Origin of the sequence: Pseudomonas sp. MG-9 (genome assembly GCF_018729515.1) — a bacterium.
Classification (GTDB): Bacteria; Pseudomonadota; Gammaproteobacteria; order Pseudomonadales; family Pseudomonadaceae; genus Aquipseudomonas; species Aquipseudomonas serboccidentalis.
The window spans coordinates 571828-627637 of sequence record NZ_JAHHZH010000004.1; the positions used below are offsets into that span (position 1 = coordinate 571828).

Genomic DNA, 55810 nt, shown 5'->3' on the forward strand with positions numbered 1-55810 from the left:
GGGCGTGTTCACGGCCACCGCTGCCAATGATCAAAACATTCATTTCAAAAACCTCAAATTCTGTGGGGCGCTTCCAAACCTCTGCGGACTGAACCTGTAGGAGCTGCCGAAGGCTGCGATCTTTTGCTCTTTCAACAGCAAGATCAAAAGATCGCAGCTTGCGGCAGCTCCTACACAGAGGGAGCGGTGTATCAGTGACGGAAGTGGCGCATGCCGGTGAACACCATGGCGATGCCGGCTTCGTCAGCAGCAGCAATCACCTCAGCATCACGCATCGAACCGCCCGGCTGGATCACCGCAGTGATACCGACCTTGGCCGCATTGTCCAGACCGTCGCGGAACGGGAAGAACGCGTCCGATGCCATCACCGAACCAGCCACTTGCAGACCAGCGTGTTCCGCCTTGATTGCAGCGATACGTGCCGAGTTGACGCGGCTCATCTGGCCGGCGCCGACACCGATGGTCTGACGGTTCTTGGCGTAGACGATGGCGTTGGACTTAACGTACTTGGCGACTTTCCAGGCGAAGATCAGGTCGTGGATTTCCTGTTCGGTCGGTGCACGCTTGGTCACCACTTTCAGGTCGTCGGCACCGATCATGCCGATGTCGCGGCTCTGTACCAGCAGGCCACCGTTGACGCGCTTGTAGTCCCAGGCCGGAACACGATCCGCCGACCATTCGCCACAGGCCAGCAGGCGCACGTTGGCTTTGGCGGCGACGATGGCGCGAGCTTCTTCGCTGACGCTTGGGGCAATGATCACTTCAACGAACTGACGCTCGACGATCGCCTTGGCGGTCTCGGCATCCAGTTCACGGTTGAAGGCGATGATGCCGCCGAAGGCCGACTCGGTGTCGGTGGCGTAGGCCAGTTCGTAGGCCTGACGGATACCGCCTTCGGCGTCCGGGCTCACGGCCACGCCGCACGGGTTGGCGTGCTTGACGATCACGCAGGCTGGCTTGACGAAGCTCTTCACGCATTCCAGCGCGGCGTCGGTGTCGGCCACGTTGTTGTACGACAGCTCTTTGCCTTGCAGTTGGGTCGCGGTGGCGATGCCGACTTCGGCCGGCTTGGCTTCCACGTAGAACGCCGCGCTCTGGTGCGGGTTCTCGCCGTAGCGCATTTCCTGGGCCTTGATGAACTGGCTGTTGAAGGTGCGCGGGAATTCGCTGCGGCCTTCGGTGCTCAGGGTCTCGGCAGCTTGGTTCACGGTGCCCATGTAGTTGGCGATCATGCCGTCGTAGGCCGCGGTGTGTTCGAAGGCCTTGAGCATCAGGTCGAAACGCTGAGCGTAGGTCAGGCCACCGGCCTTGAGGTTTTCCAGAACGTTGGCGTAATCGCTGGCGTTGACCACGATCGCCACGTCTTTATGGTTTTTCGCCGCCGAACGGACCATGGTCGGGCCGCCGATGTCGATGTTTTCGATGGCGGTCGGCAGGTCGCAGCCTGGCTTGCTGATGGTGGCTTCGAACGGGTAGAGGTTAACGGCAACCAGGTCGATCGGCTTGATGCCGTGTTCGTTCATGATTGCGTCGTCGATACCGCGACGACCGAGGATCCCGCCGTGGATTTTCGGGTGCAGGGTCTTCACCCGACCGTCCATCATTTCCGCGAAGCCGGTGTAGTCCGCGACTTCCACTGCAGCAACACCGTTGTCGCGCAGCAGCTTGAACGTCCCGCCGGTGGAGAGGATCTCGACGCCCAGAGCTTCAAGCTCCTTGGCGAATTCGAGGATCCCGGTCTTGTCGGAAACGCTGATCAAGGCGCGGCGGATCGGCAGGCGGGTAGTCTGGTCGGTCATCTCAATTTCCATCAAAAGCAAGGGAAGTCAGCAAAAAAGGCGACCGGTTTTACGCGGGCGCCTTTCTGGTTTGATTGAATGCTTACAGCAGATCGTACTGCTTGAGTTTCTTGCGCAGTGTGCCGCGGTTGAGTCCCAGCAGCTCACTGGCCTTGGTCTGGTTGCCCTTGACGTAGTTCATCACGCTTTCGAGCAGGGGAGCCTCGACTTCGGAGAGCACCAGGTTGTACACATCCGTGACGGACGCGCCCTCAAGGTGGGCGAAATAATTGTGCAGCGCCTTCTCGACACTCCCGCGAAGGGTCTGACCTTCTTCGCTCGGGGTATTGAGGTGCTGTTTCAAATTCACGTTGTCGCTCACGGGTGCTGTTCCACTCACTAAAGTCTCGGTCATCATCGTCATGCGGCCACCCCTTCTTCGTCCCCTGTCAGGCTCTTGTAACGTTCGGCGAAGAACTCCCGAACGTTGGCGCATTGTGTTTCCGTACCATCCAAACGATTGAAGTGGGCGCGAAACTCCCTGGCGCCCGGCAAGGTTGCGAGATACCAGCCCACATGCTTGCGGGCAATACGTACGCCCATCACGTCCCCATAGAAGGCATGAAGTGCGGCCAGATGCTCCAGCAGGATGCGTTCCACTTCGATCAGCTCCGGCGCCGGCAATTTTTCGCCGGTACGCAGGAAGTGTTCGATCTCACGAAAAATCCATGGCCGCCCCTGGGCAGCCCGGCCTATCAGCAGGCCATCGGCACCGGTCGCGTCGAGCACGTAACGGGCCTTTTCCGGCGAATCTATATCGCCATTGGCAAACACCGGGATCGACACCGCCTGCTTGATCGCGGCAATCGTGTCGTACTCGGCAACACCTGTGTACAGATCGGCGCGCGTGCGGCCATGCACTGCGAGCGCGGTGATCCCGGCCTGCTCGGCGATCTTCGCCACGGTCAGGCCGTTCTTGTTGTCGCGATCCCATCCGGTGCGGATCTTCAGGGTCACCGGCACATCCACTGCAGCGACGACGGCCTGCAGGATCTCGGTAACCAGTGCTTCGTCTTTCAATAACGCGGAGCCGGCGGCCTTGTTACAGACCTTCTTTGCCGGGCAACCCATGTTGATATCAATAATCTGTGCGCCCAGCTCGACGTTGGCCCGGGCTGCATCCGCCAGCATTTGCGCGTCACCACCGGCAATCTGTACCGAGCGTGGCTCGGGATCGCCTTCGTGGATCATGCGCATGCGCGACTTGCGGGTATTCCACAGGCTCATGTCACTGGTGACCATTTCCGAGACTACAAGCCCTGCGCCCAAACGCTTGCAAAGCTGACGAAAGGGCTGATCGGTAACCCCCGCCATCGGGGCGAGAATCAAACCGTTCTGCAATGTATATGGGCCGATGCGTACCGCCGACATAGGACTTCCCTGAAGTGGGGCCGGATCATGAGAGTTCGAAAAAGGGTTGGCATGATACCCGCTCTCGATGACTGGATAAAGGCTGAATTGAACAAAATCTGAACAGTTATTCTGTTATTGCCAGCGGTTTGGTTGGCCTGAGCCCAGTCAGAAAACCGCCGTCAAACCTGAAGCGGTGCAGCGGTTCACTCGGGTGAGTGGAAACTCAGGCTGTAATTCACCGCTTTGGGACCTGGATCGAGGATATCCAGCGCGATGTGGATCGGCGTTTGCGGCGGCATTTCCGCCAGGCCTTCGAGGTCGCCGTTGAGGTATTCGCCGGGTTTGAAGCGACGACTGGCGATCAGATGGCCGTTGAGATCGGCGAAGCGCAGCTCCAGCAGCGGGAATGGCTGGGAGAACGTCGCGCGGTTATAGATGATCGCGTCGACCACCAGTGCACCGCTGAATTCCGGATGGCTGCGCACCACCAGATTACTGCTCTTGATCTTGGCGATGTCGACCTTGGACGGCACCGTGCAGCCAATCTGCGGACAGAATTGCTGGAACCACGGACGGTACTGATCCTGACGCGCCAGTTCGTCGAAATGATAGGCGATGTACTGCCCGGCAAGGCCGGCAGCAGCCAGCAGCACCAGCAAACTCCAGAGCAGGCGCCGGCCCCAGGGCGAGCGGCGTTTCTGCCAGTCCAGTTGCAGCGGGTCGTCGGTCAGGTCCTGCAGGACTTCGGCGCGAACGCCGGGTTCTGCGCGGTCACGCTTTTTGCGCAGCGGTTCGACTGACGGCAGTTCGTCATCTTCGGGTTCAGCGCTGGCTGACAGGCGTTCGCGACGGGCATTCGGATCGATCGGATCGTGCAGGCGCAGTTGCGGAATCGGCGGCTCGTCGTCCAGGTCCACCGGTTCCAGCGACAACGAAGGCTCGGTGCGCGCGGTTTTTGCCGGCTCGGGCTCGATGATCTGCTGTTCGGCCTCATCTTCGGGCTCGGGCAGGCGCTCATCATCGCGTGCACTGAACAGGCTGTCGCGCCACACCGTTTCATCGGCTTCAGGGCTGTCACGTCGGGCGCTCAGGGATTCTTCGCGCTGGCGGCCGAATTCGGTGGTCGGCTGGATTTCCCGTTGTTCGAGGCGGGCCAGTTCTTCGTCCAGATCCAGGCTGTCCAGATCCATCTCGTTGGCGTTCCATTGCTTTTGGCTGATGGCGCGCGGTGCGGGCAGGTCGTCGATGGCCGGTGGCTGGATGGGTTCAGGTGGTTGTGCAGCCTGCTCGGCAATCGCTGGCGCGACCGGCGTCACCGCTTCCTTGCCCGCGTGTTGTTCCAGCAGCTGTTTGGCCGCGTTGAACACTTGCAGGCAGGAGCCGCAGCGAACCACCCCACGGGCCACGCTCAATTGAGCATGGCTGACGCGGAAGCTGGTTTGGCAATGCGGGCACTGGGTGACGAAACTGTCGGTCATGCGGCGATCCGGTTTATGCAGGCGGTCATTCTAGCGCCGACGGCCAGTGATACGCACCCAGCCATCGCGATTGGCGATCGGGTCAAGATCGAAGTCCTGCGCATAAGCGGCGGCGACTTCATCGCCCTGTTCGGCGAGGATGCCCGACAGCGCCAGACGACCGCCGGACTTGACCAGGCTGGACAGTTGCGGCGCCAGGGAAACCAGCGGGCCGGCCAGAATGTTGGCGACCAGTACGTCGGCTTTGACCTGCGGCAGATCTTGCGGCAGGTACAGCGGGAACAGTTCGTCGGCAATATTGTTGCGCCCGGCGTTATCGCGCGAGGCTTCCAGCGCCTGCACGTCGATGTCGGTGCCGACGGCTTCTTTCGCGCCGAGCAGCAGGGCGGCGATCGCCAGAATCCCCGAGCCGCAGCCGAAGTCCAGCACGTTGCAGTCTTTGAGGTCCTGACCGTCGAGCCATTCCAGACACAGTGCGGTGGTCGGGTGTGTGCCGGTGCCGAACGCCAGGCCCGGGTCCAGCAGCAGGTTGACCGCATCAGGCTCCGGGGCGGCGTGCCAGCTCGGCACGATCCACAGACGCTGGCCGAAACGCATCGGCTGGAAACCGTCCATCCAGCTGCGTTCCCAATCCTGGTCTTCGATGACTTCGCTGTGGTGCTCCGGCAGCGGGCTGCCGGTCAGCAGTTCCAGATGCGCCAGTACCGGCGCAGGCTCGGTGCCGCCCTCGAACAGGGCCAGCAGATGAGTGTGCGCCCACAGCGGGGTGGTGTTGAGTTCCGGCTCGAAGATCGGCTGATCTTCGGCGTCCATGAAGGTCACCGAAACGGCGCCGACTTCAAGGAAAGCGTCTTCGTAGGTTTCGGCTTGTTCCGGGCTGATGGCGAGGCGTACTTGCAGCCAAGGCATGGCGGGCACCTTTGAAAAAAATATGATTGCAGCCTAGCGGCCAGCGAGAAGCGCGCAAGTTTACGCGAGCGCGCGCGGTTTGTGGGAGAGACTTGAAACGCCATTCCCTTGTAGGAGTGAGCCTGCTCGCGATGAGGTCGGCACATCCAGTACATGTGTCGACAGCACCATCGCCATCGCGAGCAGACTCACTCCTACAGGGGGATGTAATGTGCTGAAACAACAAAGCCGCCCGAAGGCGGCTTTGTCAGGTGCGGGCTGAAGCTTAGTGCTTCTCGCCAGCCAGCTTGTGCTCGAGGTAGTGAATGTTCACGCCCCCTTTGCAGAAGCCTTCGTCGCGGGTCAGATCACGGTGCAGCGGGATGTTGGTCTTGATCCCGTCAACCACGATTTCGTCCAGGGCGTTGCGCATGCGGGCCATGGCTTCGTCGCGGGTAGCGCCGTAAGTGATCAGCTTGCCGATCAGCGAGTCGTAGTTCGGCGGAACGGCATAACCGCTGTACAGGTGCGAATCGACGCGAACGCCGTTGCCGCCTGGGGCGTGGAAATGCTTGACCGTGCCCGGGCTCGGCATGAAGGTTTTCGGGTCTTCAGCGTTGATCCGGCACTCCAGCGAGTGACCGCGGATCACCACGTCATCCTGCGTGAACGACAGCTTGTTGCCAGCGGCGATGCTGAGCATCTCCTTGACGATGTCGATACCGGTGACCATTTCCGAAACCGGGTGCTCCACCTGAACACGGGTGTTCATTTCGATGAAGTAGAAACGACCGTTCTCGTACAGGAACTCGAAAGTGCCGGCGCCACGGTAGCCGATGTCGATGCACGCCTTGACGCAGCGAGCCAGAACTTCCTGGCGCGCTTGCTCGTCGATGCCCGGTGCCGGCGCTTCTTCGAGAACCTTCTGGTGACGACGTTGCAGCGAGCAATCGCGGTCGCCCAGATGGATAGCGTGACCCTGGCCGTCGGACAGGACCTGGACTTCGACGTGACGCGGGTTGGTCAGGAATTTTTCCAGATAGACCATCGGATTGCCGAACGCCGCGCCTGCTTCGGAGCGGGTCAGTTTCGCCGAGGCGATCAGGTCTTCTTCCTTGTGCACCACGCGCATGCCGCGACCACCACCGCCGCCAGCGGCCTTGATGATCACCGGGTAGCCGACTTCACGACCGATGCGCAGCGCCGTCTCTTCGTCTTCCGGCAGCGGGCCGTCAGAACCTGGAACGGTTGGAACGCCTGCTTCGATCATCGCGTGCTTGGCCGATACCTTGTCGCCCATCAGGCGAATGGTGTCGGCTTTCGGGCCGATGAAAGCGAAGCCGGAGTTCTCGACCTGCTCGGCGAAGTCGGCGTTTTCCGCAAGGAAACCGTAGCCTGGGTGAATGGCGGTGGCGCCAGTCACTTCAGCGGCAGCGATGATGGCCGGGATGTGCAGGTAGGACTGAGCGGCAGAAGCCGGGCCGATGCAGACGGATTCGTCTGCCAGACCCAGGTGCATCAGCTCTTTGTCGGCCTTGGAGTAAACGGCGACGGTCTTGATGCCCATCTCTTTGCAGGCACGCAGAATCCGCAGGGCGATCTCACCGCGGTTAGCGATCAGAACTTTTTCCAACTTCGCAGTCATCAAAGGCTCTCCGCAGTTCAAACGATGGTGAACAGCGGTTGGTCGTACTCAACCGGCTGGCCGTCTTCGACGAGGATGGATTCGATCACACCGCTGGTTTCAGCTTCGATGTGGTTCATCATCTTCATGGCTTCGACGATGCACAGGGTGTCGCCTTTCTTCACGGTCTGGCCGACTTCAACAAAGGCTGGCGAGGTTGGCGAAGATTTACGGTAGAAGGTACCTACCATTGGCGAGCGGGCAACGGTGCCGTTCAGCGCAGGCGCAGCAGCGACAGCCGGGGCTGCAGCAGCAACCGGAGCCGCAGCGGCAGGTGCGGCAGCAGGTGCCTGCATTGGCGCAGGAGCGTAGTACTGCTGAGCCGGGGTCTTGCTGTGACGGCTGATGCGAACGGACTCTTCGCCTTCCTTGATCTCGAGCTCGTCGATGCCGGACTCTTCCAGCAATTCGATCAGTTTCTTAACTTTACGGATATCCATGAATCATCAACTCCCAAGGGTCGGTCAGGGGCGTATAGCTTGTTGTTCAAGCTGCTCTAATGCAGCCTCCAAGGCCAGTCGGTAACCGCTGGCGCCAAGGCCGCAGATCACTCCCACCGCTACGTCGGAGAAGTAAGAGTGATGGCGGAAAGGTTCGCGTTTGTGCACGTTGGACAAATGCACTTCGATGAATGGGATGCTCACTCCCAGCAGCGCGTCACGTAATGCGACACTTGTGTGCGTAAAAGCTGCTGGATTGATCAGAATGAAGTCGACACCTTCGCCGCGGGCGGCGTGGATGCGGTCGATCAATTCGTACTCGGCATTGCTTTGCAGGTGCAGCAGATGATGACCGGCTTCACGGGCGCGACGCTCCAGATCCTGATTGATCTGCGCCAGGGTCGTTGAACCGTAAGTGCCGGGTTCGCGGGTGCCGAGCAGGTTCAGGTTGGGGCCGTGCAGCACCAGTAGCGTTGCCATCTGCGTGTTCCTTGTTATGAATGAGCAGTCGTCAGAACCCGGCGACTATGCCGCAAAGGCTTTGTGACTGTCCAGTTCTCTGCAATAGCCAGCACGATGACCGATGTTTGCGCGAAATTTGTGACTGAGTGATTTGATCCGGTCACTGTGGGCAAGCCCTGTAGGAACTGCCGCAGGCTGCGATCTTTTGATCTTGGTCTTTAACAGCAAGATCAAAAGATCGCAGCCTCGTTTCTCTCGACAGCTCCTACAGGGATCGTGATCAGACCCGAAAGGCTTGTACGGCTGTATGCAGTTGCCCACCCAATACCAGCAGGTTCTCGCCCTGTTCCCGGCCTTCGCCGATGCGCAGCAGGTTATCCCCGCCCAATTGATGGATCCGCTCACTGTGATCACGAATCTCGCTGACCGCGCCGCTTTGCTGGGCGGTGATATCGGCAATGCGGATCGCCGTGTCGGAAATGGTCTGGATCGCGCCGACGATTTTATCCAGCGCACCGTCCGCGGCTTGCGCCTGATTGGCCGTGGCTTCGGCGTGTTCGACCTGGGCGCGCATGCCCTCGACCGATTGTCGGGCGGCGGTCTGCAGGCCGGCGATCAGCGTCTGGATTTCCGCGGTGGCGCCCGCCGTGCGTTGCGCCAGTGAGCGCACTTCCTCGGCCACCACCGCAAAACCACGGCCCATTTCTCCGGCCCGCGCTGCTTCAATGGCTGCGTTCAGCGCCAGCAGGTTGGTCTGGTCAGCGATCGAGCGGATCACCGTCAGCACGCCGCCAATGGTCGCCGACTCTTCGGCCAGGTGCTCGATCATCTGCGCGTTGCCTTGCACTTCGCCGACCAGCGCATGCAGGCCGGTGAGGCTCTGGCCGATCACGGTTTGCCCGTGCTCGACGGCCAGCCCTGCATGGCGGCTGGCGTCCGCTGCCTGACGCGCGTCGCCAGCGACTTGCTGAATGGTGGCTTCCAGTTCACCCAGAGAATCACGAATCAGCGCCGTGTCGCCAGCCTGATGCTCGGCGCCCGTGTGCAAGTCATTGCTCAGTTCGGCCAGCGTGCGGCTGCTGCCGGCGACCTGTTCGGCGTTGCCGCGAATGGTTCCGACCAGATCCACCAGATACGCACGCAGACGATTGAGCGACGCTTCGATGTCGTGCAGTTCGCGGTTGGTCTTGCCCAGATGAATGTCGCGACTGAAATCGCCCTCGGCCCAGGTCGACAGCGCCGGGGCGAGGTTGGTCAGGGTGCGGGCGAGGCGCCGTTGCAAGGTGTCGATCAGCAGCGCGATCAGCAGAATCAGGCCAATCATCACGCCTTGCATCAGCCGCACTTCGCCCTGGATCTGCCCGTGCTGAGCGCGCACCACCGGCTCGAGGCCGGCGATGGCTTGCTGCACGGCGGCAATCTTCAGGTGTGTCGCGGTGCTCAGGTCCGTGCGTTTCTGGATCAGCTCGCGGGTGCGTTCCAGCTCCGCCGGGTAGCGCCCCAGCAGGCTGTTGAGTTCGCGCTTGAGGCCGACGCCGGCGTCTTCGGTAGCGGCTTTTTCGCTGCTTTCGATGCCCATCATCGCGGCGAAATCATCACTGCCGGATTCATTCTTGGCGACCACGCCGAGCAGGGGCAGGGCGTCGATGGCCTGGGACTGAGTGCGGATGCTGGCGACTTCACGCTCGACATCGGCGGCCAGTTCACTGCGGCCACTGCTGACCAGTTTGTCGCGGGCCAGCGACAGTTTGCCCAGATGCTGGGAAGCGGCGAGCAGCGGCGCCAGGTACGTCGCGTTGCCGTTGGCGTAGGTATTCAACTGGTCGAGGCTGGCGCTCAGTTCGCGTTCGGCCTGCAACAACAGCGCTTGCGGATCGCCGGCCAGTTTGCCGGCGGCGAGGAGGTCGGTCTTGCTGAATTCTTCGAGGCTCGACAGGCTCGGGCGCAGGGTCTCGGCCAGCGCCGGCGGCAGTTCGCCGAGTTCTTTCTGCAAGTCGTCGATGGCCTGGCTGGCGCTGCTCAGGCGCAGGGCGTCGCCGCTGGCGAGGTAATCCTCGACATTGCGCGCCACGTCATTCTGAAATTGCTGCGACAGACCCAGGTAACGCTCCATCAACAGATACGGACGTTCCAGCGCTTTTTGCGACCACCAGAGCGTCGCGCCGAGGGCTACGCAGACGGCGACCAGCAGCAGAGTGTTGAGATTGGTGAGCAACTTCAGGCGCATGACGGCTACCAACGGCAGGAATGGTAAGCGCCTGAATTTATTGCGGTTCTGTTACAGGGTTATGACCGAGTCGGTGGATTCCGATGAAAAAGTGGCACTTTGCTTTGATTCGCGCGCGGTCTGCACCCGGTTGCGTCCGGCACCCTTGGCGCGGTACAGCGCTTCGTCGGCCTGGCTGGCCATCATCAGGCTGTCGGAGTCCTCGTGCATTTCCACCACGCCGGCGCTGAAGGTGCACCACAAATCCTGCGGTTGGGCCGGGTAGTGGATTTCCGCGAAGCGCTGGCGAATATCGTCGAGCACTTTGTGCGCTGCTTCTATATCGGTGTCGGGCATGACGATGGCGAATTCTTCGCCGCCATAACGGCCGATGAAATCGGTCTTGCGCAGGCGTTGCTTGAGGAACAGCGCCAGGCTCTTGATCACCCGGTCGCCCATCGGGTGACCGTGGCTGTCGTTGACCCGTTTGAAGTGGTCGATGTCGAGCATGGCAAAGCTCAGCGGTTTGTTCTCGCGGCGGGCGCGGAACGAACAATCCTCAAGCAATTGCAGGATGTGTGTGTGGTTGTACAGGCCGGTAAGGCTGTCGCGGACCATCCGTGCTTTGAGATTACGCGCGCGGGCGGCGCGGTTGCGCACGGTGGTGATCAGGTGTCGCGGCTTGATCGGCTTGGTCAGGAAGTCGTCGCCGCCTTCACTCATGGCGTCGAGCTGCTTGTCCAGATCGTCCTCGGCGGACAGATAAATGATCGGTACGCTGACGTAGCGGTCGTTGTGGCGAATGACCTTGGCCAGTTCAGTGCCGGTGCAGGCCGGCATGTACATGTCGAGGATGATCAGGTCCGGCTGGAAATCCGCCAGCTCGGCCATCGCCTGGATCGGTTCGATCAGGGTGCGAGTGACGATGCCGGCGCTGTTGAGCAGGCGTTCGGTGTGCAACGCCTGGGCGCGGGAGTCGTCGATGATCAGCACTTTATAAGGTTCGTACTGGGCGACGCAGGTCAGAACCTCGATTTTCTCCAGCAGGCTCGACGCTTCGAGGGTGCCGGTGAGGAATTCCTGGCCGCCGGCGCGTACCGCGGCGAGGCGGGTCGGGGTGTCGGTTTCGTGCAGGCTGAAGAACAGCAGCGGCAGCGGTTCCTCCAGACCCACTTGCGCTTCCGCAGCAAGCTGCAGGCCGACGCCGGGCCCGCTGAAGTCCACGTCCATGACGATCGCGGCCGGCAAGCGTTCGACCATCGAGGAGCGAAACGCCGACACACTGTCCAGCGCCTGGGCGGTCAGCCCGAAGAATTCCAGTTGCTTGGCCAGCCGCTCGGCGCGGTCGTGATCCTGCAGCAGCACATAGATCGGTTTGCGCAGCGGCGGCAGAAAGGTCTGGTCGAGTTGGTCGCCATGACGCAGGCCGGTGCGCGACAGGCGTTGCATCAAGCGATTGAGGTCGGTGATCAGGCCACTGCTCAGGCGGCCGCGATTGGCATCGACGGCGTCCAGCGACTGGCTGATGTGGTGGGCCAGTTGTGTGTGCTCAGGCTGCTCGAAGCGCTCGGCAAAACGCAGCAGGCGCAGGTTGGCCTCGCTCAATTCGGCGAGGTCGGCAGTGGACCACTCACTGCGTTGCAGGCGTTGCCATATCTCAAGAATCTGACGTGCCTGATGAATTACCCGCTGGGCAAAGTGGTGCTTGAGGCGCTCACGGCTGGGGTCTTCTGGCTCGGTCATATCCTGACTACTAGTTAGGGTGCATGCTGAGATCGACTGGTGGCTCTATGCTAGCACCTCTTTTCCCTTATATGAGTGTCGCGCGTCAATAATCTGCGGTGCTGCACAATTCAGTTTCTGACCCGTTGGTATCGGATTGGACCTGTTCGTCGGGGATGCCCCCGCAAACCGGGTACATGCTGCACATCACCCAGCGAAAAAGCTTTTGTGAACAACGCTGTGGTGCACACCCGCATTCCTCCGTTATGGCTTCGCCCGGACCTTTTCTGATGATGCTGCATCAGGGAAACCCTTAGAAAAATTGCCGGCCCGTGTCGCACCTTCTGTGGATTTTCTGCTTCTCTTCAATGGCGGGTGCCGGCCTCGGCACGTTGTTGTATGGTTGTGGTCGAACCGTTGAACCCAAGTGATTGAAAGGATATCGCCATGCTGGACTGGAAGAACCGCGCGGGCAGCGCGCCTGAACGTGCCGCTGAGCCGAAGTCGGCCGCCCGCAGCTATGTGGGCGGGCTGTTATTCAGCCGCGCGCTGGCCACGCTGATCGGCATTTACCTGCTGGTGACCATCGGCCTGGGCTGGTACTGGAGCCAGGAACCGGCGCTGTTCCCGGTGGCGCAAAACGCCCAGGCGGCCGCCGAGAAAGAAGGCAAGCAAATGGTCGTCGGCTACACCACGGTCGAAACCCTCAAGACCGTTGCCGGTACTTTGCTGAACAAACCGGGCGGTTACATTTCCAACGACCGTTTCCCGCCAGGCCTGTGGATGGACAACACCCCGAGCTGGGAATACGGCGTACTGGTGCAGGTCCGTGACCTGACCCGTGCCTTGCGCAAAGACTTCGCCCGTTCGCAGTCGCAGTCGGCCGAAGACGCCGATCTGGCCAAGGCCGAACCGCGTTTCAACTTCGACAACAAGAGCTGGATCCTGCCGTCGAGCGAGTCGGAATATCAGGAAGGCATCAACTCCCTGAGCCGTTACCAGGCGCGTCTGTCTGACCCGACGCAGAAAAACGCCTTGTTCTATGCCCGTGCCGACAACCTGAACAACTGGCTGGGCGATGTCGGCACCCGTCTGGGGTCGCTGTCGCAACGTCTGTCGGCCAGTGTCGGCCGGGTGAAGCTCAACACCGCGCTGAAAACCGAAGTCCCGGCTGTTGGCGAAGTGCCGCAGGTTGACGAAGAAGTCGTCGAGACGCCGTGGATGCAGATCGACAACGTGTTCTACGAAGCCCGCGGTCAGGCCTGGGCGCTGTCGCACCTGCTGCGCGCCATCGAAGTGGACTTCGCCGATGTGCTGGCGAAGAAGAACGCCACGGTCAGCGTGCGCCAGATCATCCGTGAACTGGAAGCGTCGCAGGAGCCGGTCTGGAGCCCGATGATCCTCAACGGCAGCGGTTTCGGTGTATTGGCTAACCACTCGCTGGTCATGGCCAACTACATCTCCCGCGCCAACGCCGCAGTGATCGATCTGCGTCAACTGCTCAATCAGGGCTGAGTCATGGTCGATAGCGCCAAAGAGGCGGCGCACCGCGTCGCCTCCGATGCCGAACAGATCGCCTGGGTCGACGAGCAGGACAACCTGCTCGGCGCCTTGGTGCGGGCCGATTTGCGTGAGCGTGGCCTGATCGGTCGCGGCACCTACATCATGCTGTTCAACTCCGCCGGTGAGCTCTGCGTGCATCGGCGTACCTTGAGCAAAGCGATCTATCCCGGTTACTGGGACGTAGCGGCCGGCGGTATGGTGCAGGCTGACGAGACCTACGCCGAGTCGGCTGCCCGTGAGCTGGAAGAGGAGCTGGGCGTGAGCGGAGTGGAACTGACCGCCCACGATCATTTCTACTTCGAAGACACCGGCAATCGCCTCTGGTGCTCGGCGTTTTCAGCCGTGTGGGACGGCCCGCTGAAACTGCAGCCGGAAGAAGTCCTGGAAGCGCGCTTCATTCCGGTCGAGCAAGTACTGCTGGAAATCGAGCAAAAGCCTTACTGCCCGGACTCTCTGGCAGCGTTGAAGCGCTATCTGAAGGCTCAGCAAAGCGGCGTCGCAAAGAACACATAAATTGGCGCCGATTGGCTCTTAGCAATTGCGCTTTTTGCCGTTACACTGCGCGACCTTTTCAAGCTGCACCGAATGGTTTGACGTGGGCCTGCTGACCCACTGTAGGAGCTGCCGAAGGCTGCGATCTTTTGATCTTGTTTTTCAAGAGCAGGATCAAAAGATCGCAGCCTTCGGCAGCTCCTACAGGTCAGCAGTCTCGTTGCCAAATTCCGGTGCAGTAGCGCTGCCCCTGCCTGAGTGGGGCTTCGCGGTCGATAACCTTGCCCAAGGTTGCGATCAGTCTTTGTCCTCCCAAGAGGATTGCCGGTGGCCAAAAAAGCCGCATCCTTCGCCGCCCTTGGTGGCCTGGTATTTTCCACCGACGCAGGTCGTCATTGCCCGGAATGCAGTAAGCCGGTGGACGCCTGTATCTGCAAACAAACCGTGATCCCGGCCGGCGACGGCATTGCCCGCGTGCGTCGCGAGAGCAAGGGCCGTGGCGGCAAGACGGTGACCACCATCACCGGTGTGCCACTGGCCGAAGATGCCCTTAAAGAGTTGGCGACAACGTTGAAGAAACGTTGCGGCACCGGTGGGGCGTTGAAGGACGGGGTCATCGAAATCCAGGGCGATCATGTCGAGCTACTCTTGGCAGAGCTGATCAAGCACGGTTTCAAAGCGAAGAAGTCCGGCGGCTAGCAGCCTCTGTGAAAACCACCCGCGGCTTGATCCGGTTCTGCAATGTTCAGCGCCGGCGTCGTCTCCATGGTTTTCACAGAGCCTGTTCATACCGGTTTCTAAACTACACGCGGTCAGCGCGGTCTACCGCCGCGCTGACGAACCGTCATTTTCATTCTTTAGACTGCGCCGGCCTGAGATCAGGCGACGCACTATGACTTCTTTATAGGGGACTTCGATGTCCGTACGACGCACACGCAAAGACGATGGCAGCCAATGGACAGTTGCGGACAGCCGCAGTGTTTACGGGATTCGCCATTGGGGGGCCGGGTATTTCGCGATCAATGACGCCGGTCGCGTCGAAGTTCGTCCGAACGGCCCGAGCAGCTCGCCTATCGACCTGTTCGAACAAGTCGACCAACTGCGCAAGAGCGGCTTGTCCTTGCCGTTGCTGGTGCGTTTCCCCGACATCCTGCAAGACCGCGTCCGTCAGCTGACCGGTGCTTTCGACTCGAACATCGAGCGCCTGGAATACCAGAGCAAGTACACCGCGCTGTACCCGATCAAGGTCAACCAGCAGGAAGCGGTGATCGAGAACATCATCGCCACCCAGGATGTCTCCATCGGTCTGGAAGCCGGCTCCAAGCCTGAACTGCTGGCCGTGCTGGCGCTGGCGCCGAAGGGCGGCACCATCGTCTGCAACGGCTACAAGGACCGCGAGTTCATCCGTCTGGCGCTGATGGGCCAGAAGCTCGGCCACAACGTGTTCATCGTGATCGAGAAAGAATCCGAAGTTGGTCTGGTGATCGAAGAGGCCGCCTCGCTCAAGGTCAAGCCACAGGTCGGCCTGCGCGTGCGTCTGTCGTCGCTGGCTTCGTCGAAATGGGCGGACACCGGTGGCGAGAAATCCAAGTTCGGTCTGTCGGCGGCGCAACTGCTGTCGGTGGTCGAGCGCTTCCGCGTGGCCGGTCTGGATCAGGGCATCCGCCTGCTGCACTTCCACATGGGTTCGCAGATCGCCAACCTCGCTGACTACCAGCACGGTTTCAAGGAAGCGATCCGTTACTACGGCGAGCTGCGCAACCTGGGTCTGCCGGTCGATCACATCGACGTTGGCGGCGGTCTGGGTGTCGACTACGACGGTACCCACTCGCGCAACGCCAGCTCGATCAACTACGACATGGACGATTACGCCGGTGTGGTGGTCGGGATGCTCAAGGAGTTCTGCGACGCGCAGAGCCTGCCGCACCCGCACATCTTCTCCGAAAGCGGCCGCTCGCTGACCGCGCATCACGCGATGCTGGTGGTGCAGGTGACCGACGTCGAGAAGCACAACGACGAAATCCCGCTGATCGAAAACAAGGAAAACCTGCCGGAAACCGTGCAGTGGCTGGTGGACCTGCTCGGCCCGACCGACATCGAAATGGTCACCGAGACCTACTGGCGCGCCACCCACTACATGAGCGATGTGGCGTCGCAGTACGCCGACGGCAAGCTGACCCTGGCCGAAAAAGCTCTGGCCGAGCAGTGCTACTTCGCCGTGTGCCGTCGCCTGCACAACTCGTTGAAGGCGCGTCAGCGTTCGCACCGTCAGGTGCTCGACGAACTCAACGACAAGCTGGCCGACAAGTACATCTGCAACTTCTCGGTATTCCAGAGCCTGCCGGACACCTGGGCGATCGATCAGGTACTGCCGATCATCCCGCTGCATCGTCTGGACGAAGAGCCGCTGCGTCGCGCCGTGCTGCAAGACCTGACCTGCGACTCCGACGGCAAGATCAACCAGTACGTCGACGAGCAGAGCATCGAGACCAGCCTGCCGGTTCACGGTCTGAACGAGGGCGAAGACTACCTGCTGGGCGTGTTCCTGGTCGGCGCCTATCAGGAAATCCTCGGCGACATGCACAACCTGTTCGGTGACACCGACTCGGTGAACATCTACCAGAACGCCGATGGCAGCGTGTACCACGCCGGTATCGAAACCCACGACACCATCGAAGACATGTTGCGCTACGTGCACTTGTCGCCGGAAGAACTGATGACTCACTACCGCGACAAGTGCGCCAGTGCCCGCATCAGTGCCAGCGAACGCACGCAGTTCCTCGATGCCCTGCGTCTGGGCCTGACCCGCTCCTCCTACCTGTCTTCCTGAGATCAGGTGCGCTCCCGTCGGGTTGTCCGAAATTTTTCCGCAGGCTGTGGAAAATTCGGATGACCCGGTGGGACATCTCCCAAAAACCTCGCGAAATGTTGGGCTAACTGCACCAGCAAAGTCATCCGGTCTGCTTTTCGCGTAGGTCATTTCCTAAGTTGTACTTCAGCTCTCTACTCGGCCATGGCTCTCGGCGAGAATCCCCGGCCGCCCCTCCTGTAGAGATCCGCCCATGTTCGATTCAGTCAACGAGCCGTCGTTTCGTCTCGATGTAGCGGGGCTTTCCGCCTCCTTCGAGGTGCTGGCCTTTACCGGAAGCGAGGGCATCAGCGAACCCTTCGCCGTTGACATCGATCTGTTGGTCGATGACCCGCACCTGGACCTTGCCAGCCTGCTGTATCGCTCGGCGTTTCTGCAGTTCGGCCCTTTGAACAATGGTCTGAACGGCCAGTTGCAGGGTGTCGTCCAGCATGAGCACGGTGAGGGTTCCCGGCTGTGCCGGGTGACGCTGGGGCCGAAGCTCCGTTGTCTGCAGCTGCGTTTCAGTCAGCGGATTTTCAGTAGCCAGAACGTGCCGCAAATCCTCGCGCAAGTGCTCAAGGAACACGGGATTGTCGGCGTGCAACGGCGCTTCGATTTGCGCAGCGAGTACCCGGTCCGGACCTTTTGCACCCAGTATCGCGAATCAGACCTGCAGTTTGTGCAGCGGCTGTGTGCGCAGGCGCGAATCCACTATTACTTCGAGCACAGGCCTGACGGGCACTGTCTGGTCTTCGCCGATGATCCACCGCGTTTGCCCGTGGTCGACTCCGCACCCACAGTGCGTCGCTGGCAAGTACAAGTGGACGCCGGAGATATGCACGAACGTCCCGCCGGAACCCAAAGGGCCGAAGGCCACAGCGAACTGCCGACCTTGCGCAGCGCTCAGTGGCTGGCGCTGAGTGGATATCCGTTGGCCGAGTGCAACCGCCATTGGTTGCTCAGCCGGATCGAACATCGCGGCGACCCCGCCAGCGAACCGTCGTACAGCAACCGGATTTTCGCCACAGCCCAGGCGCCACTCCCGACACTGGCGAATACCTGTGCCAGGCCGCGCATGCACAGCCTGCAACGGGCCTGGGTGGTGACGGTTGACGAACCACAGCCCGATGACCTGCGACCGGTGGCCGTGCAGTTCGATTGGCTGTATCAGGGCGAGGGCGCTGCCGCCAGCCACTGTTGGCTGCCGCTCGCACCGGCATTGAGCGAGACGGCGCTGGCGTCATTGCGCGAAGGCGTCGAAGTGGTGGTGAGCTTTCTGGAGGGCGACCCGGATCAACCGGTAATCAGCGGGGTCTTGCAGGTGTCGGCCGTGCTCGAAGACGACGATGAGGCTTCGCTCCCCGTACTGCCGGACGAACTGCCCAGCGCAGGCCTGATGCAATGGCTCAAGTCCGAAGAGCCGCTACTGCTGTTGTGCCTGATGCCCGGCGGAGGCAGTTACAGCCACTGCTCCGCGTCAATCTGCAGTTGCCGACTGGTCGCGTCGCTGGATCAGGGCGGCGCCACTTGAGCGGCGTGGGATTTGTCCAGCAGGCGAACTGGCTGTTACTCGACGGCGCCGATGCGCAGCAGGCGCTGGCGACACTGCGTCAGGGCTTTGCCGGGGTGCGTTGCACGCGGCTGTTCGACGGCACCGAGTTTCAGGCCGTGAGCGAGCACGGTCCGCTGCTGGTCGATTTGCATGAGTGCCCGGCATTGGCCGCGTTGTGTCACCACGATCCGCAGACCTGGCGCGGTCTGCTGATCGCCAGCGAGGCCTCTGAGCAGACCCTGCTGAGCCACCTGCAACGGATGCTGAGCGTTTCCTTCGGGCTCAACCACCGCGCCTTGCTCGGTTACTACAACCGCCAGACGGCCAGCTACTTCTTCGATGCCTGCGATGCCGCCGACCTGAGCCGCTGGCTCGGGCCGATCCGCCTGTTGCGCTGGTTCGGTGGCACTTGGGCCGACCTCGCCATTGGCAGTCAGGGCTGGCAGCAATTGCGCAACCCGCAATGGGCGGTCGAACGGCTGGGGATCGACGAAAGTCTCACCCGTCGTCAGCGTGAGCGCTTGCAAAGCTGCCTGCTGGAACAGCACATCTGGCGCTGGTGCCAATCGGCGGCAACTGACTATCCGACGATGGCTTCCCATGTGCAGCAGGGGCTGGCGTTGGGGTTTCGCGAAAGGCCGCTGCTCGATGACTGGCTGTGGCTACGCTTGCAGCATCCGCGTGCGCCATTGCTGTCGGCGCCGGACGGACTGAGTGCGTCAGCGCGGCTCGAACAATTGCGTCAACGCTGGCAACGCGATCAGCCCTGAGCATGGCGGCCGCTGAACCAGCCGTCATTACGCCGCAGCCACAGGGCCAGTGCGCCGAGGGTCAGACTGCGCAGCACCATGAACAACAGGAAAGATATCCACAGACCGTGATTGCCCAGCCCCTGCAACGCCCAGGCGAACGGCAGCAGCAGGGCGACGGTCAGCAGCATGCCGTTGCGCATTTCCCGCGCGCGGGTGGCGCCAATGAACAGGCCGTCGAGCAAGTAACTCCAGACCGCAATCAACGGCAACACCGCCAGATACGGCAGATAGATGAACGCGGTGTCGCGCACGCTCTGGATGTCAGTCTGCATTTCGATGAACAGGTGCCCGGCCAGCAGAAACAGCGCGGCGAAACCGAGGCTGGCCAGCAGCGACCAGCCCCCGGCCACCACCAATGAGCGACGCAAGGCGAGGCGATCACGGGCGCCGATGGCGTGTCCGCACAAGGCTTCGACCGCATGCGCCAGACCGTCCAGCGCGTGGGCGGTCAGCAACAGGCCGTTGAGCAACAGGGCATTGGCCGCCACGGTGGCATCGCCGAGCCGCGCGCCTTGCACGGTGATCAGGAAAAATACCGATTGCAGCGCCAGGCTGCGAATGAAGATGTCGCGGTTGACCGCCAGCAGCGGGCGCCAGCTCTGCCACACCTTCAGCGCCGCCCAGGCGATGTGCCCGGGATAGGCGCGCAATGCGTCTCGGGTCAGCCACAGGCCGAGCAGGGCACCGCTCCACTCGGCGATCACCGAGGCCCGGGCCGAACCGACCACGCCCCATTCCAGACCCATGACGAACCACAGGTTGAGAGCTATGTTGATCAGGTTGGTGCTCAGCAGAATCGCCAGCGGCGCCCGGGCGTTCTGGGTGCCTAGAAACCAGCCGACCAGGGCGTAACTGGCCAGCGCCGCCGGCAGCCCGAATAACCGGGTGTGGAAAAAGTCGCGGGTCAGTTGATCGAGCTCGGCCGACGGCTGCATGAAATGCAAGGCCACGCCGCTCAACGGCACGCCCAGCGCGCCGAGCACGATCGCCAGCCCCAGGGCCAGCAACAAGCCCTGCAACAGTATCTGCCGCAACGCCGCACCATCGCTGCGCCCGGCGGCCTGCGCGGCAAACCCGGTGGTGCCCATGCGCAGAAAGCCCATGGCCCAGGCGAGAAAGGTGTAGAGGCTGGCGCCGACTGCCACGGCGCCCAGTTGATGGGCGTGGGGCAGGTGACCGATGACGGTGCTGTCGACCAGCGCCACCAGCGGCACGGAAATATTGGAAAGAATCATCGGCGCGGCGAGCGCCCAGACCTTGCGGTGAGTCGGGCGGTCGCGCCAGTCGGCAATCAGGTTGGACATGCGGGCTCCTTGGAGGAGCGGGGATTGTAGCGATTCATCTGGTCTGACACGCAATCCATTGCAGGCGAAGCCTACAGGGAGGCTGTGTCAGTGGATGATCCAGCTCAGCAACCACAACCCCAGCAGCAGCCAGATGATCCCGGCAATGATCGACGCATTCATGAACGCGCGGATCGCCGACCACAACAGCATCAAGCCGACGATCAGCGCGAGAATGCTGATGATCGAGGTGTCCATACCCAGCGTCTTGGCCAGGCCGTCGACAAAGTTGCCGCCGGCGTTGCTCAGAATGTTGAACAGGCCGCTGAGCCCATCGACGATAAAGCGGATGATCGAGCCGAGTGCCTGGCCGAGCCATTCGAAAAAGCTTTCTACCTGCATGTGTGCATCCTGATGAAAGAGCTGAGCCTTGGGCCACAACGGAGGTGGCCGAGTTCCCTGTCAGGAGTATGGCTCAATGCTGCGCCGAACGGAAAACCTGTAGGAGCTGCCGCAGGCTGCGATCTTTTGATCTTGATTTTCAAGGGCAAGATCAAAAGATCGCAGCCTGCGGCAGCTCCTACATGGGCCTTGCCTTCAGGACGTATCCCCCCGAAGCTATACGCCTTCAGGAGAACCCGATGAACCTTGTTGAACTGACCGAACGCCTGCACGCCATTCGCGACCGCAATGACTGGCGGCAATTTCACAGCCCGAAAAACCTGGCCATGGCCGCCAGTGTCGAGATGTCCGAACTGGTGGAGATTTTCCAGTGGCTGACTGAAGACCAGTCGCGCCAGTTGCCGGCGGACAAGCTGGCGCATGCCGGGCAGGAAGTCGGCGACATCGTGCTGTACCTGTTGCTGCTGTGCAGCGAGTTGGGGCTGGACATGAATGAAGTGGTGCGCAGCAAGCTCGCCGACAGCGAACGGCGGTTCAACTGATGAGCGACCGGCATTTCGATCAGTTGGCGACCCGGTTCGCCGAAAAAATCTACGGCGGCGCCAAAGGGGCGATTCGCCTCGCAGTGCTGCAGGCCGACCTTGCCGAAGCGCTGCCGGAGCGGCCGTTGCGGGTGCTGGACATCGGTGGAGGCCTGGGCCACATGTCGCTGTGGCTGGCCGAACGCGGCCACGAAGTGACCTTCACCGAACCGGCCGAGCCGATGCTCGAAGGCGCCCGTCAGCGCTTCGCCGAGGCCGGGCAAACCGCGAGGTTCATTCAGGCACCGTGGCAGGAGCTGCTCGGTCAGCTCACTGAACCGTACGATCTGGTGATCTGCCATGCCGTGCTCGAATGGCTGGCCGAACCCCACGCGATCCTCCCGGTGCTGCATCAGCTGACCAAACCCGGCGGCTGGCTGTCGCTGGCGTTCTACAACCGTGATGCACTGATTTATCGCAACCTGCTCAAGGGCCATTTCAAGAAAATGCGCAAGAACGTCATGGCCGGCGAAAAGCAGAGCCTGACCCCCCAGCAGCCGCTCGATCCACGGGAACTGGCGACGCAACTCGAAGGGTTGTGGCAGGTCGAAAGCCAGAGCGGGGTGCGGGTTTTTCACGATTACATGCCGGTGGAATTCCAGGCCCGCGCCGAACTGGCGGACTTGCTGGAAATGGAACTGGCGCACCGTCGTCACCCAAGCTTCGCCGGGCTTGGGCGTTACTTGCACTGGATCTGCCGGCCGATCTGATCGGAGCACGACATGAAAGCACAATCGGGGTTATTGCTGATCTGTCTGGGGTTGGCCGCCTGTCAAGGCAGCAACCCGTACGTGGCGCAATCGCGGCCCCTGCCGCCAGCGCCGCCGCAAGCCGCGACCACCTTCGACCGCAGTGCTTATCCGGCGCCACCGCGCGATTACGGGCGCTATCGCAGTTGGGCCTGGCTCAACGGGCAACTGCCGCCGGGCACCGCGTGGGCGGATTCTGCGCAAGTGGCCGAGGCGGTCAGCAATGCCCTCGACCAGCGCGGCTTGCGCCCGTTGCACGACAATCGTCCGGCCGACCTGTTGGTCAGTGCCAATATGCGTCTGGAAACCCGCTTGCGTCAGGTGCAGGACGATTACGGTTACGGCGGATACAGTGGCTATGATCGATACGGGCGCGGTTATGGCATGTACAACAGCGTGCCGATTGTTCGCACCTATCAGGAGCAGGTTGTCGTGGTGCAGGTCAATCTGTTCGACGCCGGCACTGGTCAACCGGTGTGGAGCGCCAGCGCCGAAACGGCCAGCCAGGGAAGCCAACTGGTGCGCACCGACGCCATTCGCGAGGCTGTGGAAAAAGCCATGTCAGCCTATCCGCCCAGCTAAACTCTATGTGAGAACACTTCGCGGGTTCAGGCCTTCAACCGGAGAAAACCATGTTCCGTCGTCTCGCTTTACTGGTCATGGCCGCGTTGCTCAGTGCCTGCGCCGCCCACCAGGTCAACCATGACTTCGATGCCAGTCGCGACTTTGCCGCGTATCGCAGCTGGAGCTGGAAAGACCCCGCCCTGCAATACCGCCCGGATGATCCCCGGATCAAAAGCGATTTGACCGAGCAACGTATCCGCCAGGCCGTCAGCGACCAGCTCGACCAGCGCGGCTTGCGTCCTGCCGCCGCAGGTACCAAGGGCGACCTGAGTGTGCAGACCTACCTGATCGTCGAGGATCGCCAGCAGCAAGTGACCACCAACTACGGCGGCGGTTGGGGTGGCCCGTGGAACGGTTACTGGGGCGCGCCGATGTACAACGAAACCCGCAACATCACCTACAAGGTGGCGACGATCCAGATCGACCTGCTCGACGGCAAGGACGGCAAACTGGTGTGGCGCGGCAGTGATGAGCAAATGCTCAGCAGTACGCCCAGTCCACAGGATCGCAGCAACGCGATCCGCGAGACGGTCGGCCGGATTCTGGCCAACTATCCACCGCGCTAAGCCGGTTTGAAGAATGGGAGCCCAGCGGCTCCCATTTTTTTGCCTGACACAAATCCCCTGTAGGCGTGAGCCTGCTCGCGATAGCGGTCTGTCTGCCACATAGTTGTTGGATGGGTCACCGCCATCGCGAGCAGGCTCACTCCTACAAGGTTTTGCACTGTAGGAAATGGCGCGTTGCCACTAGTCCCGTCTACACTCAAATCCACCATCGGAGGTCGCGCTCGGCAACATGCCGGCAAAGGAGTGCGCCATGTCGCCTCGTTCGCAGTTCAACGGTCCGGCCCGGCAACACGGGGCGATCGGGTTGATGGCGGCTGCCACCCTCAGCCTGGCGCTGGTGCTGATGCTGCTGGTGGTTGACACCGGTCGGCTGTACATGGAGCAGCGCAAGTTGCAGCGGGTGGTGGACAGTGCGGCGCTGGAAGCCGTCAGTCGCGGCGGCAACTGCCAGTCAGGCCTCAGCGCAGCCACTTATGCCGGGCAAAGCGCTGTACGCAACGGCTACGTCGTCGATAGCAACAACACCCTGGCGACCACCTGTGGCAGCGTACAGACCGCGGCCAGCGGACTGCGCACGTTCACCGCCGATGCGACCCGGTCAACCGCGGTCAAAGTCGCGGCCAGTCGCACGGTGACCACCAGTTTTGCCGGTGGCGTACAAGCATTGTTCACCGGCTCAGCGGTCAGTCTGACCACCACGCTGAATGCCTCGGCCGTTGCCGCCCAGCCGACCCCGACGGTGGCACAACTGAACATCCGCAGCACGCTGGCGAGCATCAATACTGCGCAGTCGAACATTCTCAATCCACTGTTCTCCGGCTTGCTGGGCGGCAACGTCAACCTCACGGCAGTGGGCTGGGATGGCCTGCTCAATACTGACATCAACCTGCTCAGCTACCTCAACCAACTGGCGATCAACCTCAACGTGGCCGCCGGCAACTATACGCAGCTACTCAATACCCAGGCCACGGTCACCCAACTGATTCAGGCGGCCGCGACGGTGGTGCAGCTCAATGGCGCGACGGCCGAGGTGATCACCGCGTTGGGGCAATTGCAGGTCGCGGCGGCCAACGCCGCCCCGGTCAAGCTCGGCGACATCCTGCAGTTGCAGACCGGCACCACGGCGGCCGGGCTGGATGCCAACCTGCAGCTGCTGCAATTGATTCAGGGCGTGGTGCAGTTGGCCAACAGCAAAAGTGCGGTGGCCGCGACCTTGCCGATCAGCGTGCTGGGGCTGGCGAACGTCACGGTACGGGTCAAGGTGATCGAGCCGCCGCAGTTTTCGGCGATTGGCGATCCGGCGCGGGCCAAGGCCAACCCGTTGGGGCCGGACCGGATTTATGTGCGCACGGCGCAGGTTCGCACGATGCTCTCGGTGGATCTGCCTGTATTGAGTGGGGTTGCCGGGCTGACCAACGCGGTGCTGGGCCTGGTAGGTGGGCTGACCTCGACGCTCAATGCTTTGCTCGGCCTGAATCTGGTGGCAGTGCTTAACTCGGTGGTATGCATTGGCTGTCAGCAACTGGATCCACTGCTTTTGCCGTCGCCGAGAATCGATATCAGCCTGGATGCCGGTGGTGCTAAAAGTTATGTCACCGATTACAGCTGCCCGACCGGCTCCACCGGTAACAAGAGCCTGACCGCACATACCATTACCTCGATTGCCGACCTCAAGCTCGGAAAGATCGACCCAACCAATGCTTTCTCATCCTCAGCCGAGCCGACGGTCACGCCGTTACCGCTGATCGATCTGGGCATCGCGACATGTTATAGGGTCGTCGGGCTTGGCAGCTGTGATCCTAATTCGCATATTCAATACGGTGCCGGCGGCATCGCAATCATGCTGGACACCAGCGTTGCGCAAAACTCGCAGGACTTGTTGTTTTCCAGTGGTACGCCATTCGCGACACCTGCCAACCTCAAACTGCCGCCAAGCGTGCAATCAGCTGCGCCGACTACCAATATCGTCGGCAGTCTCAGCAACACGTTGGCGGGGATCAACCTGATCGTATACAGACCGCAGGGCAGTAATCCACTGGGCGCAGTTGTGACTGACGTCGCCTCATTGATCAGTGATGTCTCCAATCACCTGTTGCCTGTGGTGACTAACCTGCTCAGCCCATTGCTCGACCCATTGCTCAACAACCTGCTCAAGTCCCTGGGCATCAACCTGATGGACGTCGACGTCGGCGCCAACATGACCTGCGGCCAGACCGGCAAGGCCTATCTGGTGATCTAGACGTCCGACGCCACCGGCAGCTCGATGCAGAAGCGGGCGCCCTCCACCGAGTTGCGCACGCTCAAATGGCCGCCCATGTTTTCGATGATGCCGTAGCTCACCGACAGGCCCAGCCCGGTGCCGACACCCACCGGTTTGGTGGTGAAGAACGGTTCGAAAATCCGCTCCAGCAAGCGCGGGTCGATGCCGCCGCCGTTGTCCTCGACCCACAGCCGCACCGTGTGCTCATCGCGTTCGGCGTAGATCGAGATCCATGGCTTGAACGTCGAGTCTTTCTCGCGTTTGCCGAGCAGTGCATCGCGGGCGTTGACCATCAGGTTGATCAGCACCTGTTCCAGCTGATCGACATAGCCGCGCACTTGCACGGTAAAGCCGGTTTCGCTGATGTGCAGATCCACGCCCTTGCCGCGCATGCCTTCGGCCAGCAGCGACAATGTGCCTTCGATGGCCGAGGCCGGGTTGAACAGTTGCTGCTCGATCTCCGAGCGGCGACCGAACACGCGCATGTGATCGACCACTTTCGCGGCACGCTGCACCTGGGCGTCGATGCGCTTGAGTTTATCGGTCAGGTAGTCGATCTGCGCGTCGCCGTTGCTCAGGCGCTTGAGCACGTTGACGATGGCCATGCGCATCACGTTCAGCGGCTGGTTGATTTCGTGGGCCAGGCCGGTGGCCATTTCGCCGAGGGTGGCCATTTTCGCGCTTTGTGTGAGTTGCTGCTGCGAGCGCCGCACTTCGGTGTTGTCACGGCCCACGGCCTGCACTTCGAGCAGGCGCCCGTGCTCATCGAACACCCCGCGATCGGACCACACCCACCACGCATGCTCACGCCCGGGCAGTTGCAGGCTGATTTCCGCGGTGCTCACCGGCAGCTCCGGGGTCAGCAGCGCCAGGCGTTGCACGAAGGCGGCGCGTTGCTCGTCGGACATCCAGCTGCCCAGATCGACCCCCGGCAATTGCTCCGGCGTGCATTCCAGATAGGTCGCCAGCGGCCGGTTGCCGAAGGTCAGGGTCAGGTCCGGGCGATAGCGGCAGATCATTGCCGGCGAGTCTTCTACCAGAATTCGATAGCGTTCTTCGCTGTGCCTGACCTGTTCGGCAGCGAGGGTCGCTTCGGTGACGTCCAGCCACAGGCCGACGGCTTCGACCGGCAGGCCAAGGTCATTGCGCAGCAGCTTGGCTTCGTCGAGCAGCCAATGGTATTCGCCGCGCGTGTCGCGCAGGCGATAACGCGCGCGCACCGAGCCTTCGCGCAATAACTGTCGGGTGCGGGTGAAATACAGTTCGCGGTCTTCGGGATGAATCAGCTGCACCCAGTCGGCGGCGCTGCACTCGTCCGGTGTCCAGCCCAGCAGAGGTTCCAGGCTGGCACTGAAGAAGGCCGGGATCAGTGCGCCTTCGACGTAGCGCTGGACATAAATCACCGCCGGCGAACTGGCGATCAGGTTGTCCAGTCGTGCATGGGCGGCTTCGGCCCGTTGCTGCTGGTTCCGGGTGTCGCTGATGTCGAGCATGAACCCCACCAGCCGCCGATGCTCACCCGTGCCGGCGACCTGCCCCTGCACGCGATACCACTGCGGTATTTGTTCGCGGTCGCTGCGGTGCAGACGAACGCTCAGCGTCAGGGGCTCGCCGTGCAGTTGCAGGGCGTGCAGGCGGCTGCGCAGTTCTTCGCGATCGGCCGGATGAATCAGCGCCAGCCAGTCTTGCAGCGGGATTCGAGCTCTGTCCGCCGGCAACACGTCGAGCAGCGACGGGGCCAGCAGCACGTCGTCACCGAGCATCTCCCACCAGCCGGTACCGAGCAGGGTTTGCAGCGATTCGAGCCGCTCGGTGTAGTGATGATGCTGCTGGTCACGCAAGCGGCTGAGCAGTGGGGCTGCCAAGGCACTGGTCAGTGACATCCAGTCGCGGTCGCTCAGGTGTGGCGCGGCAACGTCCACGGTGTAGAAGCCGCAGAGCAGCCACGCCATTACCCCGCGATCATCGCTGTAGGGCACAGCGAACCCATCGGCGTTGCCGAACGTGGTTTCCACTCGCGAATGTTCGTACAGCCCATGATGGGCGCCGAGACGCTGCGGCGCGCTACCGTTGAGGCTGTCGAGCGGTGTGCCCAGACGCTGGCCGTCCTGCCACAGCATCGGGGCATCGTGGGCGCGATACTGTTCGAAGATCTGCCAGCCCTGTTCCTGTTCGTCGAGCAGGGCGATGGCCAGGCACGGGATATGCCAGCGCTGGGCGATGGCCTGCAATTGCTCGCTGACCACCACCGGCAGGCGCGTCAGGCTACAGACGCGCAGGTGCTCGCTGATCTGCCCGGCGAGGGCCTGACAGGCGTCGCGATTGCGCGCTTGCTGGCGCTCGAGCAGCAGGTCACCGATGTCCATCAATTGCAGTACCCAACCCTCGGCCAAGGGCTGCACCCAGCCGCGCAAATGCAAGGTCTGATCACTGAGTCCGGGGAAGTCCAGGTCGAGCATTTGCCCTTGCCAGTCTTGCGGGCGGCCCTCAATCGCCAGTGTGCTGTGCGCCAGTAAATAAGCCGACAGCGGCAACGGTGACTCGTGGGGCGGCCGTTGGGCCAACTGTTGGCGCAACGGCCCGGCCACCTGCAATACGCAGCCTTCGTTGTCCAGGTGCAGGTGCAGGCCCAGCGCAGGAGAGCCGAGAAGGTCGGGCAATTCGCTGGCAGGCGTCGGCGCGCGTTTGAGCAAGCGTCCGAACAGATTGTCGCCGGAGGTCAAAATTTCAGGCTCGACGTGGCAGTAAGGTTGGCGGGCAGGCTCGGCACCGCACCCACGCCCGGCAAGACCAGAAACGGGATGACCTGATTGAGCTTGCTGGTGGGGTAATTGACGCTGACTGTCAGCGTGCCTTGAGTGGCGTCATACACCGCCGAGGTATCGACGCCGACCACCAGGTTCAGCGTTGATGGCACCCACTGCAATTGCTGGGTCAACGCGGCGTTGGCGGTACTCACCACCACGCTGGCATAACCGGGGGTATTGGGGTCGACCGCGACGCTGCGGCGCACCGCTTCGGACGTCGCCTCGTTGAACGTCTGCATCAATACAAACGGCAGGCTGTAGCTGACCAGTGCGTAGAACACAGCGAAAAAAATCACGAATACCAAGGCGAATTCGATCGCCACTGCGCCTGCCTGTGATTTTGCGAAGCCGGTTTTCATGACTGCGTCTACCCTGACGTTCACTGCGTAGTATCAGCATAGAATCAATCAGCAAAATCGGACGGGATTTAACCGGATGCAGAGTTTAGTTCTCCTGATCTGGCTGGCCGTGTGCGCCGCCCAGGATGCCCGGCAACGGCGTATTTCCAATGTTCTTACGTTCGGTGCGGGGGCGCTGGCGTTGATCCATCTGTTGCTGACTGGCACGACCTGGCTCGGGACCGATGCGCAGGAGGGGCTCTGGGCCGGCGTGATTGCCCTGGCGTTGACGCTGCCGGGGTATTTCATGGGCCGCATGGGCGCAGGCGATGTGAAATTAATGACAGCCCTGGGCCTTGCGACGAACGGTTTATTCATTCTTTGTACGTTTATCGGCGCGGGTGTCGCCAGTTTGCTGTGGCTGCTGATCGCGCCAAGAGTCTGGCTTCATACGAGTCAAGGGCTTAGAGAACATCTTCGATATATGGAGCCGGGAGTGTCAAAGAAGCAGCCTTTTGCACCGTTCGTGCTGGTGGGAGTACTGCTGTCAGTGCCTTGGATCCATTAGTCGCAACTTGCCACTAGTCCTATGTACATAGTCGGAAAGTGCGTCTACTTTCAAAGGAAGTCGTTACACCGCCAAAGTGCAGAAAAAGTCAGCTTTGGCCCGAGCAATGGAGTGGTTCGTGAACAAGCTTACGTCTGCGGTAAAAGTGCTCGTGGTCGATGATCAACCGTTGATTGTCGAGGAGTTGTGCGAGTTTCTCGAAAGCAGTGGTTACCGCTGTGTGCCATGTGAATCCAGTCAGCAGGCGATTGAACGTTTCAGCCAGGACGCGGAAATCGGCCTGGTGCTGAGCGATCTGCATATGCCGGACATGAATGGCATCCAGTTGGTGCAGGAGCTGCAACGTATCGGCGGCAAACACCGGGTGTTCGAAGCGATCATGCTCACCGGTCGGGCCGATAAACAGGACGTGATCAAGGCTCTGCGCGCAGGGATTGCCGACTACTATCAGAAACCGGTCGATCTGGATGAACTGCTCGAAGGCGTGAAACGTCAGGAAGCGGCGCTGCAGGATCGGCACAAGAATGTGCAGTTGGGTCATCTGAACCAGAAGCTGCAATTTCTTTCCGAGTCCATCGACGATCTCTACCAGGACCTGGACAAGGTCCGGCGCAATCCGGCGGCGGTGGTCAGCGACATGCTCGGCGGCGAAGGCGCAGGCGCCGCGCAGGAGATTCCGGCGATCTTCAATCAGTTGTCGCCACGGCAACTGGATGTGGCGCGCCTGGTGGGCAAAGGGCAGACCAACTATCAGATCGCCTGCGAGTTGGGCATCACCGAAAACACCGTAAAGTTGTACGTCTCGCAGGTGTTGCGCCTGACCCACATGCACAACCGCACCCAGCTGGCACTGGCGCTGTCGCCGAGTGCTTCGGCGGCTCGTCAGCGTGTAACCGCACACTGATTTCGATTGCCTGTCCATCCCGGACAGGCAGTCAATTCTGCCAAAAACACCTCGCCTGAATTACTCTGGCTACGTCTTCGGTTTGGGGAACAGATTGTCCAGGGTTTCCAGCAGGCGCACGTGGTAGATCGGCTTGCGAAACAGGTCCAGCACCTGCAGGCGCAGCATGTCGCTGACGTCCTCCATGTCGGCGTGTCCTGACGTGACGATCACCGGCAGATGCTGGCGCGAAGTGTGCTCGCGCAGGCGCTTGATCAGCGACATGCCGGACTCTTCCGGCATGCGCAGATCGGTGATCACCAAGGCGATATCCGGATTGCGGGTGAGGTGGTGCAGGGCGAGCTTCACCGAAGTCGCGGTGTGGCAGGTAAAGCCCTCGCCCTCCAGTAACTCGGCCAGCTCAAGCAACGCATCCTCTTCATCGTCAACCAGAAGCAACTGTTGGCGGGGGAGTGAGGAAGCATTCATGGGCAATCCCTGAGAAGCTGAAAGTGCAATCGAGTGTAGCGCGACATTCGCCTGACGCGACTCACATCAGGGGGTCTGCACCGGAGCCGTTTGCGCAGTGCCGCCGAGCGCCACCAGAACGTTGTTGAAAATCGCAAAGATCTTCGCGCCCAAAGGTGTGATGAACACAACGACGACGACCGCCACCATAGCCACCACAATGGCGTATTCGATGGCTGATGCAGCCTCTGTGCTTGCCAGAAACGACCTCAGGCGCAATATCAGGTATTCAAGGAACATTGACATTCTCCTTCGTAACGGCGGGTGATCGGACTTACGAAATCCGATGAGTTGCCAGTGCCTGAGCGCTGCTGAACGTCAGCATGGGCACGAGCACTGGAAGAGGGGAAAGGTTTTGATCAGGGCGTCGTTCTGACCTGTGCCGTGCCACCGAGCTTGGTCAGCACCACGTTGAAAATGGCCAGCACCTTGTCGCCGATGGGCGTTACGAATACCACGACAACGACCGCCACCATTGCCACCACGATCGCGTATTCAATGGCAGACGCACCTTCTTCGCTTCTGCACAGCAGCCTGGCCCTGGCCAGTAGATAGTCGATGATCATCCGAAACATATGTCCACTCCTTCGCGCCTCTGGCGCCGATCCAACGCTACAGCGGCATGCTTGCACCGTGCTATCAGAGCATTGTCAACAAACCCTCGGTCAACAACTGTAAGAACGGATTAATCACAAAGGATTAACCGGATCGTTAGTCGGGCCGCTCCCTACAGTTAATTGGCCAGGACTCATACTTTAGTGAGTTATTTTCCTGTCAGTAATGGCGTTTTGGCACGGATCAGCTAGCTTGGAAATAGCGAAATAGTTGCATGTTCATAGCTGCCTGATCGCGAAAAATTCTCTCATCGGAAGTACAGGTCGTCGGTGCAGCAGGAAAGGGAGAGCCGTCATGAACAGTCGCGTCACCATGGGTCTTGCAGCGGTGCTGTTGCTGGGTGCAATCATCGTCGGTTACTGGGGTCTGGTTCTCAGTCGGCAACCGGCTCCCGTCGCCCAGGCGCCTGCTGCCCCGGTGGTCGTTATGGAAAAAACCGTCGCCGCCGCCGAAGACCAGACCCGTCAGCCAGTGGTCGTGCTGTTGCACGATGTTCCGCCTTTCACCCCTCTTACAGTTGCCGATGTGGCGCTGGAAAAACTGCGCAGCGCCCCGGCCGGCAGCCTTTCCAGTGTTGATCAAGCGGTGGGGCGCACGCCGTGGCGGCACCTCAGCGCCGGCACCTGGCTCAATGATCAAAGCTTCGAAGCCGGCGGCGCGCTGGCGCGGATGATCCACAGCGATGAGCGCGCGCTCACCGTGGCCGTGGACGAGGTAATCGGTGCCGCCGGGCAATTGGTTCCCGGCGACTACGTCGACGTGCTGCTCTATCTGCGGCAGGACGCGAGCAATCTGCAGCAGTCGGCGCAGATTGTGGTGCCGGCCATGCGCGTGCTTGGCGTCGGTGACCAATACGGTCTGACCAACGATGGCCAACCTGCCAACCCGGCCCTGAGCGCCGACGACAAACTCAAACAGGATCAACGCCGGATCGCCGCACGCACTGTAGTGCTGGCGGTGCCTGAGCAATTGCTGAGCCGGATGATGCTCGCCACCCAGGTCGGCACGTTGCGCCTGGCCGTACGCAGCAGTGAGGAGCAGCGTCTGGCGAAATACTGGGCCGGTGAAAAGCAGTCGCCGGCGCACCTGGACAACGCCAACAGCCAACTCTTCCAGTTCACGCAACTGGCCCTGGGCGCCGCGCCGAAAGCGCCGGCCATTGGCGGCCATGCGCGGACGCCGATGGAAGTGATCCGCGGCAATCAGGTTACCCAACAAGTCCCATGACTGAGCAAGGATCCACGTGCATGCAGAGTCGATTTCGGCCGCTATTAAAACCTGTAGTCCGGGCCTTGGTACTGATGGGACTGTCGATAAATGCGGCCATGGCGGCCACGGGCAATTGCTCGGCACTGGGTCGTATGCCACCGGTGATCGAGATCGGCGAAGGGTTCCAGCAGGACATCCAGTCACCCGTGGCAATCACCCGGGTGGCCATTGGCGACCCGAAAATCGCTGATGTGCACGACACCGGCAGCGCGTCGTTTTTACTGACCGGCGTGGCCCCCGGCGCTACCAGCCTGATGGTCTGGACGGCATGTTCCAGTGAACCTCGCCAGAGCATGGTCTTCGTACAAGGCAGTGCCACCGCCGCATTGACCAGCGCCAACCGCATGCCTTCCGATGATCCGACGCTGCCCTCGCAGGTGCAGACCGATATTCGCTTCGTTGAAGTCAGCCGCACCAAACTCAAGGAAGCCACCGCTTCGCTGATTGGCACGCGAGGCAATTTCCTGTTCGGCTCCCCCGGTACTTTGCCGCCCATCGACGGCGTGCCGACGCCGAGACTGCCGGTGGACAACGGCCTGTTCAACTTCTCGTGGATCGGCGGCAAGACCATGGCGATCATCAACGCGCTGGAAACCAGTGGCTTCGCCTACACCCTCGCGCGGCCGAGTCTGGTGGCACTGAGCGGGCAGAGCGCAAGCTTTCTGGCCGGGGGGGAAATTCCGATTCCGGTGCCCAGCGCCGGCAGCGACAACGTGTCGATCGAATACAAGGAGTTCGGCATCCGGCTGACCCTGACCCCGACCGTCATCAGCCACGACCGCATCGCGCTGAAAGTCGCACCGGAAGTCAGCGAACTGGATTTGAGTAACGCCGTGCAGATCGCCGGTACCACTGTGCCGGCCCTGACTATCCGCCGTACCGACACCAGCGTCTCGCTGGCCGACGGCGAAAGCTTCGTGATCAGCGGCTTGATCAGCACCACCAACAGTTCACAGGTGAACAAGTTTCCGGGACTGGGCGATATCCCGGTGCTCGGCGCCTTTTTCAAAGGTTCGCAAATCAAGCGCGAAGAGCGCGAACTGCTGATGATCGTCACTCCGCATCTGGTCCAGCCGTTGGCGGCCGATGCGCAACTGCCGTCGCTGCCGGGAGAAAAACTGCGCAACTACGACCCGAACTTCTACCGCATGTTCTTCCTGGAAAACGGCAACTTCGACAAGCGCAGCGGACTGTCCCAATGAACCAGAACCTGAGCCAGACCTTTCTTGCGATCACCCGTAACAGCACTGATCTGGAGTGGCTGCAAGGCGCTCTCGCGCCGCTGGGCCAAGTGGTGAGCGCCGGGGCCGGGAGCCTGGATGAGCTGCTGGCGTTGGTGGACGTCACCTTTGCCAGCCTGGTGTTCGTCGGCCTCGACCGTGACCATGTGGTGGCGCAGAGTGCGTTGATCGAAGGTGCGCTGGAAGCCAAGCCGATGCTCGCCATCGTTGCGCTCGGCGACGGCATGGACAATCAACTGGTGCTCAACGCCATGCGCGCCGGCGCCCGGGATTTCGTGGCGTACGGTTCGCGGGCCAGTGAAGTCGCCGGGCTGGTGCGACGCCTGAACAAACGTCTGCCACCGGTGACGGCCAACACCCAGCTCGGTGGCCTCACCGTGTTGTACGGCGCACAGAGCAATTCCGACGGTGCGTTGTTGACCAGTCACATGGCGCAGGTGGTGCAAAAGAGTGGGCAGCAAACTCTGCTGCTGGATCTGGGCCTGCCCCGTGGCGACAGCCTGGCATTGCTCGGGCTCGAGAGTTCGTTTCATTTCGGCGATGCCTTGCGTCATTTGCGCAGGCTCGACGCCACGCTGATCGACAGCGCCTTCACCAGCACGGACGCCGGCTTGCGGATTCTGGCGTACGCCAGCAGCGACGAGCCGCTGGAAAGCACCAGCGCCGCCGAGCTGTACATGTTGCTCAGCGCCCTGCGCCAACACTTCCAGCACATCGTCGTGAACCTCACCGGGCAGTCCGAGAGCGAAGCCTTGCGCACGTTTGTCAGCCATTGCGACAAGCTGCTGTGGTACACCGATCAGAACGTGCTCAACTGCCGCCGCAACCTTGTGGTGCTCAACCTGTGGCGCGAGAAGGGCATGAAGCTCGACCACGCGCGTCTGCTGGTGGACGGCTATCTGGGCAACGTTGCACCGGATGCCGAGACCCTGGGCAAAACCTTCAATCTGGAAGTGATCGCGGTGTTGGCCGCCAACGCCGAAGTGCGCCTGAACGCCAAGAACCAGGGCGTCAGCCTGTTCGAACTGGCCCCGCGGGAAAAACTCACGCAGAGCCTGCGCACCCTCGGCGAGCTTCTGGCCAAGCGCTCCGAAGGCCTGGCCAAACCCAAGGTCACTTGGTTCGACCGCTTGCGAGGCACCTCATGAGCGCAGAAAAACTGTTCGGCGCGGTGCCGCACGGCGCGGTCGGCAATACCGATCACGAAGGGCTGAAACTGGTCCTGCACCGCTACATCATCGACGCCATCGAAGAGTCGGGAAAAAACCTGCTGGAAGGCTCGCGCCAGTTGCTGGCGCAGTTTGTCACCGACAAGGCCGCCGAATACATCGCCCGCTTGCACCTGGCGATTTCCCGTTATGAGATGGAGCGCCTGGCTGAGGAAATCGTTGACGAACTGACCGGCTTCGGTCCGCTGGAAGTGCTGCTGCGCGATCAGTCGGTGACCGAGATTCTGGTCAACGGCCCGCACCGGGTGTTCATCGAACGCGATGGCGTGCTGCATCAAAGTGACTTGCGTTTTATCGATGCGCATCACGTCGAGCGGGTCATGCAACGGATTCTCGCGCCGCTCGGGCGACGCCTCGACGAGTCTTCGCCGATGGTCGATGCGCGCCTGCCGGACGGCAGTCGGGTCAACGCGATCATTCCGCCGATCGCCCTCGACGGCCCTTGCCTGTCGATCCGCAAGTTTCGCAAGGACATGCTCAAGAGCAGCGACCTGATGGCGATGCAGACCATCGATCTGGCGATTTTCGAGTTTCTCCAGGAGGCGGTGGGCAAGCGCTGCAACGTGCTCATCAGCGGCGGTACCGGCACCGGCAAAACCACGCTGCTGAACATTCTCAGCCAGTTGATCAACCCGCACGAACGGCTGGTGACCATCGAGGACGTCGCCGAACTGCAGCTCGGCCACCCGCACGTGGTACGTCTGGAAACCCGTCCGCCGAATGCCGAGGGTCATGGTGAAGTGAAGGCCAGTGACCTGATTCGCAACGCCCTGCGCATGCGCCCCGACCGGATCATCCTCGGCGAGATTCGCGGCGTCGAAGTGGTCGATGTGCTGACCGCCATGAACACCGGGCACGACGGCTCGATGAGCACCGTGCACGCCAACAATGCGCAGGATGCGTTGCTGCGCCTGGAGACGCTGGTGGGGCTGACTGGCCGCTCCATCGCCGAGCGCACCTTGCGCCAGATGATCTGCGCCGCCCTCGACGTGATCATCCAGCTGACCCGCCTGCCCGATGGCCGGCGCTGCGTCAGCGAGGTGGTGGAAGTGGTCGGCATTCGTGAAGACGTTTACGTCACCAACACCCTGTTTCGCCTTGATCGACGTACCGGTTTCGGCTTCCTGCGCGAAGCGGTCAATCCGGCGGGCGACAAGTTGCGGCACGAGACGAACCTGGGCTGACAGCATGGAACTCGCATCATGATCGGACCGGCCATTCTCATCCTGCTTTGTCTGATCCTGCTCGGGCTGTCGATCTGGTTGTTCCTGCGCGGCATCCACAAGACCAGCAACGAGCGCGTGCTCAACCGCCTCGCGGCGGGGCAGCCACAACTGGCCGCGCAGAAGCCGACCTGGGTCGGGCTCGAGCGGATGTTTTTGCGCGCCGGACTGGGGCGGCCCAACGAGCGCTTCGGCCTGTGGCTGACGCTGTGGGGTGTGGCGATTGCCCTCGGTTATCTGCTGGCGAGCTGGATCGGTTTGCTGGCGATGCTGTTGGCGCCGCCGCTGATCTTGCGCCTGTACATTTCCTGGCTGTACCACCGCCGGATCAGACGCATGATCGAGCAGTTGCCGGCGTTGCTCGACCACACCGTGCGCAGCCTCAAGTCCGGACGCACCCTGAGCGATGCGGTCATGGGCAGCATCGAGGCGAGTGACGATCCGCTGAAAGAAGCCATGGGCCGGGTGCAGCGCAACGTGCAACTGGGCGTCAATCTGCCGGATGCGGTCAGTGACCTTGCCGAACTGTATGAACAGGACGAGCTGCGCATGTTCGCCCTCGGCCTCAAGGTCAACCATCGCTACGGTGGCAATGCCAGCGAGTTGCTGGAGAACCTGATCAAGTTGATCCGCGAACGTGATCAGGGCGCTCGGCAACTGCGCGCGCTCACAGGCGAGACGCGCATGACCGCCTGGGTGCTCGGTTCGCTGCCAGTGATCCTGGTGAGTTACTTCATGCTGACCAACCCCGGCTACATGCTCGGCATGTGGCACGACTCCGGCGGCCAGACCATGTTGATCATCGCCGTGGTGTTGCAAGTGACCGGTTGCCTGGCGCTGTGGCGCATGTTGCGGAGTATTTGAAATGGTTTATCTCGCCGCCCTGATGCTGTTGCTCGGCGCCCTGTTGCTGGTGGTCAACCATCTGCTGACGGAGCGGCGTCGGGTGCGCCAGGTCAACCAGCGGTTGCAGGGACATCTGGCGCGCGAGAGCCGCTTCGGCCATTGGCTGCGCGCATTGGGCAACAGCAAGTTCGGTCAGCGCTCGGTCAGCATCGACAGCGAAACCCAGACCTTGCTCAGCCGCCTCGGCTGGCGCCGCGCCAGTGAGCGCTCGCTGTACGCCGCCTGCCAGATCGGCACGCCACTGCTGATGCTGGGGTTGGCAATTTTTCTGCAGGAAGTGTTTTTTCCTCACGCGGCCAATCGCTGGATAGTGCCCATGCTCGCCACCGGCGCCGGTTATCTGCTGCCCAAGCGACTGCTGGCGTACGCCGCCGGGCGTCGGCAGAAAACCATTGCCGTGGAAATCTCCACGTTCATCCCGCTGCTGCGCATCCTCTTCGAATCGGGGATGGCGGTCGAACAAGCCTTGCGCGTGCTCAGCAGCGAGGGGCAAAAACTGCTGCCGGAACTGACCCGCGAGCTGCGCCTGATTCTGGCGCGGGTCGACTCGGGACTCGAGCTGGGACAGGAACTGCACAAGACCTCGGTGATGCTCGCGGTCGATGAGTTCACCGACACCTGCGTGATCCTGCAACAGCTGATTCAGCAGGGCGGCGGGGCGATGAAATCGCTGTTGGCGCTCAAGCAATTGCTCGACGACCGACGCCTGACCCGACTGCAGGAATATATCTCGAAGATGTCCGCGAAGATGTCGGTGGTGATGATGCTGTTTCTGTTTCCTGCTTTGCTGATCGTACTGGCCGGCCCGGGATTCACCGCGATTACCCGGGCATTTGCAAACTGACGTTGGCTCACGGAGAGCATTTGATGAAAGCACTGATTGTCGTGGCAAGTCTGTTGATGCTCGGTGGTTGCGCCACCGACGGTCAGGCGCCGTGGTCGGCGCTGCTGGCGCCGACCAGTTGCAGCAAGCTCGATTCCGAACAGGAACTGGCCCTGAACCTGGCCGACGACCTGGCCAACGACGGCAAGCTGCACGCCAGCCTGGCCAACCTGCAAAGCCTGCCCGACAACCTGGTCGAGGTGCGCCTGCGCAAGGCCAAGGTCTACCGCTTGCTCGGGCGCAATGAGGCCGAGCCGTTATATCGCGGACTGCTCGGTACGTGCCTGACGGCGGACGCCGAGCATGGTCTGGGTCAGCTCTATGCGGCCCGTGGCGATAACGCTCAGGCCCTGACGCACTTGCAGCGCGCGGTGCGTCTGGCGCCAACCAATGAAAAGATTCGCAACGACCTGGGCGTGGTCTACCTCAACCAGTTGCGCCTTGAAGACGCCCGTTTCGAATTCCTCACCGCCATCGAACTCAAGCAGAACGATCAACTGGCACCGCTGAACCTGGTGACCTTGCTGCTCTATCAGAACAACTGGCAGCAAGCCGCCGAAATCGTCAGCCGCGCGCACCTGACGCCGGAGCAATTCTCCGAAGCCCAGAGCCGTGCGGAAAAACTCAAGGTACCGGCCAAGGCCCCGGCGGCGGCCGGCAATCAGGTGGCGGTAGTGGCTGACCCACAACCGTCGACGCTCAAGTGACACTCCGGGAGATCACCATGAACACCTTGCACCGCGTGTGCTGCCTGACCCTGCTCAGCCTGCCGCTTGCAGCCCAGGCAATCGACGCCGGCCCGGCCTCGGCGCAGCAACAGGAAACCGAAGGCTGGCTGGTGCTGCAAAGCCGCAACCAGGCCGCTTCGCCCAAACCGCAAACCGCCACGGCGACCGAGAGAGAACTGGCGATGCAGCGCTGGTTGAAGAAGTACAAGTACGAGATTCCGGACTTTTACGACCCGGATGCCGGTGGCAAGATCGAGACCAAAAACTAGCTTGAGGGCGACACCTGATCCAGCGTTGATCACAGGCGAGGCCGGCTCTCACTCATGACCTTGTGAGAGCCGGCCTGGCCTGTGATCGACGACTTACAACTGATAGCTGAAACTGATGCTGTAACGCGCCCGGCGATTGAACGTATCCAGCGCTTCATCCGACATCGGCTTGGCGGCCTCCAACGCAATGTTGTAGTACTTGGCATCGCCAAAACGCAGCCCCACCGCCGCTGATGACAGGTCGTTGCTCTGCACCTGCAGTTTGTTGAACCAGGTTTTGGAACGGTCCAGCACCACGTACGGCTGCAGAATGCGCACCCAGTTGCCGTCGCGATTGAAGCTGTAGTTGACCTCGTAAGCCGCCCCCCAGCCCTTGTCACCCGACGCTTGATCATCCGGGTAGCCACGGCCGAAGTTTTGCCCGCCAAACACCGCGCGCTCGCTGTCGGGCAAGGTGTCGTCGCTCCAGTACAGGGCGGCCGACAGCACCCCTTGCCAGTTGTCGAAGAACTTGTCGCTCTGCACCCCGGAGAGGCGCAGGCGCAGGAAGTTCAGGTCCAGCGCCGGGTTGTTGGAGTGCGCGCCCATGCTGTCGAGGCCTTGATACAGGCCGCCACTGAGAATCCGTAGCTGCCGGGTATCGGCCTTGCGCCAGTCGCCTTCGAACGCGAGGGCGCGCACGTTGGTGCGCTCCTCGATACTCACCGGGTAGCCGACCACGTCGTAACGGTTTTTGTCATCCACCGCGTACAGCCGCGCTCCACCATTGAGCAGCTCGTTGGATGCCGCAATGAACGGGTGGCTGACGCCGATGGAGTAACGATCGTCCTCCTTGTGCGGCTTGAGTTCGAAGCCGTCGCTGGTGAGCACGTTGGTGCCCGGGTCGGCCCGGTAGCGAGAGGCGAACAGGCTCAGTTGCGTGCCTTCGCTGTTGAGGAACTGGTTGTAGTCCAGGCGGTAGTAGTGCTCGTGATCGTCCCCCGGCGGAAACAGCCCGCTGAGGGTCAACTGCTCGCCCATGGCCGTCTGAGAATTGCTGCTGACGCCCAGCAGTGCCTGAGTGCCGTTGCGATTGTCTTCGGTGGTGTTCAGGCTGCTGGTGAACGCTTTGCGGCTGGCCTGGGCCACCAGCGTGGTGGCGCCGTCGGTGGTGCCGGGCGGCGGTACTTGCGCCTGAAGGGTCACACCGGGGATGCGGGTCATCAGCGTGGTGTAGCGTTCGAACGTCTTGCGGGTCAGCGGTCGTTCGGCCTGGATTTTTGCTGCCAGTTCGTCGAGCAGACCTTTGACCCGACCGACATCGCCCTGCACCTGAACATCGCGCACATAGCCCTCCACCAATACCACCCGGGCCACACCGCCATCGAAGCGCTGTTGCGGCAGGAAGGCATAGGACAGCAGGTAGCCGTCCTTCTGATAGCGACGGGTGATGTTGCGTGTGGCTTCGATCAGATCGGCCAGGCTGGTCTGGTGGCCGATCAGGGGTTTGTAGACTTCGGCCAGTTCGTTGAGCGGGTAGATCGTGCCGCCTTCGATCTGCACGGTTTTCAGATTGATTTTTGTCTCCATCAGCAACGGTTGCGCTGCGGCCGCGCCAGGTTCTGGGACTTGCAGGGGCGTGGCGGCCGGACGATAGGCATCCGCCGGCAGGTTCGGCACGGGTAGATTGCGAGTGGTTTCGTTGCTGTTGAGAAAGCTGGGAAGGGTGTCGGCGAGGGCGGCGGAACTGATACTGAGGAACAGCAGGGATGCCATTACGCGCATAGGACACTCCATGGTCAGATCACAGCGCTGGACTGAAGTTCTTCTAAGAAAAAAGCGGAAGACTCGTGGGAATCTTCCGCCTTCAACCAAGCGTAGGCGCTGTAGGTGAGGCCGTCGAATCGGCCAGGTGCAATTTAATGTGTGACGCCACCCAGAGTGCCGGTCAGGCCTCCGAGTACACCGCCCAGGCCGCCGGTGGTGCCGCCGGTGTTGGTTGTGCTGGTGGCGGTATTGAGCAGACCGCCGACCGTGCCGACGACCCCGCCGACCGCACCGGCAGTCCCGCCACTGGTTGTGCCGGTACCGCCGTTGAGCAGGCCGCCGACCGAGGCGACAGTGCTGCCGACATTGTTGACCACCCCACCGACTGCAGTTGTCACCGGGTTATTGGTGGACGCAATGGTGGTGCCGATGCTGCTCACCGCGCCGCCGACCTGACCGGTGAGACCGGCGACCGGTGCGCCCAGGCCCGTTGTGGCGCCGACTTGTTGGGTGACGCTGGTGACCGCGCTGGTCACCGGATTAAGCGCTGCGCCGACGGTGGCACCGACGGTGGCCAGCGGCGAAGTGGTCGCGGTGATCGGTGTGCCCGAGCCGCCGAGCACAGTGTTGACCGAGGCAATGGTGTTGCCCAGCGAGGCGGTGGTGACGCCAGCGGCGCTGACCGTGCCGTTGGTGTTACCGGCGTTCAGACCGGAACCGACGTTGACCACTGCACCGCCGACGGTTTGCAACAAGCCCGTACCGCCCAGGCCACCGCTCAGTCCACCACCGGAAGTGGTGCCGTTGTTTGCCAGCCCGCCCGCTGTGCTGACGGTGGTGCCGACGTTGCTCAGGGCACCGCCAACGGTGTTGGTCAGGGCATTGCCGCCGCCCGCGCCTGTGACCTGACCGCCGAGGCTTTTCACCGCGCCACCGACCTGGCCGATGACGCCATTGAGCGGAGCGCCGAGGCCGGTCGTGCTGCCCACTTTGTTAGTGGTGCTTTCAACCATCGCAATGACTGGCACCAGACTGTTGCCGACATTCTTGGTCACCGAGCCGAGTGGGCCGGTGGTGGTGGCCAGACTCAGGGTGTCGCCGAGCATGGTGACTTTCTCGCCGACGCCGTCGAGCACGGGTGCGACTTTGGTGACCACGCCGCCGACGACCGGAACACTGCCGGTGGCGGTCGCCAGTTTGCCGCTCAGGTCCGAAACACCAGTGCCGACATCCGCGACCACGCCGCCAACCGATGACGCGGTAACGCCCAAGCCATTGTTGACAGTGCCCAGTTTGCCGATGCCGTTGGTCACGCCATCACCCAGGGTGCTGACGACGTTGCCGGCGGTGTTGGCCGCGCTTTGCACGACGCCACCGACCACCGGAACGGTGCTCAACGAGTCGCCGACCTGGCCGACGCCATCGCCAACGCCGCTGACAGTTTTGCCGACATCCTGTACCAGAGTTGTCGTTACCAGTGGGGTAGTGGTCGGGGTGGTCGGCCCAGTCGGATCAGTTCCGCCTGTACCCCCCGTGCCGCCTGTACCTCCGGTTCCTCCAGTGCCGGTGCCGCCTGTGCCGCCTGTGCCAGCGGTACCACCTGTGCCTCCGGTACCACCTGTGCCTCCGGTACCACCTGTGCCACTCGTCCCACCGGTTCCTCCGGTACCACTGGTTCCGCCAGTTCCGCCAGTTCCGCCAGTTCCGCCAGTGCCTGCGGTTCCTCCGGTTCCGGAATCCGAGCCGCCAGTTCCGCCAGTTCCGCTGGTACCACCGCTGCCACTGGTTCCACCGCTGCCTGCTGCCGCGCTGTCCGGGGAAGAGCTGCCGGAACTGCTGTGATGGCCGCCACCGCCGCTGCTGCAGCCCGCGATACCAAGGGAGAGGATCAATGCCAGCGCTGTCGCCGATTTGCACCACACTTGAGTTTTCATGATTGAGATTCCTTGCACCTGTCACAACGTTCGTTGCATTCGATGGCTCACCGATCTGTCGTCGGTAATGCCTCGTCCGTGGTGCCAATCTCGATCGCGTCGCGGGTTCCCGCCATTCTCAAGTTGGTATTAACGCCTTTATATATAGGGCGCGGCGCAGCGCCTAAGGACTAATACCCAGGATATAAAGGCGCAAAAAAAAGCCTTTAAAATCAAGGCTGGATTTTTTTAGGGCCCTGTGTCGGGCGCGGAAAAACTTAAGTGATATATACACAATTTACAGGTTTGGCCGCCCCGTGACGGCCAGAAAACCTTGTGGCGAGGGATCAGGCGATCGGCTGCCACTGCCCGACCATGTGCTCCAGATCCCCGGCACCGATCAGGCGCAACTCACCGCTCGACCCCGGCGCACTGGCCAACAGTGAAACCGCACTGGGCAAGCGCACCGGTTTGCGAAAGTGCACGGCAATTTCAAGGTTGGCCTTGGGCAAGTGATCGGCGAGTGCCGCGAGGGTTCGCGCCTTGTTCCACAACCCGTGGGCGATGGCAGTGGGAAAACCGAACAGCCTGGCGCTGGCGGCGCTCAAATGAATCGGGTTGTAGTCACCCGAGACCTTGGCGTATTGCCGACCGATGTCGGCCGGCGCTGTCCACTGCGCCACTTGCGTCAACACCTGGGAGGTCTCCCAACTGCGCTCGACGGGTTCGCCATCAAGCTTCACGCCGCGACAGAGCATCTGGCTTTCCGCTTCCCACAGCGGCCCGAGTTGGTCATCCAGGGTGGTCAACACCTCTAAGGTCGCGCCTTTGGAATGCGGTTGCAGGTTGTGCACCCGGACACCGACTTGCGCACGACTGATCCCGCCCATCGGGCGCAATACGCGAATGCGGTTGCTCAGGTGAATCAGTCCCAGCAGCGGGAATGGAAAGTCTTTTGCCGTGAGCAATTGCATCTGCAGAGCGAATGCCAGGATATGCGGATAAGTCGGCGGCAACAGGCCGTCATCAGCAAAGCCGCAAACCTTGCGATAGGCCGCCAGTTTCTGCCCGTCGATGTCGACCCAACAGCGCAAACCGTCGTCGGGCAGTTGGGTGCCGGTGATTTTGCGCCGGGTTGCGGCCCGCGCATACAGGCCGGGCAAGCTCGGTTCACGGTCGAGGGTGTGCCATTCAATGCTCATGTCTACGCCCCCAGAACACTTTGTCCACAGACCCGCAGCGCCTGGCCGGTGAACGCGCCGGTGCCCGGTTGCGCCAGCCACGCGACGGCTTCGGCGACATCTTGCGGCAAACCGCCCTGGCCCAACGAACTCATGCGCCGCCCGGCCTCACGCAGGCCGAAAGGGATGTGCGCGGTCATCTGGGTTTCGATGAAGCCCGGCGCCACCGCGTTGATGCTGATGCCGCGTTCGAGCAGTGTCGGCGCCCAAGCCTGGGCCAGGCCGATCAAACCGGCCTTGCTGGCCGCGTAGTTGGTCTGCCCGCGGTTGCCGGCGATGCCGCTGATCGACGCCAGCAGAATCACCCGCGCATCGTCGTGCAGGGTGCCGCTGTCGAGCAGGGCCTTGGTCAGCACCTGCGGGGCATTGAGATTGACCGCCAGCACCGCATCCCAGAATTCCGGGGTCATGTTGGCCAGGGTCTTGTCGCGGGTGATGCCGGCGTTGTGCACCAGAATATCGAGGCCGTCCGGCAGTTGTTCGATCAGTTGCGCGGCGGCGTCTTCGGCGCAGATGTCGAGGGTGATCGCCCGGCCACCGAGGCGAGCGGCGAGGGCTTCCAGATCGGTTTTGGCCGGAGGAACGTCAAGCAGAATCACCTCGGCACCATCGCGGGCCAGGGTTTCGGCAATCGACGCACCGATCCCGCGTGCCGCGCCGGTGACCAGCGCCTTGCGCCCGGCCAGTGGCCGAGTCCAGTCGCTGACTTGTGTGGCGCAGGCGCTCAGGCGAATCACCTGTCCGGAGACAAACGCACTTTTTGGCGAGAGGAAAAACCGCAGCGGGCCTTCCAGCTGGTCCTCGGCGCCTTCTCCGACATAGATCAGTTGCAGCGTACCGCCGCTGCGCAGCTCCTTGGCCAGCGAGCGCGAAAAGCCTTCGAGTGCCCGTTGCGCGCTGGACGCAAAGGGCTCGCGCAGGGTTTCCGGGGCGCGGCCGAGAATCACCAGATGCGCGCTGTGGTCGAGATTCTTCATCAGCGGTTGGAAGAACTCGCGCAGCTGTTTGAGCTGGTCGGTGTGCAGCAGGTCGCTGGCGTCGAACACCACGGCCTTGAGTTTCGGCCCGTGCCCGGGGATCCACGCAGTGGCCATCGAAGGCTCGGTGCCGTAGCTGTAGATCGCATCGGTCAGGCGGTTGGCGAACGCATTGACCCGTTCAGCCAGCGGCCCGCCGCCGATCAGCAGCGCACCGTCCACCGGCCGCAGGCGTCCGGCCTGCCAGCGTTCCAGCCGCACCGGCGACGGCAGGCCCAAAGCCCCGACCAAACGGTGGCCGATGGACGAGTTGGCGAAGTCGATATAGCGGTCAGACATGGAACGCTCTCCAAAAGTTGGGGTTCAAAGTGTGGACTACCAACGGCAATCAATCGTTCGATCCACGCAATAAGGCCTACGCTAGAACAGCAGAGTAGTTGGCCGCCGAGGGTTTTGTGGCCGAACACAGATTCAGTAACAACGCTGAACCCTGTAGGAGTGAGCCTGCTCGCGATGAGGCCAGCACATTCGGCATTGTGGTTGGCTGACCCTCCGCCATCGCGAGCAGGCTCACTCCTACAAGAGATTCAGGTGAATTCGACCATTTGGAAAAGGAGCTTTTTCATGAGTCAGCTGCGCCGCGTCGCCATCATCGGTGGTAACCGTATCCCTTTCGCCCGCTCCAACGGGCCGTACGCCACTGCCAGCAATCAGGTGATGCTCACCGCAGCCCTTGAAGGCCTGATCGAACGCTACAACCTGCACGGTCTGCGCATCGGCGAAGTGGTGGCGGGTGCGGTGCTTAAATTGTCACGGGATATGAACCTGACCCGCGAATGCGTGCTCGGCTCGCGGCTGTCGCCCACCACCCCGGCCTATGACATCCAGCAAGCCTGCGGCACCGGGCTGGAAGCGGCGCTGCTGGTGGCGAACAAAATCGCCCTCGGCCAGATCGATTGCGGCATCGCCGGCGGTGTCGACACCACTTCGGACGCGCCGATCAGCGTCAGCGAAGGCCTGCGCAAGATTCTGCTTCAGGCCAACCGCGCCAAGACCACCGGCGACAAACTGAAAACCTTTCTGCAATTGCGACCACGACACCTGATCCCGGAGTTCCCGCGCAATGGCGAGCCACGCACCGGTCTGTCGATGGGCCAGCACTGTGAGCTGATGGCGCAGACCTGGAACATTCCCCGTGAAGAGCAGGATCAACTGGCCCTCGAAAGCCATCAAAAACTCGCCGCCTCTTACAGCGAAGGCTGGCACAACGACTTGATGACGCCGTTCCTCGGCCTGACCCGCGACAACAACCTGCGCCCGGACCTGACCCTGGAAAAACTCGCCGCGCTCAAACCTGCTTTCGAAAAAAGCGCCAAGGGCACGCTGACGGCGGGCAACTCTACGCCGCTCACCGACGGTGCGTCGTTGGTGCTGTTGGCGAGTGAGGAATGGGCGAAGGAACGTGGCTTGCCAATCCTCGCCTATCTGCGCGATGGCGAAGCGGCGGCGGTGGATTTCGTCAACGGCGCCGAAGGTCTGTTGATGGCGCCGGCGTATGCGGTGCCGCGTTTGCTGGCGCGCAACGGGCTGACCTTGCAGGACTTCGACTACTACGAAATTCACGAAGCGTTCGCCGCGCAGGTGCTGTGCACGCTCAAGGCCTGGGAAGACCCCGAATACTGCAAGACCCGCCTTGGCCTGGATGCACCGCTGGGCTCGATCGACCGCAGCCGGCTGAACGTGAAGGGCAGCTCACTGGCGGCGGGGCACCCGTTTGCCGCGACCGGTGGACGGATCGTCGCCAACCTGGCGAAACTGCTGGATGCGGCGGGCAAGGGCCGCGGGCTGATCTCGATCTGCGCAGCAGGGGGGCAGGGCGTCACCGCGATCATCGAACGCTAAAAGATCGCAGCCTGTGGCAGCTCCTCCAGGGTGCTCGGCGATCTCATGTAGGAGCCGCCGCAGGCTGCGATCTTTTGATCTTGAATCTTCTGGACGCTGCCGCGTGTCAGATTCTGTCGCAAATGCCTTTGGCTGCCGATAACAACAAGCAAGGTGGGCTCGGCTATGATCGGCAACGGTCGATTATTTCGGCACAGTGTGTGCATCCACAGGGTTCACAGGTCGGCAACCCCTCCCCGTAGCGCGAGGATTGCCGTATAACGAGTGACATTCGCGTGTTTGGTAATAAAGGACCCACAATAAAAGCTGATGAAGACTCCAAAACGCATTGAACCCCTGATCGAAGACGGTCTGGTCGACGAAGTGCTGCGCCCACTCATGAGTGGTAAAGAAGCAGCTGTTTATGTGGTGCGCTGCGGTAACCAGTTACGTTGCGCGAAGGTCTACAAGGAGGCGAACAAACGCAGTTTCCGCCAGGCAGCCGAGTATCAGGAAGGCCGCAAGGTGCGTAACAGCCGGCAAGCCCGGGCGATGGCCAAGGGCTCGAAGTTCGGTCGCAAAGAGACCGAGGACGCTTGGCAGAACGCCGAAGTCGCGGCGCTGTTCCGTCTGGCCGGTGCCGGTGTGCGAGTGCCCAAGCCGTACGATTTTCTCGATGGCGTGCTGCTGATGGAACTGGTAGCCGACGAATACGGCGATGCCGCACCGCGTCTGAACGACGTGGTGCTGGAACCGGATCAGGCCCGCGAATATCACGCGTTCCTGATCTCGCAGATCGTGCTCATGTTATGTACCGGTCTGGTGCACGGTGACCTCTCTGAGTTCAACGTGCTGCTGACTCCGACAGGTCCTGTGATCATCGACCTGCCACAGGCGGTGGATGCGGCGGGCAACAACCACGCGTTCAGCATGCTGGAGCGGGATGTGGGCAACATGGCTTCGTACTTCGGGCGCTTTGCCCCGGAGCTGAAACAGACCCGCTACGCGAAAGAAATGTGGGCGCTGTACGAAGCCGGCACCTTGCACCCCAACAGCGTGCTGACCGGTGAGTTCGACGATCCGCAAGATCTGGCCGACGTCGGCGGCGTGTTGCGTGAGATCGAAGCGGCGCGTCTGGATGAAGAACGCAAGCAGGCGATCCGTGCGGCGGATGACGAGCCCAAAGGCAAGTCCGACGAACCACCACCGCCACCGTGGATGCAATGACCGCTTGAACAGAAACCCGGCTCCGGCCGGGTTTTTTGTGCCTGCTCGAAAACGCCGCAAGTCCCCTGTAGGAGTGAGCCTGCTCGCGATGACGGTGTGTCAGGCAACACTTTTGCTAAATGACACACCGCCATCGCGAGCAGGCTCACACCTACAGGGGTTGTGGTGTTCTGGAAGTGCGTGTGGGATCTTGTCAGCCCCCGCACACTCAAGGATTGAATGTGAACGCTCGCCTTATTGTCACCGCCCGGCTGATCTCCGACTTCGGTGCCTTCCTCAACATGGTCGCGCTGGCGACTTACGTCTACCTGCTGAGCAACAGCGCCATGAGCGTCGGGATCTTTCTGGCCAGCCGTGTTGGCGGGGGGATTTTTGCCAGTCTGGTCGGCACGCGATTCTATCGGCGCTGGAATGGCCGGGTGCCGCTGATCGCCTTCGATCTGTTGCGCGCGGCGCTGCTCGGCGGGTTATTGATCCTGCCGGTCAGTCAGCAGGCCTTGCTGTTGCCGGTGATCGCCTTCGGCCTGGGTTTTGGCAACTCGATGTTCGCCATCGGCCTCAACAGCCAGTTGCCGCGATTGATCGAACCGACGCAGTTGCTGAAAACCAATGCCTGGATCACCTCGGCGTCATCGGCGGCGATGGTCGGTGGCAGCCTGGTCTCTGGTTTGCTGGTGGCGGCATTCGGTTTCGAAACAGTGTTCGCGCTCAACGCGCTGACCTATTTGCTGGCGGCGCTGTTGATCGCACCATTGCGCTTCGACGCATCAGTAATCAACGTACAATCGGCCAGCGAACAGGGCGAATGGTCTGCCCTCCGGCAGGGCCTGCGCAGTGCTCCGGTGGTCGCGGCGATGCTCGCCGTAACCATGGCCGACACTCTGGGCAGCGCTGCGCACAACGTCGGGTTCCCGATCATTTCCAGACTGCTGACACCCGATTCGGCCAGCACTACGCTGGGCCTGATGCTGGCGGTGTGGGCCAGCGGCAAACTGCTTGGTGCGCGGATTGCCAGTCGCCTCGAAGGCTCGGACAACCGCCATCTGGAGCGCCGGTTTTTCTTCGGCGTGGCGTTGATGTCCTGCGGTTTTATCCTGATGTTCCAGCAGCACAGTCTCTATGGTCTGTTGCTCTTTTCATTGCCGGCGGGGTTGGGTGACGGTTTTTCCGAGGTCGGCCTGATGTCGCGCCTGCAACGCGAACCGGAGCATCTGCGCCTGCCGATCTTCAGCTTCCTGACCTTGTTGCAAATGACCGGGTTCGGCATCGGTATGCTGATTGCCGCGCCGTTCTATGGCTGGTGGACGCCGGGTGCCGTGGTCCTGTTGTTCCACGGCATCCCGCTCGGCACCTTGTTGACGGTGAAGGGGCTGGCGCTCAGGCGCGAGCGGGTTGCGCGCAGCAGCCCGACGCCAGTTCCTTGAGGATCGGGCAATCGGGGCGCTGGTCGCCGTGACAGTGCTCGACCAGGTCCTGCAAGGTGTCGCGTAGCTCGCCGAGTTCGCGGATCTTCTGATTCAACTCGTCGATGTGCTGACGGGCCAAGGCCTTCACATCGGCACTGGCGCGTTGGCGATCCTGCCAGAGGGTCAGCAACTTGCCGACCTCCTCCAGCGAGAACCCCAGATCCCGCGAGCGCTTGATGAACGCCAGCGTGTGCAGATCGTCGTCGCCGTAAATCCGGTAGCCGCTGTCGGTACGATGGGCAGCCTTGAGCAAACCGATCGACTCGTAATAGCGGATCATTTTCGCGCTCAGGCCACTGTGCCGGGCTGCTTGGCCGATGTTCATCGGTGCTCCTCCAGATCCTTCGGTTTCCAGGTTTTCAACAGTAGCGCATTGCTCACCACGCTGACGCTCGACAGCGCCATCGCCGCGCCGGCCAGCACCGGGTTGAGGAAGCCGAACGCCGCCAGTGGAATGCCGATCAGGTTGTAGACGAAGGCCCAGAACAGGTTCTGGCGGATTTTCGCGTAGGTCTTGCGGCTGATCTCCAGCGCCGCCGGTACCAGCCGTGGATCGCCGCGCATCAAGGTGATGCCGGCCGCGTGCATCGCCACGTCGGTGCCACCGCCCATGGCAATGCCGATGTCCGCTGCGGCGAGTGCCGGGGCGTCGTTGATGCCGTCGCCGACCATGGCCACCACACCGGTTTTCTTCAGTTCGGCGACGGTGGCGGCTTTGTCGGCCGGCAGCACCTCGGCGTGCACGTTCTGGATGCCCAAGGCTTCGGCGACCACTTTTGCGCTGCCGCGGTTGTCGCCAGTCAACAGATGGCTGTGGATACCTCGGGCGGCCAGTTGCTGCACCGCTTGCAGCGCGCCGGGCTTGAGTGTGTCACCGAAGGCGAACAACCCGAGCACACGCGGTTCAGGGCTTTGCTCAATCAGCCACGACAAGGTCCGGCCTTCGCTTTCCCAGGCCTTGGCGGACTCGGCGAGGTTGCCGGTGCTCAAACCGCTTTCTTCCAGCAAGCGCCGGTTGCCCAGCGCCAGACGCCGACCCTCAAGATTGCCGGCAATGCCTCGGCCGGTCAGGGATTGGCTGTCGCTGACATCCGGCACGCTCAGGTCGCGCTCGGCGGCCGCGTCCAGCACCGCTTTGGCCAGCGGGTGTTCACTGCCGCGCTGCAAGGCACCGGCCAGTGTCAGCAGGGTATTTTCGTCGCCGTCCAGCGCACTGAAATGCGCGATGCGCGGGGTGCCGGAAGTCAGGGTGCCGGTCTTGTCGAAGACTACATTGTCGACTTCATGGGCGCGTTCCAGCGCTTCGGCGTCCTTGATCAGAATGCCGTGGCGCGCCGCCACGCCAGTGCCGGCCATGATCGCCGTCGGGGTGGCGAGGCCGAGGGCGCACGGACAGGCGATCACCAGCACGGCGACCGCGTTGATCAACGCGGTCTCCATGGGCGCGCCGTACAGCCACCAACCGATCAGGGTGGCGAGAGCAATCAGCAACACGGTGGGCACGAACACCTGGCTGACTTTATCCACCAGTTTCTGGATCGGAGCTTTCGCCGCCTGGGCGTCTTCCACCAGCCGGATGATCCGCGACAGCACAGTTTCTGCGCCGAGGGCGGTGGTGCGCACCAGCAGACGACCTTCACCGTTGATCGCACCGCCAGTGACCTTGTCGCCGGGCTGTTTCGGTACCGGCAGGCTTTCGCCGCTGATCAGCGCTTCGTCAGCGTGGCTCTGGCCTTCCACTACTTCGCCGTCCACCGGGAAGCGTTCGCCGGGTTTGACCAAGACCTGATCGTTCAGGCGCAGGGCGCTGATCGCCACATCTTGCTCGCGGCCGTCGATCACTTGAATCGCCCGTTCCGGGCGCAAGGCTTCGAGGGCGCGGATAGCACTGGCAGTCTGGCGTTTGGCGCGGCTTTCGAGGTATTTGCCGAGCAGCACCAAGGCGATCACCACCGCCGACGCTTCGAAATACAGATGCGGCATGCGCCCGGCAGCGGTCGCCCATTCGTACAGGCTCAGGCCATAACCGGCGCTGGTGCCGAGGGCGACCAGCAAGTCCATGTTGCCGGCCCCGGCGCGCACGGCTTTCCACGCGGCGGCATAGAAACGTGCACCGAAAATGAACTGCACCGGCGTGGCAAGGGCGAATTGCACCCAGGCCGGGAGCATCCAGTGAATGCCGAACGGTTGCAGCAGCATCGGCAACACCAGCGGCAAGGCCAGGGCGATCGCGCAGATCAGCGCCCAGCGCTCATGTTGCAGGCGTTGTTGCTGGTTATCGTTGGCGGGATGTTCGGCTTGCCAGACACTGGCCGAGTAACCGGCCTTGCTCACGGCGTCGAGCAGCGACTGTGGATCGACCTGACCGAGCAATTCGAGGTGCGCGCGTTCGTTGGCGAGGTTGACGCTGACGCTTTTAACCCCGGGGACTTTGTTCAGGGCGCGTTCGACACGGCCGACGCAGGAGGCGCAGGTCATGCCCTCGATGCTCAACTCGACAGTCTGCTGCGGCACGCTGTAACCGGCGTGCTCCACCGCCTCCATCAACGCCGGCAAGCTGTCGCCGGGGGCCTGGACGCGGGCCCGCTCGGTGGCGAGATTGACGCTCACGGCACTGGCACCGCTGACTTTGCTCAACGCCCGCTCGACACGCCCGGCGCAACTGGCGCAGGTCATGCCGGCAATCGGCAGATCGAAAGTGATGGAATCGGACATCGGTCGTACTCCCTGTAGTAGATACCTACAAGGATCAACCTTGCCATGCGGGCAAGGTCAAGCGCAAAAGATCGGACGATCGCTGCCCGAGCCTTCGGCAGCTCCTGCATTGGAATGCAATCCCACCTGTAGGAGCTGCCGAAGGCTGCGATCTTTTACTGGCGACTCAATATTCGAGGGCGGCAGGTCGCAGGTACATACCTTTGGCAGATGCCGCGATCCGGTACTTCACCACGTCTCCGGCCTTGAGTGTGATTTCCTGAGCCGGTGGTGCCAGCATGCCTGGCTTGCAACCCGGGACCTGACTCGGCTCAAGCTTCAGGCGTATGGAAAACGTGCCATGTTGCAGGTTGAACGAGGTGGACTGCTCCTGCAGCAGGCGCCCGGCAAACTGGTCCTGAATGTACACGCCGATCTCGCAGGACGTCGGCACTTCCAGGCGCTCGCGCGAGATGATCAGAACCGCGTAGTCCTCACCGGTCGCATTGGCCTGGGGCAGGGCGGCAAAGAGGCTGAGCAAGCCAAACAGGCTGAAAGCTGACCAGCGCATGGCTGAATCTCCTGAATTTGAGTCATTGATGCGCGCAGCTTGGCTGAGCGCGACGCCGAATGCCAGCCCGGCAGTTTTTTGCAGAACTTGACCTTGCCATGGTGGCAAGCTCGACACTGCCGGCAACCTCACTCAAAGGAGTCAATCCATGCAAGTGTTCAACGTTCAAGGCATGTCCTGCGGTCACTGTGTCAAAGCCATCACCAATGCGCTGCAGGCCAAGGATCCGGCAGCCAGCGTACGGGTTGATCTGGCGGCCAACGAAGTCGGCGTCGAGAGTTCGCTCAGCCCCGAGCAGGTGATCGAGGTCATCAGCGAAGAGGGCTACCAGGTAAAATTGGCCGGATGATCAAAAGCAAAAAGATCGCAGCCTACGGCAGCTCCTGCAAGGTATTGGTGTGGCTCCAGTAGGAGCTGCCGAAGGCTGCGATCTTTTGATCTTTGCAGGCAAGCTCCACAGTGCAGTTCGTCTGACTTTCTAATAGTTAGCGAGCTATCGGAATGTTCAAGGCGTCCCGGCGCGGCTAGACTGTCGGGCTGCCGACTTCAATCCCACCTGGATGCCTGATGAACTTCCGTACCATTCTGATTCTCGGTGCCCTGAGCGCCTTCGGTCCGCTGGCGATCGACTTCTATTTGCCGGCGTTCCCGTCGATGGCGTTGGCCTTTGGCACCGATGAAAAACACGTTCAGTTGACACTGGCAGCGTATTTCGCTGGCCTGTCGATCGGGCAGTTGCTGTATGGCCCGGTGGCCGACCGTTTCGGTCGGCGTGTGCCGCTGCTCGTCGGCGTCGGCCTGTTCACGCTGGCCTCGCTGGCGTGCGCCTACGCACCGAATCTGGAGTGGCTGATCGGCGCACGCTTCGTCCAGGCCTTGGGCGGTTGTGCGGGGATGGTGATTTCCCGGGCGGTGGTCAGTGACAAGTGCGATGCCGTCGGTTCGGCCAAAGTCTTCTCGCAATTGATGCTGGTGATGGGCCTGGCGCCGATCCTGGCACCGCTGCTCGGCGGTCTGTTGGTCAACACCACGGGTTGGCAATCGATCTTCCTGGCATTGACCGGCTTCAGTGCCCTGGCTGGCCTCGCCGTGGCGCTCGGCCTGCCGGAAAGTCTGCCGGATTACGTGCCGCGCCAACCCTTGTCCGGGGCGCTGCGCCAATACGGGCGCTTGTTCGGCGACCGGGTGTTCCTCGGCCACGCCCTGACCGGCGGCATCGCGGTCGCCGGGATGTTTTCCTATATCGCCGGTTCACCGTTCGTCTTCATCAAACTCTACGGCGTGCCGGCCGAGCACTTCGGCTGGCTGTTCGGCGCCAATGCAGCGGGTTTCATTCTGGTGGCTCAGGTCAACGCGCGTCTGCTGGCCAAGCGCGGTCCGGCGTTCCTGCTGGCGCGCGCGGTGTGGGTGTATCTGTTGGCGGGGGCGACTTTGCTGGCGGTCAGCGCGTTGCACACCGAGGCGTTGTGGCCGTTGTTGATTCCGCTGTTCGTGTGCATCGCCAGCCTCGGCTGCATCCTGCCCAATGCCTCGGCGTGTGCGATGAACGGCCAGGGTGCACGCGCCGGCAGTGCCTCGGCGCTGATGGGCTGTCTGCAGTTCAGTGTGGCGTCCGGTGCGGCGTCACTGGTGGGGATTCTGCACGACGGCAGTGCCATGCCGATGGCTATCGTCATCAGCTTGTGTGGATTGCTGGTGGTGAGCGTCGCGATGTACACCCGGCGTTTGCAGAATGCCCGGGCGTTGGCGCAAGCACAGGCCGAAGCCTGATGACTCAGCCGGCGGCGCGTTGCTGTCCGGGTTGGGGAATCTGATGGGGCGCGTGCAGGCGCGCTTCGAGGGTGCGGGTGAAGGCGAGAGCCTCGGCTTCACTGCGAAATGTCACGGCGTGCTGGTCCAGACGAACCTGCCATTGGGACTTTGCCACTTCTTTTATCAGGATCTTCATTGCTGACCTCCCTTGTGTAAAAGATGCATCGCAGAGGTTTCGAGTGTAGACCTGAATACGATCGGATTTGTGACAACGATCAAGCATCTGACTGACGGCAAAAATCAGCGCCAGCCCTTGGAGGGACTGGCGCTGATGACGACTTTCGGATTCTCAGAAACTTTCTAAAACAATTTTGCCCTTGGCCTTGCCGCTTTCCAGCAGCTCGTGCGCGCGACGCAGGTTCGCCGCATTGATCGTGCCGAAATGCTCGCCCACGGTGGTCTTCAACGTTCCCGCATCAATCAGCGCGGCCACGCGGTTGAGCAGGTTGTGCTGCTCGATCATGTCCGGGGTTTCGAACAGCGAGCGGGTGTACATGAATTCCCAATGCAGCGACAGGCTCTTGCGCTTGAGTTTGGTCACGTCCAGCGACTTCGGATCGTCGATCAACGCCAGTTTGCCCTGCGGTGCCAATGCCTCGATCAGTTGATCGAGGTGATGCTCGGTCTGGGTCAGGCTGGCGACGTGGGTCACATGGTCGATTCCGGCGCGTTTGAGTTCTTCGCTCAGTGGCTGGCTGTGGTCGATCACCAGATCGGCGCCCAGCGCCGTCACCCAGTCGCGAGTTTGCGCGCGGGACGCGGTGCCGATCACTTTGAGCCCCGTCAACTGCTTGGCCAACTGAGTGAGGATCGAGCCCACCCCACCGGCAGCGCCGACGATCAGCAGGCTCTGGCCTTCATCGGTTTGGCCTTCGCGGACCTGCAGGCGCTCGAACAGCAGTTCCCAGGCGGTGATGGCGGTCAGCGGCAGGGCGGCGGCTTCGGCGAAACCGAGGGACTTGGGCATGTGGCCGACAATGCGCTCATCG

The 55810-nt window shown here is 61.8% G+C and carries 53 protein-coding genes (2 of these 53 running past the window's edge); 26 read left to right on the top strand and 27 right to left on the bottom strand.

Features of this window, described 5'->3' with window-relative positions; genetic code table 11:
• The 11 genes from purD to gcbA form a co-directional block, all read right to left on the bottom strand.
• Positions 1–43 carry the beginning of a phosphoribosylamine--glycine ligase gene (gene purD / locus KKQ10_RS13410; RefSeq protein WP_127649104.1) on the bottom strand. Its footprint begins 1253 nt before the window's first position, so only the first 43 of its 1296 coding nucleotides appear in the window; its start codon is at positions 41–43; its stop codon lies off the left edge, out of view.
• 148 nt (positions 44–191) lie between these two features.
• Positions 192–1799, bottom strand: coding sequence for a bifunctional phosphoribosylaminoimidazolecarboxamide formyltransferase/IMP cyclohydrolase (gene purH, locus KKQ10_RS13415; protein WP_215501363.1), 1608 nt, complete (start codon positions 1797–1799; stop codon positions 192–194).
• An 82-nt stretch (positions 1800–1881) separates the two neighbouring features.
• The gene (gene fis / locus KKQ10_RS13420) at positions 1882–2202 is read right to left on the bottom strand and encodes a DNA-binding transcriptional regulator Fis (RefSeq protein ID WP_003221275.1); all 321 of its coding nucleotides are present in this window, start codon (positions 2200–2202) and stop codon (positions 1882–1884) included.
• Complete coding sequence (dusB, locus tag KKQ10_RS13425) at positions 2199–3209, bottom strand: tRNA dihydrouridine synthase DusB (protein ID WP_025111764.1); 1011 nt, start codon at positions 3207–3209, stop codon at positions 2199–2201. Before dusB ends, fis begins: the two co-directional genes overlap by 4 nt.
• A 185-nt stretch (positions 3210–3394) precedes the next feature.
• Entirely contained in the window at positions 3395–4669 is a 1275-nt protein-coding gene (locus KKQ10_RS13430; protein ID WP_215501364.1) for a DUF3426 domain-containing protein, read from the bottom strand.
• A gap of 30 nt (positions 4670–4699) precedes the next feature.
• Positions 4700–5578 (bottom strand): 50S ribosomal protein L11 methyltransferase, encoded by an 879-nt coding sequence (gene prmA / locus KKQ10_RS13435; protein ID WP_042557472.1) that lies wholly within the window; start codon positions 5576–5578, stop codon positions 4700–4702.
• 265 nt (positions 5579–5843) lie between these two features.
• Positions 5844–7202, bottom strand: a complete 1359-nt coding sequence (gene accC / locus KKQ10_RS13440; protein ID WP_045122275.1) for an acetyl-CoA carboxylase biotin carboxylase subunit — start codon at positions 7200–7202, stop codon at positions 5844–5846.
• 17 nt (positions 7203–7219) lie between these two features.
• The gene (accB, locus tag KKQ10_RS13445; RefSeq protein WP_127649109.1) at positions 7220–7681 is read right to left on the bottom strand and encodes an acetyl-CoA carboxylase biotin carboxyl carrier protein; all 462 of its coding nucleotides are present in this window, start codon (positions 7679–7681) and stop codon (positions 7220–7222) included.
• A gap of 24 nt (positions 7682–7705) precedes the next feature.
• Positions 7706–8161 carry a type II 3-dehydroquinate dehydratase gene (aroQ, locus tag KKQ10_RS13450; protein WP_064585783.1) on the bottom strand — a complete coding sequence of 152 codons (456 nt, stop codon included), beginning with the start codon at positions 8159–8161 and terminating at the stop codon, positions 7706–7708.
• Positions 8162–8423: 262 nt separating this feature from the next.
• Positions 8424–10370 (bottom strand): methyl-accepting chemotaxis protein, encoded by a 1947-nt coding sequence (locus KKQ10_RS13455; protein WP_215501365.1) that lies wholly within the window; start codon positions 10368–10370, stop codon positions 8424–8426.
• Positions 10371–10421: 51 nt separating this feature from the next.
• Positions 10422–12092, bottom strand: coding sequence for a diguanylate cyclase GcbA (gene gcbA / locus KKQ10_RS13460; RefSeq protein WP_127649113.1), 1671 nt, complete (start codon positions 12090–12092; stop codon positions 10422–10424).
• 426 nt (positions 12093–12518) lie between these two features.
• On the opposite strand from gcbA, the gene KKQ10_RS13465 reads away from it, so the two are divergent.
• The 6 genes from KKQ10_RS13465 (at position 12519) to KKQ10_RS13490 (ending at position 19299) form a co-directional block, all read left to right on the top strand.
• Complete coding sequence (locus KKQ10_RS13465; RefSeq protein WP_064117268.1) at positions 12519–13586, top strand: DUF2333 family protein; 1068 nt, start codon at positions 12519–12521, stop codon at positions 13584–13586.
• 3 nt (positions 13587–13589) lie between these two features.
• Positions 13590–14147 carry an NUDIX hydrolase gene (locus KKQ10_RS13470; RefSeq protein WP_127649115.1) on the top strand — a complete coding sequence of 186 codons (558 nt, stop codon included), beginning with the start codon at positions 13590–13592 and terminating at the stop codon, positions 14145–14147.
• Between the two features lie 306 nt (positions 14148–14453).
• Positions 14454–14825: a translation initiation factor Sui1 gene (locus KKQ10_RS13475; RefSeq protein ID WP_041068080.1), complete on the top strand. Its 372-nt coding sequence runs from the start codon at positions 14454–14456 to the stop codon at positions 14823–14825.
• A 217-nt stretch (positions 14826–15042) separates the two neighbouring features.
• Positions 15043–16956 (top strand): arginine decarboxylase, encoded by a 1914-nt coding sequence (gene speA, locus KKQ10_RS13480; RefSeq protein WP_215501366.1) that lies wholly within the window; start codon positions 15043–15045, stop codon positions 16954–16956.
• 232 nt (positions 16957–17188) lie between these two features.
• Positions 17189–18508, top strand: a complete 1320-nt coding sequence (locus KKQ10_RS13485; protein WP_215501367.1) for a type VI secretion system Vgr family protein — start codon at positions 17189–17191, stop codon at positions 18506–18508.
• Positions 18505–19299 (top strand): DUF4123 domain-containing protein, encoded by a 795-nt coding sequence (locus tag KKQ10_RS13490; protein WP_215501368.1) that lies wholly within the window; start codon positions 18505–18507, stop codon positions 19297–19299. The genes KKQ10_RS13485 and KKQ10_RS13490 overlap by 4 nt, the downstream gene beginning before the upstream one ends.
• Here the strand turns inward: KKQ10_RS13490 and KKQ10_RS13495 are convergent.
• Together KKQ10_RS13495 and KKQ10_RS13500 are read right to left on the bottom strand one after the other, a co-directional pair.
• Positions 19290–20645, bottom strand: coding sequence for an MATE family efflux transporter (locus KKQ10_RS13495; RefSeq protein WP_215501369.1), 1356 nt, complete (start codon positions 20643–20645; stop codon positions 19290–19292). The genes KKQ10_RS13490 and KKQ10_RS13495 overlap by 10 nt on opposite strands.
• Before the next feature lie 87 nt (positions 20646–20732).
• The gene (locus tag KKQ10_RS13500; RefSeq protein ID WP_007963021.1) at positions 20733–21026 is read right to left on the bottom strand and encodes a hypothetical protein; all 294 of its coding nucleotides are present in this window, start codon (positions 21024–21026) and stop codon (positions 20733–20735) included.
• Positions 21027–21265: 239 nt separating this feature from the next.
• On the opposite strand from KKQ10_RS13500, the gene KKQ10_RS13505 reads away from it, so the two are divergent.
• The 5 genes from KKQ10_RS13505 to KKQ10_RS13525 all read left to right on the top strand — a co-directional run bounded on the left by KKQ10_RS13505 (position 21266) and on the right by KKQ10_RS13525 (position 25785).
• Positions 21266–21568, top strand: coding sequence for a MazG-like family protein (locus tag KKQ10_RS13505; RefSeq protein WP_135294881.1), 303 nt, complete (start codon positions 21266–21268; stop codon positions 21566–21568).
• Complete coding sequence (locus KKQ10_RS13510) at positions 21568–22317, top strand: methyltransferase (RefSeq protein WP_215501370.1); 750 nt, start codon at positions 21568–21570, stop codon at positions 22315–22317. The genes KKQ10_RS13505 and KKQ10_RS13510 overlap by 1 nt, the downstream gene beginning before the upstream one ends.
• 12 nt (positions 22318–22329) lie before the next feature.
• Positions 22330–22938, top strand: coding sequence for a DUF4136 domain-containing protein (locus KKQ10_RS13515; RefSeq protein WP_127649128.1), 609 nt, complete (start codon positions 22330–22332; stop codon positions 22936–22938).
• A gap of 50 nt (positions 22939–22988) precedes the next feature.
• Entirely contained in the window at positions 22989–23546 is a 558-nt protein-coding gene (locus tag KKQ10_RS13520) for a DUF4136 domain-containing protein (protein WP_215501371.1), read from the top strand.
• Positions 23547–23796: 250 nt separating this feature from the next.
• Positions 23797–25785, top strand: coding sequence for a pilus assembly protein TadG-related protein (locus tag KKQ10_RS13525; protein ID WP_215501372.1), 1989 nt, complete (start codon positions 23797–23799; stop codon positions 25783–25785).
• On the opposite strand, the gene KKQ10_RS13530 is transcribed toward KKQ10_RS13525, so the two are convergent.
• Positions 25782–28529 carry a PAS domain-containing protein gene (locus KKQ10_RS13530; protein WP_215501373.1) on the bottom strand — a complete coding sequence of 916 codons (2748 nt, stop codon included), beginning with the start codon at positions 28527–28529 and terminating at the stop codon, positions 25782–25784. The two genes, KKQ10_RS13525 and KKQ10_RS13530, sit on opposite strands and share 4 nt — an antisense overlap.
• Complete coding sequence (locus KKQ10_RS13535; protein WP_127649136.1) at positions 28526–28972, bottom strand: TadE/TadG family type IV pilus assembly protein; 447 nt, start codon at positions 28970–28972, stop codon at positions 28526–28528. The genes KKQ10_RS13530 and KKQ10_RS13535 overlap by 4 nt, the downstream gene beginning before the upstream one ends.
• A 76-nt stretch (positions 28973–29048) precedes the next feature.
• On the opposite strand from KKQ10_RS13535, the gene KKQ10_RS13540 reads away from it, so the two are divergent.
• Together KKQ10_RS13540 and KKQ10_RS13545 are read left to right on the top strand one after the other, a co-directional pair.
• Positions 29049–29519: an A24 family peptidase gene (locus KKQ10_RS13540; protein ID WP_215501374.1), complete on the top strand. Its 471-nt coding sequence runs from the start codon at positions 29049–29051 to the stop codon at positions 29517–29519.
• A gap of 118 nt (positions 29520–29637) precedes the next feature.
• Entirely contained in the window at positions 29638–30423 is a 786-nt protein-coding gene (locus KKQ10_RS13545) for a response regulator transcription factor (RefSeq protein WP_274657725.1), read from the top strand.
• A 69-nt stretch (positions 30424–30492) separates the two neighbouring features.
• On the opposite strand, the gene KKQ10_RS13550 is transcribed toward KKQ10_RS13545, so the two are convergent.
• The 3 genes from KKQ10_RS13550 to KKQ10_RS13560 form a co-directional block, all read right to left on the bottom strand.
• A complete protein-coding gene (locus tag KKQ10_RS13550; protein WP_215501376.1) occupies positions 30493–30891 on the bottom strand; it encodes a response regulator in 399 nt (132 codons plus the stop codon).
• Between the two features lie 66 nt (positions 30892–30957).
• Positions 30958–31170, bottom strand: a complete 213-nt coding sequence (locus KKQ10_RS13555) for a Flp family type IVb pilin (RefSeq protein WP_127649144.1) — start codon at positions 31168–31170, stop codon at positions 30958–30960.
• A 119-nt stretch (positions 31171–31289) separates the two neighbouring features.
• On the bottom strand, positions 31290–31505 hold the full coding sequence (locus KKQ10_RS13560) for a Flp family type IVb pilin (protein ID WP_373557745.1): 216 nt from the start codon (positions 31503–31505) through the stop codon (positions 31290–31292).
• 334 nt (positions 31506–31839) lie between these two features.
• Between KKQ10_RS13560 and cpaB the strand changes: the two genes are divergently transcribed.
• The 8 genes from cpaB to KKQ10_RS13600 are packed head-to-tail and all read left to right on the top strand — an operon-like array spanning position 31840 to position 39293.
• Positions 31840–32772, top strand: coding sequence for a Flp pilus assembly protein CpaB (cpaB, locus tag KKQ10_RS13565; RefSeq protein WP_215501377.1), 933 nt, complete (start codon positions 31840–31842; stop codon positions 32770–32772).
• A gap of 20 nt (positions 32773–32792) precedes the next feature.
• Positions 32793–34016 carry a type II and III secretion system protein family protein gene (locus KKQ10_RS13570; RefSeq protein ID WP_215501378.1) on the top strand — a complete coding sequence of 408 codons (1224 nt, stop codon included), beginning with the start codon at positions 32793–32795 and terminating at the stop codon, positions 34014–34016.
• Positions 34013–35203, top strand: a complete 1191-nt coding sequence (locus KKQ10_RS13575) for a CpaE/TadZ family protein (RefSeq protein ID WP_215501379.1) — start codon at positions 34013–34015, stop codon at positions 35201–35203. The genes KKQ10_RS13570 and KKQ10_RS13575 overlap by 4 nt, the downstream gene beginning before the upstream one ends.
• Entirely contained in the window at positions 35200–36468 is a 1269-nt protein-coding gene (locus tag KKQ10_RS13580) for a TadA family conjugal transfer-associated ATPase (protein WP_215501380.1), read from the top strand. The genes KKQ10_RS13575 and KKQ10_RS13580 overlap by 4 nt, the downstream gene beginning before the upstream one ends.
• Positions 36469–36486: 18 nt before the next feature.
• Positions 36487–37371, top strand: coding sequence for a type II secretion system F family protein (locus KKQ10_RS13585; RefSeq protein ID WP_215501381.1), 885 nt, complete (start codon positions 36487–36489; stop codon positions 37369–37371).
• 1 nt (position 37372) lies between these two features.
• The gene (locus KKQ10_RS13590; RefSeq protein WP_215501382.1) at positions 37373–38257 is read left to right on the top strand and encodes a type II secretion system F family protein; all 885 of its coding nucleotides are present in this window, start codon (positions 37373–37375) and stop codon (positions 38255–38257) included.
• 23 nt (positions 38258–38280) lie between these two features.
• Positions 38281–39003: a tetratricopeptide repeat protein gene (locus KKQ10_RS13595; protein WP_215501383.1), complete on the top strand. Its 723-nt coding sequence runs from the start codon at positions 38281–38283 to the stop codon at positions 39001–39003.
• 17 nt (positions 39004–39020) lie between these two features.
• Entirely contained in the window at positions 39021–39293 is a 273-nt protein-coding gene (locus KKQ10_RS13600; RefSeq protein ID WP_127649160.1) for a DUF3613 domain-containing protein, read from the top strand.
• A gap of 93 nt (positions 39294–39386) precedes the next feature.
• On the opposite strand, the gene KKQ10_RS13605 is transcribed toward KKQ10_RS13600, so the two are convergent.
• From KKQ10_RS13605 to KKQ10_RS13620, 4 genes are all read right to left on the bottom strand, one after another.
• Positions 39387–41057, bottom strand: a complete 1671-nt coding sequence (locus KKQ10_RS13605) for a ShlB/FhaC/HecB family hemolysin secretion/activation protein (RefSeq protein ID WP_215501384.1) — start codon at positions 41055–41057, stop codon at positions 39387–39389.
• 134 nt (positions 41058–41191) lie between these two features.
• On the bottom strand, positions 41192–42973 hold the full coding sequence (locus KKQ10_RS13610; protein WP_215501385.1) for a collagen-like triple helix repeat-containing protein: 1782 nt from the start codon (positions 42971–42973) through the stop codon (positions 41192–41194).
• Positions 42974–43299: 326 nt separating this feature from the next.
• A complete protein-coding gene (locus KKQ10_RS13615; RefSeq protein ID WP_215501386.1) occupies positions 43300–44154 on the bottom strand; it encodes a MaoC family dehydratase in 855 nt (284 codons plus the stop codon).
• Positions 44155–44156: 2 nt separating this feature from the next.
• Positions 44157–45509, bottom strand: coding sequence for a 3-oxoacyl-ACP reductase (locus tag KKQ10_RS13620; RefSeq protein ID WP_215501387.1), 1353 nt, complete (start codon positions 45507–45509; stop codon positions 44157–44159).
• A 285-nt stretch (positions 45510–45794) separates the two neighbouring features.
• Between KKQ10_RS13620 and KKQ10_RS13625 the strand changes: the two genes are divergently transcribed.
• The 3 genes from KKQ10_RS13625 (at position 45795) to KKQ10_RS13635 (ending at position 49702) form a co-directional block, all read left to right on the top strand.
• A complete protein-coding gene (locus KKQ10_RS13625; protein WP_215501388.1) occupies positions 45795–47072 on the top strand; it encodes an acetyl-CoA C-acetyltransferase in 1278 nt (425 codons plus the stop codon).
• Positions 47073–47381: 309 nt separating this feature from the next.
• Positions 47382–48278 (top strand): PA4780 family RIO1-like protein kinase, encoded by an 897-nt coding sequence (locus tag KKQ10_RS13630; protein WP_025111724.1) that lies wholly within the window; start codon positions 47382–47384, stop codon positions 48276–48278.
• A 221-nt stretch (positions 48279–48499) separates the two neighbouring features.
• Positions 48500–49702: an MFS transporter gene (locus KKQ10_RS13635; protein WP_215501389.1), complete on the top strand. Its 1203-nt coding sequence runs from the start codon at positions 48500–48502 to the stop codon at positions 49700–49702.
• Here KKQ10_RS13635 and cueR read toward each other — a convergent pair.
• The 3 genes from cueR to KKQ10_RS13650 all read right to left on the bottom strand — a co-directional run bounded on the left by cueR (position 49656) and on the right by KKQ10_RS13650 (position 53009).
• Complete coding sequence (gene cueR, locus KKQ10_RS13640) at positions 49656–50069, bottom strand: Cu(I)-responsive transcriptional regulator (protein ID WP_127649174.1); 414 nt, start codon at positions 50067–50069, stop codon at positions 49656–49658. The genes KKQ10_RS13635 and cueR overlap by 47 nt on opposite strands.
• Positions 50066–52459, bottom strand: coding sequence for a heavy metal translocating P-type ATPase (locus KKQ10_RS13645; protein ID WP_215501390.1), 2394 nt, complete (start codon positions 52457–52459; stop codon positions 50066–50068). The genes cueR and KKQ10_RS13645 overlap by 4 nt, the downstream gene beginning before the upstream one ends.
• A gap of 166 nt (positions 52460–52625) precedes the next feature.
• Positions 52626–53009, bottom strand: a complete 384-nt coding sequence (locus KKQ10_RS13650; RefSeq protein ID WP_127649178.1) for a hypothetical protein — start codon at positions 53007–53009, stop codon at positions 52626–52628.
• Between the two features lie 148 nt (positions 53010–53157).
• Here KKQ10_RS13650 and KKQ10_RS13655 point away from each other — a divergent pair, with 148 nt between their 5' ends.
• Together KKQ10_RS13655 and KKQ10_RS13660 are read left to right on the top strand one after the other, a co-directional pair.
• Positions 53158–53358, top strand: coding sequence for a heavy-metal-associated domain-containing protein (locus KKQ10_RS13655; protein ID WP_127649180.1), 201 nt, complete (start codon positions 53158–53160; stop codon positions 53356–53358).
• 218 nt (positions 53359–53576) lie between these two features.
• Positions 53577–54779 (top strand): multidrug effflux MFS transporter, encoded by a 1203-nt coding sequence (locus tag KKQ10_RS13660; protein ID WP_127649182.1) that lies wholly within the window; start codon positions 53577–53579, stop codon positions 54777–54779.
• Positions 54780–54783: 4 nt separating this feature from the next.
• Here KKQ10_RS13660 and KKQ10_RS13665 read toward each other — a convergent pair whose 3' ends face one another.
• Together KKQ10_RS13665 and KKQ10_RS13670 are read right to left on the bottom strand one after the other, a co-directional pair.
• Complete coding sequence (locus KKQ10_RS13665; protein WP_164747848.1) at positions 54784–54957, bottom strand: hypothetical protein; 174 nt, start codon at positions 54955–54957, stop codon at positions 54784–54786.
• A gap of 153 nt (positions 54958–55110) precedes the next feature.
• A protein-coding gene (locus KKQ10_RS13670) for a zinc-binding alcohol dehydrogenase family protein (protein ID WP_215501391.1) crosses the window boundary here: on the bottom strand, positions 55111–55810 show its 3' portion. Its footprint extends 314 nt past the window's final position; the window shows 700 of its 1014 coding nt (coding positions 315–1014); its start codon lies beyond the right edge, outside the window; it ends in the stop codon at positions 55111–55113.

What these genes read in the sequence shown, in the direction of transcription:
- purH (WP_215501363.1), bottom strand. Translation starts at nt 1,799, where the DNA reads ATGACCGACCAGACTACCCGCCTGCCGATCCGCCGCGCCTTGATCAGC.
- fis (WP_003221275.1), bottom strand. Translation starts at nt 2,202, where the DNA reads ATGACGATGATGACCGAGACTTTAGTGAGTGGAACAGCACCCGTGAGC.
- dusB (WP_025111764.1), bottom strand. Translation starts at nt 3,209, where the DNA reads ATGTCGGCGGTACGCATCGGCCCATATACATTGCAGAACGGTTTGATT.
- KKQ10_RS13430 (WP_215501364.1), bottom strand. Translation starts at nt 4,669, where the DNA reads ATGACCGACAGTTTCGTCACCCAGTGCCCGCATTGCCAAACCAGCTTC.
- prmA (WP_042557472.1), bottom strand. Translation starts at nt 5,578, where the DNA reads ATGCCTTGGCTGCAAGTACGCCTCGCCATCAGCCCGGAACAAGCCGAA.
- accC (WP_045122275.1), bottom strand. Translation starts at nt 7,202, where the DNA reads ATGACTGCGAAGTTGGAAAAAGTTCTGATCGCTAACCGCGGTGAGATC.
- accB (WP_127649109.1), bottom strand. Translation starts at nt 7,681, where the DNA reads ATGGATATCCGTAAAGTTAAGAAACTGATCGAATTGCTGGAAGAGTCC.
- aroQ (WP_064585783.1), bottom strand. Translation starts at nt 8,161, where the DNA reads ATGGCAACGCTACTGGTGCTGCACGGCCCCAACCTGAACCTGCTCGGC.
- KKQ10_RS13455 (WP_215501365.1), bottom strand. Translation starts at nt 10,370, where the DNA reads ATGCGCCTGAAGTTGCTCACCAATCTCAACACTCTGCTGCTGGTCGCC.
- gcbA (WP_127649113.1), bottom strand. Translation starts at nt 12,092, where the DNA reads ATGACCGAGCCAGAAGACCCCAGCCGTGAGCGCCTCAAGCACCACTTT.
- KKQ10_RS13465 (WP_064117268.1), top strand. Translation starts at nt 12,519, where the DNA reads ATGCTGGACTGGAAGAACCGCGCGGGCAGCGCGCCTGAACGTGCCGCT.
- KKQ10_RS13470 (WP_127649115.1), top strand. Translation starts at nt 13,590, where the DNA reads ATGGTCGATAGCGCCAAAGAGGCGGCGCACCGCGTCGCCTCCGATGCC.
- speA (WP_215501366.1), top strand. Translation starts at nt 15,043, where the DNA reads ATGTCCGTACGACGCACACGCAAAGACGATGGCAGCCAATGGACAGTT.
- KKQ10_RS13485 (WP_215501367.1), top strand. Translation starts at nt 17,189, where the DNA reads ATGTTCGATTCAGTCAACGAGCCGTCGTTTCGTCTCGATGTAGCGGGG.
- KKQ10_RS13495 (WP_215501369.1), bottom strand. Translation starts at nt 20,645, where the DNA reads ATGTCCAACCTGATTGCCGACTGGCGCGACCGCCCGACTCACCGCAAG.
- KKQ10_RS13500 (WP_007963021.1), bottom strand. Translation starts at nt 21,026, where the DNA reads ATGCAGGTAGAAAGCTTTTTCGAATGGCTCGGCCAGGCACTCGGCTCG.
- KKQ10_RS13505 (WP_135294881.1), top strand. Translation starts at nt 21,266, where the DNA reads ATGAACCTTGTTGAACTGACCGAACGCCTGCACGCCATTCGCGACCGC.
- KKQ10_RS13510 (WP_215501370.1), top strand. Translation starts at nt 21,568, where the DNA reads ATGAGCGACCGGCATTTCGATCAGTTGGCGACCCGGTTCGCCGAAAAA.
- KKQ10_RS13515 (WP_127649128.1), top strand. Translation starts at nt 22,330, where the DNA reads ATGAAAGCACAATCGGGGTTATTGCTGATCTGTCTGGGGTTGGCCGCC.
- KKQ10_RS13520 (WP_215501371.1), top strand. Translation starts at nt 22,989, where the DNA reads ATGTTCCGTCGTCTCGCTTTACTGGTCATGGCCGCGTTGCTCAGTGCC.
- KKQ10_RS13525 (WP_215501372.1), top strand. Translation starts at nt 23,797, where the DNA reads ATGTCGCCTCGTTCGCAGTTCAACGGTCCGGCCCGGCAACACGGGGCG.
- KKQ10_RS13535 (WP_127649136.1), bottom strand. Translation starts at nt 28,972, where the DNA reads ATGAAAACCGGCTTCGCAAAATCACAGGCAGGCGCAGTGGCGATCGAA.
- KKQ10_RS13540 (WP_215501374.1), top strand. Translation starts at nt 29,049, where the DNA reads ATGCAGAGTTTAGTTCTCCTGATCTGGCTGGCCGTGTGCGCCGCCCAG.
- KKQ10_RS13550 (WP_215501376.1), bottom strand. Translation starts at nt 30,891, where the DNA reads ATGAATGCTTCCTCACTCCCCCGCCAACAGTTGCTTCTGGTTGACGAT.
- KKQ10_RS13555 (WP_127649144.1), bottom strand. Translation starts at nt 31,170, where the DNA reads ATGTTCCTTGAATACCTGATATTGCGCCTGAGGTCGTTTCTGGCAAGC.
- KKQ10_RS13560 (WP_373557745.1), bottom strand. Translation starts at nt 31,505, where the DNA reads ATGTTTCGGATGATCATCGACTATCTACTGGCCAGGGCCAGGCTGCTG.
- cpaB (WP_215501377.1), top strand. Translation starts at nt 31,840, where the DNA reads ATGAACAGTCGCGTCACCATGGGTCTTGCAGCGGTGCTGTTGCTGGGT.
- KKQ10_RS13570 (WP_215501378.1), top strand. Translation starts at nt 32,793, where the DNA reads ATGCAGAGTCGATTTCGGCCGCTATTAAAACCTGTAGTCCGGGCCTTG.
- KKQ10_RS13575 (WP_215501379.1), top strand. Translation starts at nt 34,013, where the DNA reads ATGAACCAGAACCTGAGCCAGACCTTTCTTGCGATCACCCGTAACAGC.
- KKQ10_RS13580 (WP_215501380.1), top strand. Translation starts at nt 35,200, where the DNA reads ATGAGCGCAGAAAAACTGTTCGGCGCGGTGCCGCACGGCGCGGTCGGC.
- KKQ10_RS13585 (WP_215501381.1), top strand. Translation starts at nt 36,487, where the DNA reads ATGATCGGACCGGCCATTCTCATCCTGCTTTGTCTGATCCTGCTCGGG.
- KKQ10_RS13590 (WP_215501382.1), top strand. Translation starts at nt 37,373, where the DNA reads ATGGTTTATCTCGCCGCCCTGATGCTGTTGCTCGGCGCCCTGTTGCTG.
- KKQ10_RS13595 (WP_215501383.1), top strand. Translation starts at nt 38,281, where the DNA reads ATGAAAGCACTGATTGTCGTGGCAAGTCTGTTGATGCTCGGTGGTTGC.
- KKQ10_RS13600 (WP_127649160.1), top strand. Translation starts at nt 39,021, where the DNA reads ATGAACACCTTGCACCGCGTGTGCTGCCTGACCCTGCTCAGCCTGCCG.
- KKQ10_RS13605 (WP_215501384.1), bottom strand. Translation starts at nt 41,057, where the DNA reads ATGCGCGTAATGGCATCCCTGCTGTTCCTCAGTATCAGTTCCGCCGCC.
- KKQ10_RS13610 (WP_215501385.1), bottom strand. Translation starts at nt 42,973, where the DNA reads ATGAAAACTCAAGTGTGGTGCAAATCGGCGACAGCGCTGGCATTGATC.
- KKQ10_RS13615 (WP_215501386.1), bottom strand. Translation starts at nt 44,154, where the DNA reads ATGAGCATTGAATGGCACACCCTCGACCGTGAACCGAGCTTGCCCGGC.
- KKQ10_RS13620 (WP_215501387.1), bottom strand. Translation starts at nt 45,509, where the DNA reads ATGTCTGACCGCTATATCGACTTCGCCAACTCGTCCATCGGCCACCGT.
- KKQ10_RS13625 (WP_215501388.1), top strand. Translation starts at nt 45,795, where the DNA reads ATGAGTCAGCTGCGCCGCGTCGCCATCATCGGTGGTAACCGTATCCCT.
- KKQ10_RS13630 (WP_025111724.1), top strand. Translation starts at nt 47,382, where the DNA reads ATGAAGACTCCAAAACGCATTGAACCCCTGATCGAAGACGGTCTGGTC.
- cueR (WP_127649174.1), bottom strand. Translation starts at nt 50,069, where the DNA reads ATGAACATCGGCCAAGCAGCCCGGCACAGTGGCCTGAGCGCGAAAATG.
- KKQ10_RS13645 (WP_215501390.1), bottom strand. Translation starts at nt 52,459, where the DNA reads ATGTCCGATTCCATCACTTTCGATCTGCCGATTGCCGGCATGACCTGC.
- KKQ10_RS13650 (WP_127649178.1), bottom strand. Translation starts at nt 53,009, where the DNA reads ATGCGCTGGTCAGCTTTCAGCCTGTTTGGCTTGCTCAGCCTCTTTGCC.
- KKQ10_RS13655 (WP_127649180.1), top strand. Translation starts at nt 53,158, where the DNA reads ATGCAAGTGTTCAACGTTCAAGGCATGTCCTGCGGTCACTGTGTCAAA.
- KKQ10_RS13660 (WP_127649182.1), top strand. Translation starts at nt 53,577, where the DNA reads ATGAACTTCCGTACCATTCTGATTCTCGGTGCCCTGAGCGCCTTCGGT.
- KKQ10_RS13665 (WP_164747848.1), bottom strand. Translation starts at nt 54,957, where the DNA reads ATGAAGATCCTGATAAAAGAAGTGGCAAAGTCCCAATGGCAGGTTCGT.